Consider the following 57671-nt stretch of genomic DNA (forward strand, 5'->3'; position numbering starts at 1 on the left):
TCTAAATTGCAATATTAAATGCAACACTTATGTTTAGTAGAAATCATGCTTGATTTTAGGTGTTAAAGTATAAAATTAGCCTTAAGCCCTTCTTGATTATTTTCTTGAGCGACTGCAGAAGGTAGTCAAGGGTTGCCGTTAGGCAAGACGAAGTCTTTACCCTTGACTACCCTCAAAGAAGCTCTATAATCTACAAGAAAGAAGGGCTTAAGCTGTTTTTGACGTGTTTTCATATGCTATATTATAATTTCTTCATTAAAGCATTCTTCAGGTGTTTTATAACCTAATATTCTTCGTGGAAAGTTATTTATCCATTGTTGTATACGCTTTATTGTTTCTTCAGAAAAATCTTTAATGCTCTTTCCTTTAGGAATAAAACGCCTAATAAGTCCATTATGACGTTCGTTTGTTCCACGTTCCCATGAAGAGTAAGGATGAGTATGATAAACTTCTATTCCTAATTTTTCTAAGGCTTTAGATAGGTTACAAAATTCTGAACCATTATCTGCTGTTATAGTACGGAATATCTTAGAAACTTGCTTACCGTATAAATTATTTAATTCTAAAAGTTTTTTGTTAACAGCATTACTATCTTTTGAATCTAAGACAAACAGTAGTTCATAGCGAGTTTTTCTCTCGGTTAAAGTTAAAATAACTGAATCTTTAGTTTTTTTCCCTACTATTGTGTCAATTTCCCAATGACCGAAAGTTTTACGTAATTGTACTTCTTTAGGCCTTTGTTCAATGCTTTTTCCCATAATACGTCTATTTTTACGAATCCTTTTTCTTTTAGGTTTTATTCTGAGTTTAAGATTTAGATCTATGTTTTTTACTTTTAATAAACCTTTATCTATATAATTGTACAATGTTTTTGTGCATACAATATCCGTGTCTTTCCATTCATGCTTTCTCTTACATAAACCAACAACTGCATCTGGGGACCATTTTTCATTTAGTATCTTATCTTCTGCAAATTTTATAAATTTCTGAACCTGAGCCAATTTATATTTTGCTCCGCAATTTCTACGATTTTTTTCATAAACTGCTTGTCCTGTTTCAGGGAAATATTGTTTATATGATGATAAATCGCTACGCAACTGAGTTGTTGTCCCCCTTCTAATTTCACGACTGATTGTACTAGGAGAACGACCTAATTTTTTAGCAATATAACGTTGGCTTTTTCCCTCTTTTAATAAGGCAGCAATTTGTCCTCTTTCATAAGCACTTAGGTGTTTAAATTTTCTTTTAGTTGTGGTATTATTAATTTTGGCAACCATAGTTGAGAACCTCCTGTATGTTTAGATTTTGGCACCTAAATCATACATGATTTCTCACTATGGTTGTCAATTATTTTTTTTATATTTTTTTATCTGTTGCATTTAATTTTACAACGAACCATTAATAAATTTTTTATTAGTTTTTCTTAGAATTATTTAAGTTATGTATTCATAAATTTTTATTAAATAATTTTTGAAATAAATTTTATGAAAAAGGGAGATACTATGAAAAAAGTGTATGACCGTCAAAAAGCTGTTGAATATGCTATTAAATATGGATTGTTCCCAAATACTGAATATGTTTATTACCAAGGAAATGATTGTACTAATTTTATTTCTCAATGTTTAAGAGCAGGTGGAGCAAAAAATCATTATCATCCTACTCATCCTTGGTGGTATGAAAATGGAAAATCTTCTATATGTTGGGCTGTCGCTAACTCCTTATATTGGTATATACGTGTAATGAGTACAGAAAATAAATTCGGAATAAAAGCGAAAACAATTTCTATAAAAGGGGATTATTTATATAATCCCTCTATTAGTCATTTATTAGAAATAGGTGATATTATTCAATATAGAAATAATAATAACAAAATACAACATTCTGCAATTATTTCAGGTTTTGAAATTCGAAAAGGAATAAAAGAACCTTTAATATGCCAACACACCTTTGAGGCAATAAATATTACTTGGCGAAAAAATTTTAAAGAAACTATTTTCCACCATATTATAGGAATTAATTAAAAATTTTGTCTGTATACAAAATATTAAGGAGTGAAACATGAATATTTATCATCTTACTCAAAATAAAATTCTTAAAGACATTGCAGATAACCTATCTTGGTATAACAAAGAAAATAGTTATTTTATTATATGTTTAACAAAAGAAATAAAACTTCTTCAGCCAATATTTAATTTTGATATATGTACTGACGGAAGATATTTAAATATTGATGAAAATATTCGTTTTGACAGCTTTGAAAATTATGATTTTATAAGTTTAAATTCTTTTCACTTTTTAGATAATAAGATATTTTTTGAAGAAATAAATTTATATATAGGAGTTAACTATATCATTCTCGTAGGTGAACCTAAAAGTTCTATAGTGTATGAAATTGAAAAATATATTGCACAAAAACTCAATATGATAAATACCCCCTCTCATGAATTAAACAGAATTTACTTTTGGATTTTTGATAGACTTCTTAGCCATTTTTTTTCTTCTTTAGAACTTTTAGAAGATAGACTTCAAACACTAGAATCTAATATAATAAAAAATTTAGAACAAAAGCAATTTGTAGAAATTAATAGTATAAGAGAACAAATAAATCAATTAAAAAAATACCTTCGTCCCCTTTTATATATAGGTGACCAAATTCTTGTAAATGAAAATGGATTTATTAAGCCAAATCATACTAAATATTTTAAAAATATTGACATCAGAATGAATAAATTATATGACTATCTATTGAGTTTAAAAGAAATGGGAGATCAATTATTATATTTATATGAATCAGTTCTTACATCTCAAACTAATGATATAGTAACTCGTTTAACTATTCTTACCATTTTCTTTGGTCCTTTAAATATTATTACAGGAATTTATGGTATGAACTTTAAATATATGCCGGGTATTGAATGGAAATATGGATACCCCACAGTTATTATTTTTATGTTAATTCTTACGATATTAATTTACTTTATATTTAAAAGGAAAAAATGGCTATAAAAAAGGCGGTTTTCATTTATTGAAAACCGCTTTATTTCCAAGAACTTCGTAAGGATACTATTCTATTAAATACTAAATTATCTTTTGTAGAATCTTTAATATCTACTGTAAAATAACCCTGTCTTAAAAATTGAAACTTATCTCCAGGTTTTGCATTTAATACAGAAGGTTCAATTATACAATCTTTTAATACCTTAAGGGAATTTTTATTAAATGTTAACTCTTCCTTTCCTTCTTCTTTTATAAATAAATAATCATATAATCTAACTTCTGCTTTAACACCATGATCTTTTGATACCCAGTGAATAGTTCCTTTTACTTTTCTACCTGTAAATCCACTTCCACTTTTTGTAGCAGGGTCATAAGTACAACGAAGCTCTATAATTTCTCCAGTTTTTTCATCTTTTATTACTTCTTCACATTTAATAAAATATGCATTTTTTAGTCTTACTTCTTTACCAGGAGATAAACGGAAAAATTTCTTTGGAGGATTTTCCATAAAATCTCCTCTTTCTATATATATAACTCTAGAAAAAGGAACTTTTCTTTTTCCCATTTCAGGATTTTCTGGATTGTTTTCTACATCAAGCATTTCTACTTGACCTTCTGGATAATTTGTAATAACTACTTTAAGAGGTTCTAATACTGCCATTATTCTTGGTTGCTTTAATTTTAAGTCTTCTCTTATACAATGTTCTAAAAGTGCTATATCAACTACTCCTTTACTTTTAGCTACTCCTGTTCTAAGACAAAAATCCTTGATAGCTTCTGGTGTATATCCTCTTCTTCTTAATCCTGAAATTGTAGGCATACGTGGGTCATCCCAACCATCCACATATCCTTCTTCTACTAATTGCCTGAGTTTTCTCTTACTAGTTACCATGTTACTTACTTCAAGTCTTGCAAATTCTATTTGTTTTGGAGGATTCTTAATATTAAGAGCTTGTAAAAACCAATTATACAATGGCCTATGGTCTTCAAACTCTAATGTACAAATAGAATGAGTAATTCCTTCTATAGCATCAGAAATAGGATGTGCATAATCATACATAGGATATATACACCATTTATCTCCTGTTGTATGATGACTAGTATGAGAAATTCGATAAATAACAGGATCTCTCATATTTATATTTGGAGAAGACATATCTATTTTTGCACGAAGTACTCTAGATCCATCTGGAAACTCTCCATTTTTCATTCTAATAAATAAATCTAAATTTTCTTCTACAGAACGATTTCTATAAGGACTTTCCTTTCCAGGTTCTGTTAAAGTTCCTCTATATTCCCTAATTTCATCAGCACTTAAATCATCAACATAAGCTTTTCCTTCTTTTATAAGTTGTATTGCATACTCATATAATTTATCAAAATATGAAGAAGCATAATATAATCTATCTTCCCAATCAAAACCTAACCATTTTACATCTTCTTTAATAGACTCTATATATTCTGTATCCTCTTTTGTAGGATTAGTATCATCAAAACGTAGATTACAAACTCCTTTATATTTTTGTGCTGTACTAAAATTAAGCCAAATAGACTTTGCATGTCCTATATGTAAATATCCATTAGGCTCAGGAGGGAATCGTGTATGTACTTTATCATATACTCCTTCCTCTAAATCTTTTTCAATAATATCATGGATAAAATTTGAAAACTCTTCTGATGTTACTTTATCATTTACTTCCATGAATAAATATCCTCCTTATATAAAATATCTGTATTAAATCCTAACACAAATTTTATATAGTTTCAATGTAGTTTTTCGTTACTTTGATAAATAAATTAATAAAATTTTTTATAAGTATATAAATATTATAATCTAAATTCTAACTTAATATTATACATTTATAATAAAAAAGTCCTTTTTAATAATTTAAAAAGAACTTTTTATACTTTACAATATTTCTCCTCTTGTTGTTATTATTATTTCTCTATAATTTATAATTTTTTCTGCCTCTAACATAGCTTTTTTTACTGCGGATACAATCCCACCACAACAAGGAACTTCCATCCTTACAACAGTAATACTTTTGGGATTATGTTTTATTAACATTTCTGTAATCTTTTGTGTGTAATATTTATTATCATCTAGTTTAGGACAACCTATCATTGTAATATGATCTTTAATAAAATCTTGATGAAAATTAGCATAAGCAAAAGGAGTACAATCTGCTGCAATTAACCAATTAGAATTATTAAGATATTCTGCACTAGGATTAATTAATTTCAATTGAACCGGCCATTGCATTAGCTCAGATTGAATTTCTATTTTAGTTTCAACCTTATTTTTAAATTGTTTTTTTTCTCTTTCAATAGTCTTTGCCATCATTCCTGGACAAGTAAAAGAAATATTAGCATGATTATTTTTCCCTTTTTCCGTCATTTTCTTTTTTACTAATTCTTCATTATATGGTTTGCTTTCTCTTTCAATAATTTTTATAGCATTAGTAGGACACTTAGGAAGGCAATCTCCTAATCCATCACAATACTCATCTGAAATTAACTTAGCTTTTCCGTCAACTAATTCAATAGCTCCTTCATGGCATGCTTCTACACATAATCCACATCCATTACATTTTTCTTCTTCTATTTGAATAATTTTTCTTAACATTTTATTTCCCCCTATAAAAAATAAATTATAATTTATTATAAAAAATTCTCATATAAAAATCTGTGATATATATTACAATTTAAAATCAAATTATTGACTATTTATTATCATGAGTTATAATAAATTCAACGTCAATTATACTGAAGAAATGAGGAGAAACATGCAAATATTTTCATTAAATATTTTTTCAACCATAAAGAATAATTATTTTAATGATTTTTTTCGTGGTTTTAAGTCAGGAATACCTATTGCTTTAGGATATTTTCCTGTTTCCTTTACTTTTGGATTAATGGCAGTTAATGGAGGACTACCAGTATTGCTCACTGTTTTTATTTCTTTATCTAATTTTACATCTGCTGGACAGTTTGCAGGAACTTCCTTAATTATTGCCAATGCTCCTTTATTTGAAATTGCATTAACTACTTTTATAATAAACATTCGATATATGTTAATGTCTTTATCTTTATCCCAAAAAATTACTTCCGAAATGTCTTTATTTAAAAGACATATTATAGCTTTTGGGATTACTGATGAAATTTTCGCTATTGCTTCTTTAGAAAAAAATAATATTTCTTTTTCATACATGTTAGGACTTATTATAACACCATTTTTAGGATGGGCTCTAGGTACGGCTACTGGCGGAATAGCTTGTTCTATACTCCCAGCTAAATTACAAAGTGCTATGGGAATAGCCCTATATGCTATGTTCATAGCCTTAATTATTCCTCCTGCTAAAAAATCTAAAGCTTCATTAGTTGTAATAACATCTGGAGTTTTAATTAGTTCAATTATAAAATGGTGTCCTTTTTTACATCAAATATCAACTGGTTTTAGAATAATTATTGCTACTATCATAGCTTCAAGTATTGGAGCATTATTTTTTCCAAAAGGAGAAGAAGAACTATGATATATTCTTTTACTGCTGTTATAATTATGGCTATTGTGACTTATATACCAAGAGTTTTACCTCTTGCCATATTCAAAAAAAAGCTTAAATCAAAATTTATTTCTTCGTTTTTATTTTATGTTCCTTTTGCTGTCCTAGGCGCTATGACTTTTCCTGATATTTTATACTCTACTAATAATATATTTTCTGCAACTGGTGGTATGATTATTGCTCTTATTTTAGCTTATTTTCAAAAAAATCTTTTAACAGTAGCTATAAGTGGTATTATTGCAGTATATTTTATAGAATTATTTATATAGCATAAATTTAATATAACTAAAAATAGAACTAGGAAGTATTCTCCTAGTTCTATTTTTCTCTAACAATTTTAAACTTTGGCTCATTATTCTTTAATTCTTCTATTTCTGAGTTTAATTTATTATAAATTAAATCAATTTTAGTATCTAATCCTCTAATTTCTTCTCTCATTTCTAATCTAAAATCATGTAATTCAGTCTCTAACTTATCTAATCTACTATCCACTTTATCTAATCTACTATCCACTTTATCTAATCTACTATCTACTTTATCTAATCTGCTATCCACTTTATCTAATCTACTATCCACACTATCTAATCTATCTAATATTATCTTAAACATTGCTTTAATATCATTATCCATTTCTAATCTCCTCTCATACAAACATTATATCTTTACAAACCATTTTTTTCAACCCTCCTAAATATTATTTAAATATTCTATTTATTTTAATTCAAACTTAGATACGCTCTTTTTAAGAGTTTGAATTGATTCTCTTAAATTATTCGCTAGACTTGCTAATTGCTCAGAAAAACTTGTTTGTTCTTCACTAGTTGCAGTTACTTCTTCTACAGAAGCTGCACTTTCTTCTATAATAGCTGCAATATTTCCAATTGCTTCTGTTGTTTTATTTTTTTGCCCTTCTATTTCTGTTATTGATGAATTAATATCTTCTATTTCCTGTATTACTTTACTTATAGATTCTGCCATTTCTTTAAAACTATTTTCTGTTTCATTTACAATTATACTTTGTTCTTCAAATATCTTATCTGAAGTTTTTACCATGGATACTGTATTTTTTACATCTAACTGTATTCTAGAAATAATATCACTAATCATCTTAGTTGAATCTTTTGAATCCATAGCTAATTTTCTAATTTCTTCTGCAACTACTGCAAATCCCTTTCCTGCTTCTCCTGCTCTTGCCGCTTCTATAGCTGCGTTTAAAGCTAAAAGATTAGTTTGTTCACTAATATTTTCTATAGCTTGCACTACTTTAATAATTTCATTAGCTTCTCTATCTAAATTTTTTATTTCTTCATTGATTGCTTGTGTTGATTCTACTGCATTTTGTGTTTTTATATTTAATTTTGATATAGTATTTTCTGCATAATCTCTAGATTCTTTAGTCCTACTTATCATTTCTATAACATTTTCTATCCTTTTAACTACATTATTAATATTTTTATCTAAAGCCTCCATTAAATGGTATCCTTCTTCGGCTTGTTTTGCTTGTTCACTAGCACCTTGAGCTATCTCATTAATTGCTGTAGAAACTTGAGTTGATGATGCCGCTGATTGTTCTGATTCAATCTTAATAATTTCTGCTCCTTCTTCTACTTGTTTTAACACATGATTTACTTCATTGATTAAATTATGTATATTTTCTATCATTTTATTAAAACTTTGTGATAATCTTCCTATTTCATTCTTACCCTTAATTTTAGAAGATACAGTTAAATCTCCATTTTCTGCTTTTGACATTAAATTCATTATATTTTTTATAGGACCGGATATACTAAAAGCAATTAAACTTCCAATCGCTACTGATAAAATTATACATATTATTACTATAGCTAAAATACTTTGTTTTACAAAATTCATTTCACTCATAAGAGAAGAAACAGATTCATCTGTTATTATCTTCCATCCATTTGTAGTAGTAGCATAGCTAACTATATTTCCTTTTTCAATAAAACTATCACTTAATCCTCCACTAAAAACTGTATCTAAATATTCATAATTCATTTCTTTACCTAAATCATCTTTGTTTAAATCTCCAATATTTACTTTATTTTCGTTTAATATATATATATCAGAACTTTCTGTTGTCTGAATATTTTTAAATGGAGAAGTTATATATTCGCTATCAACAGATATAACTAATATTCCTACTTCTTGAATAGTTTGAATTGATTTTATAGTTCTTAATAAATATATATTTTGATATGAATCGTTTAATCCTGTCATCCATACCATATCTTTATTATTTTCTTCTAAATATTTCTTGAATAGTTCATACATTTCATTATTATTGCCATTATCATGCTTTTCATTTAAAACAGAATCCGTACCAATTCCTATCTTTGTTCCATCTTTCCTATATAAATATATACCTTTTATATTAACATCAGAATTTCTTATGGCAAACAAAGCATTTTCAGCTGTATTTTTAGCCTGTAATTTTGCATAATAAGACTCTTCTTTATCCATTTCTTCTAATGTACTAATAAAATCTACATTTCCCTGTATCATCATAGACATTCGCTCTATCTCTTCTATTTTAGAATTAATATTTAACATTAATTGTACTATCATCTGTTTTGAATAAAAACTAACTTTATCTTTTACAGTTTTCTCTGCATTATAATACGAAAATATCCCCACTAAACTTAAAGGTATAATACTTAAAAGTATAAAAGATATAATTAATTTTTTTCCTATCCCCATATTATATCTTGAATTAAATAAATTCTTAAAAGATCTATTTTTCCCTCCCCTTTTTTTTAACTTAAAATTAACACTAGATAATTTTTTCATTTGTTTTCCCCCTCTAGTTTTAATATTCTGTACCTTTAAATATTAAAAACATTCACTTACTAATATCGACTATAATTCTAATAATAATAAGACTTTTAATTAAAATTTATGTTTATTACTAATTATTTATATTAATTTTTCATGAAAAAAATCAATTATTACACCAATTTAGTTTAATAATTAAAATATCTATTTTATTATAATGTATATATTATTTTTGTAAATATAATTTTATATATTTTTTATAGCATCTAACTCTTTATGTATTTGTTCTTCTAAATGTTTTTCTGGATTCCACAAAAAATCATATCTAAACAATACAAATCCTCCATAATTGTCATTTATTCTTCCATCGTTTATCATTTTTTCAAGAATATTATCAGTTTCAATCCATTCATATTTTCCTTTTCCTGCATAAATATCTTCACGTCCTATTTTATAAGCTGCTAATCCTATATATAATTTTATATCATTATTTTTAATTAATTTATTCCACTGATTTATAAGTTTATCATAAGAATATGTAGAATGATTATATCCAAAATAAATTTGAGGACAAATATAATCAATATATTCAGAACTTGATAACCATTTATAAATATCTATGTATTGAGTATTATAATTTTTATCAATAATTCCTTGAGGACTTATTCCAAATTTTATTGAATCATCATAATTCTTAATAGATTTGTATATTTCTTTAATTAATAAATTTACATTTTCTCTTCTCCAATCTTCTAAGCTAAGCAATCCTCCCTCATTCTTATACTGTTCATAATCAACTTTATCAAATTGTGGGTCTGTAGTAGGGTAAAAGTAATCATCAAAATGTATTCCATCTACATCATAATTTTCAACTATCTCCATAACTCCTTTTATAATTAAGTCCCTTACATCTTCACTTGCAGGATTATAATAAATGCCATTATCAATTTTTATTACTCTATTACTTCCATCTGTTAACCACTTTAAAGCTATATTATTATCACTTATTGGTTTATTATTATTTCTTATTCTATAAGGATTTATCCATGCTTCTATCTTTAATCCCTTTTCATGTGCTTTATCTACCATAATTTTAAATGGATCAAACTGTGGCGCTATCCCTTCTGTTCCTGTTATAATATAAGACCATGGAAAATATTTTGAAGGATATAAAGCATCACCAAAGGGTCTAACCTGTACAATCACTGTATTTAATTTAGCATTTTTTATATTTGAAAACATTTCCTCAATAGATAACTCAAAATCTATTTCATTTTTATTAATAACATTTTGCAAATCTAAATAAGAAATCCAAACAGCTCTTACTTCATCATCAATATCTTTCTCAAAATCAGATATTCTTTTTTCATCTTTATATTTATATACTAAGCCATTCAATAATATTGTTGAACTTTTTAATAAGTTAGTATTTTCTTCTAATATAAAAGTTGTTAAAAAATCTTTTAAAAATTCAATATTACTTAATTCATTTCCATAAGTTAAAGTAAAACTTGAACAACTTATACATAAAATTAACATTAACATAAATACTTTTTTTAACCCCTTCACTTTTTCCCCTCCCGTAAAAATAGTGGTGAATAAATAGCATTCACCACTAAATTGTACCATAAAATATAATTCTATAATAAATAAATTTTATCTGGGTCACTTCCAACTCTTTCTCCAGTATTTAACTTTTCAATTTTTTTCATATCTTCTTCAGATATTTCAAAATCAAAAATATCTGCATTTTCTTTAATTCTAGATGCATTTACAGATTTGGGGATAGTAACTACTCCTGTTTGAATATCCCATCTTAAAGCTATTTGAGCAATAGTTTTATTATATTTTTGTGACAATTCTTGCATAAGAGGAATATTAAAAATTTTACCTTGCATAAGAGGAGCCCAAGCTTCTAATTGAATCTTATTTTCTTGACAAAATGCAAGTAATTCCTTTTGAGAAAGCTGTGGATGATATTCTACTTGATTTACCATAGGAATAATTTCACAAGATTTCATAAGATCTTCTAAATGATGAATTTGAAAATTACTTACCCCAATTGCTCTAATTCTTTTTTCTTTGTAAAGTTTCTCCATAGCTTTCCAAGTTTCTTTACTAATAGGTTTAGGCCAATGTATTAAATATAAATCAAGATAATCTGTATCTAATCTTTTAATTGTTTCTTCGAAAGCTCTTAATGTTGTATCATATCCTTGATCTTTATTCCACACTTTACTGGTTATAAATATTTCTTCTCTTTTTATTCCACTAGCTTTTATAGCTTTTCCTACTCCTACTTCATTTTGATATGCAGCAGCAGTATCTATATGCCTATACCCTACCTTTAAAGCTTCTAAAACAGCCTTTTCTACTTCTTCTCCATCTGGTATTTTAAAAGTACCAAAACCAAGCAAAGGCATCTTAACTCCATTATGTAAAGTTACTGTACTTTTAATATCCATTAAACCCATCTCCTTTTTATGATAATATTATAAAATATATTATATACATTTATTTTCCCCAATAAATCGTTTAAAATCTATATAATATTATCACTTATTACTATCTAATAATTTTTAATATAATAAACTTAAACTCTTTATTATTTTAGTTAATTAATTTTTATTATATAATAATATAATATCATATATTGTTTACAATTCAATATTAATTATTATAATATTTCTTATGCATAAATATTAATATAAAAAAAGACTATCCTACAAAATAGGATAATCTTTTTATAATTATGAGAAATAATTTACTCCTGCTTCAAATAACTTTTGGTCTTTTGCTCCTACTATATTTTTGGCTACATTACTCCCTATCCTCTCAGAATGTCCCATTTTCCCAAGAATTCTTCCATCAGGACTTGTAATTCCTTCTATGGCATTTATAGACCCATTAGGATTAAATGCTATATCATATGTTGGATTCCCTTCAAAATCTACATATTGAGTAGCAACTTGTCCATTAGAAAAAAGGGTTTCCATCATTTCAGGACTAGCGACAAATCTTCCTTCTCCATGAGATATAGGAATTTTGTGAATTTCTCCTACTTCTACATTGGCAAACCAAGGAGATTTTGTTGATACTATTTTAGTTGTAACCATACAAGATACATGTCGTCCAATAGTATTAAAAGTAAGAGTAGGGCTACTTTCATCAATCTCTCTTATTTCTCCATAAGGTACTAATCCTAATTTTATTAATGCTTGAAATCCATTACAAATACCAAGCATTAATCCATCTCTATTATTTAGAAAATTCATTACTGCTTCTTTTATTTTAGGATTTCTAAAAACAGTTGCAATAAATTTGCCACTACCTTCTGGTTCATCTCCCGCACTAAATCCACCAGGAATCATAATAATTTGAGAATTATTAATCTCTTTTACCATATTATCTATAGATTCTTCAATATGAGTAGGAGTCAAATTTTTAAATACAAAAGTTTTAACTATCCCTCCTGCATTCTCAAAAGCTTTCTTAGTATCATATTCACAATTTGTTCCAGGGAATACTGGCATAAATATTCTTGGTTTTGCAATTTTTAATCTTGATTTATTTGTATTTTTTTCACTATATATTTTACTTATAGGCTTTTCTTTTATTAATTTTGTTTTAGTTGGAAATACTTTTTCTAAGGGGTTGCTCCAAGCTTCCAACATTTCTTCTATAGAAATTTCAATATTATTTACTATAATATAAGGATTCTCTTGTGTTTCTCCAAGTAAAATATATTCTAATTCGTCAAGAACTTCTATATCTTCTTTATTTATTTCTATAATAATAGAACCATAATTAGGAGCAAATAAAGTTTTGGCATTTACTTCTTTTGTAAATTTCATCCCTATCTTATTTCCAAAACTCATTTTACTAATAGCTTCTGCTATTCCTCCTAATTTAACAGTATGAGCTGATAATATTTTTTTATTTTTTATTAACTCTGTTATTTTAGAATAATTTTTATCTAGTTGATTAAAATCTGGAAGCTCAAACTCATCTCTTTTTAAAGGAATATATACTACTGCACTTCCTACTTTTTTAAATTCTGGCGAAATAACATTATTTACATTTACTACATTTACTGCAAAAGCTGTTAAAGTTGGCGGAACATCTAAGTCCTTAAAAGTTCCTGACATACTATCTTTTCCACCAATGGCACCTATTCCAAGTATTTTTTGTACATAATAAGCTCCTAATAAAGCACTAAAAGGTTTCCCCCATCTTTTAGGGTTATCTCCTAATTTTTCAAAATATTCTTGAAGAGTAAGGCGAATATTTTTATAATCCCCTCCAACTGCTACTACCTTAGCGATAGCTTCTATAATTGCATATACTGCACCATGGAAAGGACTCCATTTAGCAATTTTAGGATTATATCCATGACTCATAATAGTTCCTGTGGTAGTATCTCCATTTAATACTGGAATTTTACCCACCATACATTCTGCAGGAGTTAATTGATATTTCCCTCCAAAGGGCATAAGAACTGTTGAAGCTCCAATAGTACTATCAAATCTTTCTACTAATCCTTTTTGACTACATACATTTAAATCTTTTAAATTAGCAAGCCAAGCTTCTTTAATATCATCAAGTTTTTCTTTAACTTCATCTAAAATAGTATTAAAATAATTTTTATCCTTTTTAGGTTTTTCTACAACTACATTTGTTTTTTGTTCTGCCCCATTAGTATTTAGAAAATCTCTACTAATATCTACTATCGCTTTGTTATTCCAAATCATTTTTAATCTATTCTCAGAAGTAACCTTAGCAACAACAACTGCTTCTAAATTTTCTTCTTCTGCCAAAGCAATAAATTCCTCTACTTTAGTTTTATCTATAACAACTGCCATTCTTTCTTGGGATTCAGATATTGCTAACTCTGTTCCATCTAATCCCTCATATTTTTTAGGTACTGCATTTAAATCTATTTCAAGACCATCAGCTAATTCTCCAATGGCAACTGATACTCCTCCTGCTCCAAAATCATTACAACGTTTAATCATGGTACTTACTTTAGGATTTCTAAATAATCTTTGAATTTTTCTTTCTGTTGGAGGATTTCCTTTTTGCACTTCTGCACCACAACTAATTAAAGATTCTTCATTATGTTCCTTAGATGAACCAGTTGCTCCACCACAACCATCTCTACCAGTTCTCCCACCTAAAAGTATTATCACATCTCCTTCTTCTGGAACTCCTCTTAACACATTTTTTCTAGGAACTGCTCCTATTACAGCACCTATTTCCATTCTTTTTGCTATGTATCCTTCATCATATATTTCTGCTACATGTCCAGTTGCTAATCCCACTTGATTTCCATAAGAACTATATCCATGAGCTGCTTCAGTTGTTATTTTTCTCTGAGGCAATTTCCCTGGCAAAGTATCTTTTACAGGAGTTCTAGGATCTCCACTTCCTGTTACTCGCATAGCTTGATAAACATAAGCTCTACCTGATAAAGGGTCTCTTATAGCTCCTCCAAGACAAGTAGCAGCTCCTCCAAAAGGTTCTATTTCCGTGGGGTGATTATGAGTTTCATTTTTAAACATAACAAGCCATTCTTCATTTTTTCCATCAATATCAACATTTACTATAATACTACTAGCATTAATTTCATCTGATACCTCAAGATCATCTAATTTCCCCAATTTTCTTAATTCTTTCATCCCCATAAGAGCTATGTCCATAAGGCAAATATTCTTTTCTTTTTCTTTGTATACTAATTTTCTTCCTTCTAAATATTTTTCATAAGCTTTTTTAATAGGAACTGTAAAATGCCCATTTTCTATTTCTACTTTTTCTATATTAGTTAAAAATGTAGTATGTCTACAATGATCAGACCAATAAGTATCTAAAACTCTTATTTCTGTTATACTAGGATCTCTATTTTCTTCTTCTTTAAAATATTTTTGACAAAACAATATATCATCAAAACTCATAGCCAATCCCAATTTATTTCTTAAAGCTTCTAATTCATTCTTATTTAAATTTATAAAACCTTCTAATATCTCTACTTCCCTAGGAATATCAAGTTCTATATCTAAAGTGTCTGGCTTTTCTAAAGAGGCTTCTCTTGAATCCACGGGATTTATACAATATTTTTTTATAGTTTCAAATTGATTATCTGTTATATTTCCTTTTAAAATAATTACCTTTGCTGTACGAATTATTGGTTTTTCTTTACGAGTTAAAATTTGAATGCACTGTGCTGCTGAATCAGCTCTTTGATCATATTGTCCTGGAAGATATTCTATGGCAAATACTCTTTCATTTTCCTCTATAGGAAATTCTTCATCATAATCAACTGGTGGTTCGGAAAAAATAGTATATTTAGCTTTATTATATGTTTCATCATCTATTCCATCTATATCATACCTATTAAGGATTTTCACATTTTCTAATTCTTTTATAAATAAATTTTCTTTTATATCTTTATACAAATTTTGTGCCTCTATATCAAATCCAGGTTTTTTTTGAACAAATATTCTTTTTATGCTATTCATTATTACAACCTCCATTTTTTATTATTTGAAATTCTAATTTTTAACACAAATATAATTTAATCTTCTTTACATATTAATTTTAACATGATATATTTAATAAAAAAAATTAATAATACTAATATCTTTTATAAGGAGAAGTAATAAATGGATGTTAATTTTGAATTATATAAAGTATTTTTTCATGTAGCTTCAACTCTCAGCTTTTCTGAAGCCGCTAATAAGCTTTTTATTTCTCAATCCGCTGTTAGTCAATCTATAAAAGCTTTAGAAGAAAAATTAAACACACAACTTTTTTTTAGAAATACTAAACAAGTTAAATTAACAAAAGACGGTGAAATTTTATTTTTGCATATAGAAAAGGCCTATAATCTTATTAAAAATGCCGAAAGAAATATTAATGAAATCCACTCTCTAGAACAAGGAGAAATTCGTATAGGAGCTAGCGACACCATATGCAAATATTATCTTCTTCCTTATTTGAAAAAATTTCACCTACTATATCCTAAAATTAAAATTCTTATAACTAATGGAACTTCTCCTAAATGTGTAGAATTTTTAAAACAAGGTAATGTTGATTTTATTGTATCTAACATTCCTAATAATTATGTTGAAAATTCTATGGAAATAAAAAATATTAAACCTATTCAAGACGTATTTATAGCAGGAATGCACTTTAAAGAACTAAAAAACAAAAAAGTTTCTTTAAAAGACTTAGAAAAATATCCTTTTTTAATGTTAGAAAAGAAAACCACTACTAGAGACTTCTTTGATTCTGTATTAAAAGAAAATAATATTAATATAATTCCTGAAATTGAATTAGGAAGCATAGACCTGCTTGTTGAAATGTCAAAAATAGGTTTAGGAATCACTTTTGTATGGGAAGAATGTATTATAAACCAATTAAAAAATAAAGAAATATTTATAGTCGATGTAGCAGAAAACATTCCAAAAAGGGGGATAGGAGTAATTACTCACAAACAAATCCCTCTTTCTACTGGTGCAAAAAAATTTATCGAATTACTAAAGGTATAAATTAATTTGACTTTGTATATACTTTCATATATACTTTGATTATCAAAATATTTGTAAATCAAATAAAGGAGAGATATAATGAAACTTCCCTCATTAAAAATAGGAAATCTCATTGCAGATATTCCTATTATTCAAGGTGGTATGGGTATTGGCATATCTAGAGCTAAACTTGCTTCAGCAGTTGCTAATGAAGGTGGCATTGGAATTATTTCTGGCGTTCAAATTGGTTTTAACGAACCTGATTTTGAAACTAATAATAAAGCTGCTAACATAAGAGGACTACAAAAAGAAATTAGAAAAGCAAGAAAATTAAGCCCCAAAGGAATAATTGGTGTAAACTTATTGACTGCAATGAATAATTATAAAGAAATGATTTTAACTGCTGTCAAAGAAAAAATAGACCTCATAATTTGTGGAGCAGGTCTTCCTGTGGACCTTCCTGAATTGGTTGAAAATTCTGCTTCTAAAATTATTCCCATAGTTTCTTCTAGTAAAGCTGCAACAATTATAACTAAATTATGGGATAGACGATATAATCGTATTCCTGATGCTTTAATTGTAGAAGGACCAAAAGCAGGAGGACATTTAGGTTTTTCTCTAAAAGAACTTAATAAAAAACCTATTCCCAATTTAGCAGATATAGTAAAAGAAGTGTTATCAGCTATTAAACCTTTTGAAAAAAAATATAATAAAAAAATACCAGTTATTGCTGCTGGAGGTATTTTTGATGGCTATGATATTGCAAAGCATATAAAAATAGGAGCATCAGGAGTTCAAATGGCAACTAGATTTGTTACAACTTATGAATGTGATGCTCATGATAATTACAAAAAAGCTTATATAAATGCATCTAAAGATCAAATACAAATTATAAAAAGTCCTGTTGGTATGCCTGGTAGAGCTATTAGAAATAAGTTAATAGAAACTTTAGAAAAAACTAATAAAAAAATATCCAAATGTTATAATTGTTTAAAACCATGTGATCCTTCTACTACTCCTTACTGCATTTCAGAAGCTTTGATAAAAGCCTTAAAAGGAGATACTGATAATGGATTAATTTTTGCAGGAAGTAATGTTTATAAATTAAACAAAATAATATCCGTTAAAGAATTAATAAATGAATTAGTTAATGAAACTTTAATTGCTTTAACATAAAAAATCCCTCAATTTATCGAGGGATTTTTATCTTTATTTATATAAAAGCTTGTAGTGACAACTTACATAAAATATGCTATCATAATTATATCAATTTCAAGACAAAGAAGTCATGCCTATTTATCATTAGGTATGACTTTTATAGTCTAAGAAAGGATTTGCATTATAATGAAAAAAAGTATAAAAAAATATTTTATATTTCAACTTCTTACTATAGGAATTATTATTTTTATAGGAAATTTTTTTATAAATTTAACTTCAATATCTATACTATATAAAAATTTAATAATTACACTAATATCTATGCTTATTTTAGGCATATTCTCAATGCGAATTTTTTATTTAGTAAAAAAAGACTTATCCATTATTGAAGACTTTTTAAATGAATATTCCAATTGCAACTTTTTACATAGTATAAAAAAAGAATTTATGCTTTATGAATTTAAAAATTTACAAGATACTATAAAATCTCTTAGAAAAAAAATGCAAGTATTATTATACAATATGATGAATGCTAATGTTAAACTATCTGAATTATCAAATAAACTAAATGATAATTCAACTTCTTCACTAAATAGTATGAACAATATTTCTAATAATATAAAAGATATTATCCTGTATTTAAATAATGTTATAACTCAAGCTACAGAAAATGCAAATATTTCACAAAACTTATCCAAAACTAATACTGAAGTAGAATACCAGTGCAATAATGCTCAGCTAAAGAGTAAAGAAACTATTTCTACAATAAAATCTGATATTACTAATATAAATAATGTTCTAAATGATATGATAGAAATAGAGGAAATTATATCTAAATCTTCTAAAAATGTCGAATTGTTAAAAAAACATCTTAAAATTATATCACAAATGTCTGAAGCTATAACAAATATTGCAGATCAAACTAATCTTCTATCTTTAAATGCATCTATTGAAGCTGCAAAAGCAGGAAATGAAGGAAGAAGCTTTAAAATAGTTGCTGAAGAAATTAAAAAGTTAGCTATATCAAGTGCCACTACTGCAAAATATATAGATGAAAACATTGCTAATATTAACAATGTTATTAATAAATTTTTTGACACCATGGAATTAAGTATTTATAGAACTAAAAGTATTAAAGAAAAAAGTAAAACCGCTAGTGAAAATCTCTTAAAAATTAATGAACAGGTACAAGATATCGTTAACCTTATATTTAATATTAGTAATAATATTACTAATCAGGTTAAATCGAGTCAAATTATATCTATGAATAACAACAATCTATCTGATAATATAAAAAATACAGACAATATTATAAAAAATATCGAAAACAAAATAATAACACAAAAAAATATTGTTTTAGAAAATTCCAGTATTTCTCAAAATATTATGGATATATCTTATAATTTTCAAAATTTTATTAAACCATTAGAAGATGAAATTGATAAAGAGTTATTACGCATATGTCAAAAAATTGCCTTAAATTTTGTTGAGCAAAATATATCTAATGAAAAATTAGTACAGCTTTCTAAAAATACAGGAATCTCTGAGTTTTATATTACTGATGAAAATGGAGTAACTATTTATTCTAATAATCCTTTAGGCATAGGATTTAGATTCACAAATGATAAATCCACACAAGCATATGATTTTTATAAAATTTTATCAGGAGAAAAGCAAATGGTTGTACAAAAAATGAGAAGACGAGATATAGATGGACAAATTTATAAATTTGCTGGAGTTTCTAGACAAGACCAAAAAGGAATTATACAAGCTGGCTTAAGTATAGATGATATAATAAATTTTAGTGCAAAATTGTAAAATTTAATAAACTAAATTTTAGTAAAAGATTAAATTAAAAGTCAAAGAGAATTATTATAATCCCTTGACTTTTTAATTTTTGTATTTCTTTCTTATATAATATTGCTATTTTTATATTTAAACTTTATTGTTAATATTCTTTTTTAAATATTCAACTAATAAGTCATCTAGTACTTTGCTTACATATATAATTTCTTTATTGGATATCTTATCCATTTTTGAAGCAATCAAATTATTTAAAACTTCTCTTGTATACTCTATTTTTACATTAATATTCTGTAAATTATTACTATATGACATTTAAATTCCCCACTTTTAAGTATTTCAAAACTCATTTATATTTATTATTTACAATATTGCTTAAAATAAACCCAAAGCAAAAATATATTTTATGGCATATAATCAATAATTTACAAATAATATTTTTTCTATTTTATTCCTATATCCCTTCTATAATGCATTTTTTCAAAATTAATATCTTCTACTCCTTTATAAGCTATTTTTATTGCTTCATCTAAAGTTTTTGCTATTCCTGTAACTCCTAAAACTCTTCCTCCATTAGTTACAATTTCATCTTCTTTTTTAGCTGTTCCTGCATGAAATACAATTATATCTTTACTATCTTTAAATTTATCCAATCCTTTTATTGGATATCCTTTTTTGTAAGATAATGGATACCCTCCTGATGCTAATATTACACATACTGCTGCATTATCTTCCCATTCTACTTTAACTTCATGAAGTCTTTTATCAACACATGCCTCTAATATTTCAAGTAAATCTCCTTTTAATCTTGGAAGTACTACTTGAGCTTCAGGATCTCCAAATCTAGCATTATATTCTAATACTTTAACTCCATCTTCTGTTATCATAAGTCCAAAAAACAATATCCCGGTAAAAGGTCTACCTTCTTCTTTCATAGCTTTTAATGTTGGTTTAAATATTTTTTCCATACAATAATCATTTATTTCTTTAGTATAAATACGACTTGGAGAAAAGGTTCCCATACCTCCAGTATTAAGTCCCTTATCATTATCTAGTGCTCTTTTATGGTCTTGAGCACTTACCATAGGAATAATTGTATCTCCGTCACAAAAAGATAATACTGAAACCTCGTGTCCAGTTAAAAATTCTTCTATAACTATTTTATTCCCTGCTTCTCCAAATTTTTTATTTTCCATTATTTCATATATAGCTTCTTCAGCTTCTTTATAAGTGTTGCAAATTATAACTCCTTTTCCTAAAGCCAATCCATCTGCTTTTACTACTATGGGAAGTTTTTGATTATTAGCATATTCAATAGCTGCTTTATAATCTGTAAAAACTTCATAATTAGCTGTTGGAATATTATATTTTTTCATAAGTTCCTTAGCAAAGGCCTTACTTCCCTCAATTAAAGCTGCTTTTTTATTTGGCCCAAATATTTTTAATCCTTTTTCTTCAAATTTATCTACAACTCCAAGCATTAGAGGGTCGTCCATTCCCACAATAGTAAAATTAATTTGTTCATTATATGCAAAGTCTACTAAAGCTTCTATATCAGTAGCTTTTATATTAACACACTCTGCTAACTCTTCTATTCCAGCATTTCCTGGAGCACAATATATTTTACTTATCTTTTTGCTTTGAGATAATTTCCATACAATTGCATGTTCTCTTCCTCCACCACCAATTACTAATACCTTCATAAAATTTTCACCTTCCCATCCTTTATTTTTATTTTTCCTTCACAATACAATGCTATGGCCTTTGGATATATTTCCCATTCTGCTTCTTCCATAACTCTTTTTTGAAGAGTTTGTGGTGTATCTCCATCTTCTACATTAACTGCCTTTTGTAAAATAATAGGCCCTGTATCTGTTCCTTCATCCACAAAATGAACAGTTGCTCCTGTTATTTTTACTCCTCTATTTAACGCTGCCTCGTGCACCTTAAGACCATAATATCCTTCTCCACAAAATGCCGGAATTAAAGATGGGTGTATATTCATAATTTTATTTTTAAAATGATTTACAAAATTTTCCCCTAACACTACTAAATAGCCAGCTAATACTATAAGATCAACTTCTTTTTTTTCAAAATAGTTAATTAATGCCTTATTAAATTCTTCTCTATTTTCAAACTGCTTCGGTGAAATACAAGTATTTTCTATTCCATATTTTTCTGCTCTTTTAAGTGCATATGCTTCCTTATTACTACTAACTACTGTAACTATTTTTGCATTTTTTATAGTTCCGTCTTCTATTCTATCTATTATAGCTTGGAGATTAGTTCCTCCTCCTGAAACTAAGACTCCTATTTTAAACATAATTCCACCCCTAGTTTGCTTTCTATTACTTCTCCTATTACATAAGCTTTTTCACCTATAGAATTGAGAATATTAAGTGCTTTTTCTTCTTCTTCTTTTTCAATAACTACAACCATTCCTATTCCCATATTAAATGTATTATACATATTTCTTTTAGTAATATCACCTAATTCTTGAATAATATTGAAAATAGGTAATATATCCCAAGTTCCTTCATAAACTTTAGCTCCTAATCCTTCTGGAAACATTCTAGGAATATTCTCTATAAAGCCTCCTCCAGTTATATGACTAATACCCTTTATATTAACTTCCTTTTTCAAAGCTCGTATTGATTTTACATATATCTTTGTTGGCTTTAAAAGTTCTTCTCCTAAAGTACATCCTAACTTTTCAATATATTCTTTCATATTTTTTTCATTAGGATTAAATATTTTTCGTACTAATGAATAACCATTACTATGAATTCCACTAGAAGCTATACCAATTAATGAATCGCCTTTTTTTATTTTACTTCCATCTATAATTTTTTCTTTATCAACTATTCCTACACAAAATCCTGCAAGGTCGTATTCATCTTCTTTATAAAATCCAGGCATTTCTGCTGTTTCTCCTCCAATAAGAGCTGCTCCTGCTTCTCTACATCCTTGCGCAACTCCCTTTACAATAAGTGCTATTTTTTCTGGAATATTTTTACCGCAAGCAATATAATCTAGAAAAAATAAAGGTTCTGCTCCTGAACATATTACATCATTAGCACACATGGCAACACAATCTATTCCTATAGTATCATGCTTATTATTTAAAAAAGCTATTTTAAGTTTTGTCCCAACTCCATCTGTTCCAGATACTAATACAGGTTCTTTCATATTTTGATTTCCTATAGAAAATAATCCACCAAATCCTCCTATATCTGTTAATACTTCAGGCCTAAAAGTACTTTTTACATGCTCTTTCATTAAATGTACTGATTTATACCCTGCTTCTACATCAACTCCAGAAGCTTTATAATCTAAACTCATTTTTTCCCTCCTTTCCCACTTTAACAGGGTAGTTCCCATCAAAACAAGCTGTACAAAATCCACATCTAGCTCCTACTGGAGTCTTCTTTAAACTATCTATTGTTAAAAATTGTAATGTATCCGCTCCTATAATTTTTCTAATTTCTTCTACAGTACTATGACTTGCTATTAAATGCTGTCTATGAGGAGTATCTATTCCGAAATAACAAGGATAAGTAACTGGTGGTGAGCTAATTCTCATATGAATTTCCTTAGCTCCTGCTTCTCTTAGCATATTTACTATTCTTTTACTTGTAGTTCCCCTTACAATAGAGTCATCTATCATAATAATCTTTTTTCCTTCTATTTGTTCTTTAAAAGTATTTAATTTTAATCTAACACTTTGTTCCCGCATTTCTTGACTAGGTTGAATAAATGTTCTTCCTATATATCTATTTTTCATTAATCCATCTCCATAAGGAATTCCACTTTCTCTTGAGTATCCTAATGCTGCTACTAATCCTGAATCTGGAACACCTATAACTAAGTCTGCATCTACTGGAAATTCTCTAGCTAATCTTTTCCCAGCTTCTAATCTTGCTTTATAAACTGAAGCTCCTTCTATAATACTATCTGGACGTGCAAAATAAATATATTCAAAAATACACATTCTAGATTCCCCAGTTACTTCTGTTTGAATTGACCTTATATCTTTTTCATTTACTACTACAATTTCTCCTGGATTTATATCTCTTATAAATTCTGCTCCTATAGTATCTAATGCTGCTGTTTCAGAAGAAAAAATGTAAGAATCCCCTTTTTTCCCTAAACAAAGAGGCCTCATACCTAAAGGATCCCTAGCGGCGATTAATTTATGAGGAGTCATAACTAAAAGAGAATATGCTCCTCTTATCTGTTTCATTACTTTAACTAAAGCATCTTCTAAACTATGATGTTTTATTCTTTCTCTTGATAAAAGAGCTGCTATAACTTCTGAATCTGTGGTTGTCTGAAATATAAATCCTTTTTTTTCTAGATCATCTCTAATTTCATCTGCATTTACTAAATTACCATTATGAGCGATTGCCATATTCCCTTTTGTATATTTAATAACCAAAGGTTGTGCATTTTCCCTTAAACTTTCCCCAGCTGTTGAATATCTAACATGTCCAATAGATATTTTCCCTTGCAAATGACTAAGAATAACTTCATCAAATACCTCTGACACTGTTCCCATTTCCTTATGATAAATAATAGTTCCATTATCATTTACTGCTATTCCTGCACTTTCTTGTCCACGATGTTGTAAAGCATACAACCCAAAATAAGTTAATTTTGCTGTATTGTAATCATTTTTATTAAAAATCCCAAAAATGCCACATTCATCATGAAATTTATCATCAAAAAATTCTTGGTCCATGATTAAACTCCCTTCTGCTATATAAAATTATAATTATTTTGACAATCCAAGACGTTTTAATATTTCTTTATAAGCTCCTTCCACATTTCCTAAATCTCTTCTAAAACGGTCTTTATCTAATTTTTCTTTAGTTTCACTATCCCAAAATCTGCAAGTATCAGGAGAAATTTCATCCGCAAGAATTATTTCACCTTCAGGAGTTCTTCCAAATTCTAATTTAAAATCTATAAGTTCTATATTTACATCTTTTAAATAATTACCAAGAATTTCATTAATTTTGAAAGATAATTCTGCAATTTTATTTAATTCTTCTTTTGTTGCTAAATTAAGAGCAAATATATGATAATCATTTACCATAGGGTCTCCTAATTCATCATTTTTATAACAATATTCTAAAACCGTCTTATTAAGTTTAGTTCCTTCCTTAAGTCCTAATCTCTTAGATAAACTTCCTGCTGCTATATTTCTTACAATTACTTCTATAGGAATAATTTCTACTCTTTTTACCACGGTATCTCTATCATTTATTTCTTCTACCAAATGAGTTGGAATTCCCTTACTTTCTAAAAGCTTCATTAGATGGTTAGAAACTCTATTATTAATACTTCCCTTATTTTGAATAGTTCCTTTTTTAAGACCATTAAATGCAGTAGCATCATCTTTATAGGATACAATATATAAATTTTTATCTTCTGTCTCATAAACCTTTTTAGCTTTTCCTTCATATAATAATTTTAATTTTTCCACTATTATTCCCCCTTAATTTAAAATTTTCAGAAAAAAAACAGATTCCTTATGCATGAAATCTGTCCAATGATATATACAAAAATTCGAATATTCTTACTAGACATTTTCACCCATAGTCAGGAAATTTACGGTTTCCCGGTAGAAACGCTCAAACCATATTATTGAGCATATATGAGCATTTTCATATTAACTTGTATAATATATTTTTACCATAGCTAATATATACTGTCAATACAATATTCGAATTTTTTATATTAATTTTAATTTAATGTTCGAATTTATTTATTTTTTTCTAAAAGATATTTTTCAAATCCTTCCTTTTCAAGTTTTAAAGCTTTATTCTCTACCATATTTTTTAAATCTTCTTTATAATTTAATACTTTATTTTCAATCTCTTTATCAAAACTTCCTATTATTTGAGCTGCTAATATTCCAGCATTTTTTGCTCCATTTATAGCAACTGTAGCTACAGGAATTCCCGGTGGCATTTGAACTATAGAATATAAAGAATCAATTCCACTTAAAGTTGATGTTTTAACTGGAACTCCTATCACTGGAACTGTCGTAATAGAAGCTACCATCCCTGGAAGATGAGCTGCCCCTCCAGCCCCTGCAATTATTACTTTTAATCCTTTTTCCTTAGCAGTTTTAGCATATTCATATAATCTATCTGGGGTTCTGTGGGCTGATACAATAGTAATTTCATACTCTATACCAAAATCACCTAAAATTTTTGCAGCTTCACTCATAACAGGAAGGTCTGAATCACTTCCCATGATAATTCCTACTAATGGCTTCATTTTATTTTCCTCCTCTTGCATATATTTTTATAAATTCTGAAGCTTTTCTTGCCCTTTCCAAAGCTTCTTCTAAAGTTTCTCCTGTAGCTGTTAAATGTCCCATTTTTCTTCTTGGAAAGCTCTTTTCTTTTCCATATATATGAAGTCTAACTCCTGGAATCTCTAAAGCTTCTTTTACTCCATAAACCATTGCTTCTCCAATTTTACTTCCTTCTCCTAATATATTTCTCATAACAGTAGGACTAATAAGAGATGTATCTCCTAAAGGCAATCCTACTATAGCCCTTATATGTTGTTCAAATTGAGAAGTTATACACCCTTCTATTGAATAATGTCCAGAATTATGTGGTCTTGGTGCCACTTCATTAATCAATATTTTTTTATCATCTGTAACAAACATTTCAACACAAAACATTCCTACTCCTTCAAAAGCTTTCATAACTCTATTAGCTAAATTCATAGCTCGATTTGTAAGAGTTTTTGTTATCTTAGCAGGAACTTTGGTTTCTATTAATATATTATCTTTATGTTCGTTTTCTCCTACAGGATAAACTGCTATTTCTCCATCTATGCCTCTGCAAGCTAAGACTGAAATTTCTTTTTTGAAATTTACAAACTCTTCTGCCATTAATTCTTCATATCTACCTCCAAGTCTTTCATAAGCAGCTTTTACATCCTCTACTCCATTTACTACTACATTCCCTTTTCCATCATAACCTCCTCTACATCTTTTTAATATAAACGGATATCCAAATTTCTCTCCAGCTTTTATTATATCTTCTTCATTAGATATATATATAAAATCAGGAACAGGAATTCTTTTCTTTTTTAAAAGCTTCTTTTGCTCATATTTATCTTGAATAACTTCAAGACTTTTTGGTGTTGGATATATTTCATAACCTTTTTCTTCTAATTCTTTTAATACTTCTACCCCTATATGTTCAAATTCATAAGTTATAACATCTACCCTATGGGCTAATTTTTTTATTGCAATATCATCATCAAAATCGGCTACTATATGTTCATCTGCTATACTATGAGCTGGACAATGTAGAGTAGGGTCTAAAATAACTACATAAAATCCCATTTTTTTAGCCTCTAAAATCATCATCTTTCCTAATTGTCCTCCACCAATTATTCCTATTTTTTTCTTAAGTACATTCATAATTTTCACCTCAACTTATTATTTATATTATTGATTACTAAAGATTAAATTGAAAAATTGTATAATATAATTCAAATTTTTCGTATTTTTTGATATTGCTAATATTTTATTTGTAGTATCATAATCAATATTTTGAAATATATTTATATTATCTGCCCTTATACCATAAACTCTTTCCTTAGTATCTCCCTCTGCCTTTAATTTCACTAAAATATCTTTATTTTTATCTAAAATCAAATCAAGCTCAGAAATAGTATCTAAAGGTATATATGCTTTGTTATTAACTTGACTCATAAAAAAATCTTCATCTAAACATACTATATCTAAATCTCCTGTTATAGATAAAGCAATAAATTTTTTTATATTAGCCATGGAATATTCATCTTGGTTTTTCATATCAATATAATAAAAATCTACTCTAACAGTTTTATTTTTATCTTTTTCTAACTTTTTAATTCTAGCACTAATATCTTCTTCCCAAGCTGATATTTCTTCATATTTTGTTGAAATACCTTGCAATGAAATTGTAAATAAAGGATTTTTTTCATCTCCATGAATAATATTGTTAACTATATTTATACCAAATGCAATCAATAATATACTTACAATAATATGCCATTTATAATAATAAAAAATATACTCTATTTTCTTTTTTTTATTTAAATCTTTATATTTTAACATCCTTCCCCTCCATGTTTTTAATTTATTAATCATTATAACAGATATATAATAAATAATTAATACTAGATAAATATTTATATGGCGAATATTATATAAAATATATGCTAGTTAAAATATTTTATCAAATTTATACTAAAACATAAAAAATCACTTTATCAATACAGTATTTTTTGAATTTAAAATATTATTAAAAATATTATTATTAAAATTAAAATTATATTAAAAAAATTTAAACCATTTGTTGTAAATGATAGTATAGAGTCACTATTTTTCATCACAAATATATGAGCAACTCTTTATATTCTTAACTATTATAATAAAAAATTATTGTATTTTATAATTGATATCTTATAACAAATATCTCCTATAATTTGACTAAAAAAAATATCCTTGATATAATTACTTTATTAATTTTATACTATGGAGGTAAAATATGCCTTATCATAATAATTTTTATAATTTCACGGGACTTTTATTTAATATTGTTCCTATATTTATCTTTATTGTTTTTTTTATTATAATTATCATGTTTATTTTTACTATGATTAAAGGTGTTAAGCAATGGAACTATAATAATCATCAACCCATATTAATTGTTGATGCAAAGATAGTGTCTAAAAGAACTAAAGTATCTAGTTCTTCAATACATAGAAATCACCATGGTATAGGACATCATCATTCAAGAACCTATTATTATATAACATTTGAATTTGAAAGTGGAAGTAGAATGGAATTTAATGTAGATGGGCAAGAGTTTGGGTTATTAGCTGAAGGAGATACGGGAAAATTAAAATTTCAAGGGAGCAGATATCTTAGCTTTGAACGATTTTAAATTAATTTTTCTTTCTCCTAAATGGCAAATATGCTAATATAAATCCTACTATAGCTACTACTTCTAACGAAATAATATAGAAAGGCCAAGGCCCTAAATAATCCATAAGAGATATAGATTTTGGTTTTTTACAGATAAATAAGTAGTTACCTCCAGTAATAATATTTATAATACCTACAAAAACCATATATATATTTGTTATTATAAAAACTTTCAATATTGATTTAGTTTTTGGTTTGTATCGATTTACAAATGTCATAAATAAAATCCCTATAATAACAAGTCCATGAGTTATAAAAAAGTGATAAAAAATAAAATGAGATGGATTATACCCGTTAAGATCAGGAGTTATTATTGCCCATATTACACCACACATAGCCCAAAAATATAAAATTTCATATAAAAAATAGGACTTTGTAAATAATAAAAAGATACACAATATAACTGATGCTTCACATAAGTTAAGAGGAAGAGATACTGAAAATGACCATAAATTATTTACATGATACCAAATATATAAAAATAATTGTTCTATAATTAACATAACTCCCATAATATATCTAAAACAAAAATTTATCTTTTTTTCTCTTAATTTGTCTTTTAATATAAATATCAAAAAACATATAAAAAAAATTATAAAAATAGCAAAAATATGATAATTAGAAAAGAGTTTGAATCCTTCTCCTTTATAATTAACCCCAAAGAAATCTTTCATCTTAATCCCTTCTTACTATAAATTCATTATTATATATATGATATTAATTTTTACATATTAATAAGGGCTCCATATAAGGTGCCCTTTTATTTTTATATATTTTCTTTTATAGAATCAAAAAACTGATAATTATTTTTTCCTTTTTTCTTTGCTAAATACATAGCATCATCTGCATTCTTAATAAGAGTTTCGATGTCTATACCATTATCTGGATAAATACTTATGCCTATACTAGGTGTTACAAAAAGTATATGCTTATTAAGTATAAAGGGATCTTTAAAAGTATTTACTATTCTTTGAGCTAATTTTTTTACATGTTCTTTTGTAATATCCTTTAAAAGTATTATAAATTCGTCTCCTCCTATTCTACATATAAAATCTGTTTCTCTAAGAGATTTTTTTAATCTATTTGCCGCTTGTTTTAAAAGTAAATCACCCATATTATGTCCTAAAGTATCATTAATATTTTTAAATTTATCTAAATCAATAAATAAAACTGCCATTTTTTGATTTTTTTGTTTTACTTCAGATAAAATTTTAATAAACTGATTATTAAAATGAATTCTATTAGGAAGCTCTGTCAACACATCATGATAAGCCATATATTTTATTTTTTCTTCTGCATACTTTCTATCTGTTATGTCTATTATAACCCCATTTATTCCAATGACTTTTTTATAATTATCTACATTAGGTATAGTTCGTATTTGTATCCATTTTTCTAATCCTTTTTTAGTTATAATACGAGTTTCAACTACTTTTGATTTTCCATTATATATATCTTTTATGGCTTTTTTTATATTTTCTCTATCTTTTGGATGAACAACTTCTCTCCATAAATTTATATTTTCTTTAAAATCTTGTTTTTTATAACCACTTATTTTATTTATTCCCTCTGAAAAAGTAAATTCCTTAGTTTCTACATCAAAATTCCAAGATACAATATTTACACTATCTAATATACTTTTTAACAATTCTTCATTTTTCTTTTCTTCCATTCTTGCATTTTTATTAATCTTTAAATTTAATATCATATGTATTATTATAAATATTTCTAATAAAATTAAATATATTAAATCTGTATAGCTAACACTATCGATTTGTCCTTTATTGTAAAAAAAATATATACTTAAAATAATAGAATAAATTCCTGATAAAAATATAACCTTATAATTTTCATAAAAGGAACTTATTATTAATGTAAACCAAATTATTGACATGCTTGAAAAAATATGGGATTCTTTTAGTAAAAAGAAAGAGCCTATACTAAAAACACTTATGATAAAATATGTCACAAATATAGGCCTTATTTTATAATACGATAATACACTTATAACTGTACATAATATAAAACCAATAAATAAATATATAATATTATTATCATATGATTTTATAAAAAATAAATTCATCGAAACAAAATATATCCCCCATAAGGTTCTTATTAATAACTTATTTTTATTATTTATTATTTTTACCCTTTTATCCATGATTATAACCATCTCCAAATAACACCAAATATTAAAACATATTTTGACAATTATATTATATAATATAAATCATTTATTTAAAAAATAAAAGGGTATTCTTAAAAATTTATAAAATTTTTATTTAACAAATTTACGACTTCCTGGTTTTATTAATGGAATTTTTCTTTCCTTACATATGGGGCAATCATTAGCATCATAAGATATTATATCTGCAGTTAGTGCAGCTCTTAGTTTGGTTTTAAAATCTATTTTCCCATTACTTCTATCTATTAACACAGAAACGCCTACTACTTCTCCTCCCTGTTCCTTTACTATATCTATTACTTCTAAAACTGACCCTCCTGTTGTAATTACATCTTCTGCTACTAAAACTCTAGCTCCTTTTGGAATACTAAATCCTCTTCTTAAAGTCATTTTCCCATTTTCTCTTTCTGCAAATAAATTTTTAGCATTTAATTGTCTTGCTAATTCATAAGCTATTATTATTCCTCCTATAGCAGGACCAATTACTATATCTATTTTATCATCTTTAAATTCTTCTGCTAAACCTTTTGCTATTTCTTCTGCATAATTGGGATATTGTAAAATCTTTGCACATTGCATGTATTGATTACTATGTCTTCCTGATGTAAGTAAAAAATGCCCTTCTAAAAGAACTCCTGTTTTCTTTAAAATTTCAATTACACGATCTTTATTTAACATAATATTCCTCCTATTATTCTATTATATTATCTATATAATTCCTCTTATCTCCTTCAATGATTTGATCTTATTTTTTATCATATATTCTTTTATTCCATTTAATACATCTATGGTAGCTCTTGGATTCCTAAAATTAGCTGTTCCTACTGCTACGCCACTAGCTCCTGCCATAATAAATTCTATGGCATCTTCTCCTGTAGCTATGCCTCCCATACCAATTATAGGAACTGATACAACTTTAGCCACTTGATAAACCATTCTAAGTGCTACAGGCTTTATAGCAGGACCTGAAAATCCGCCTACAACATTAGCAAGTATTGGCTTTCTCCTATTAATATCTATTCTCATACCAATAAGAGTATTTATTAAAGATAAACCATCAGCTCCCCCTTTTATAACTGCCTTTGCTATATTAGTTATATCTGTCACATTAGGACTTAATTTTACTATTAAAGGTTTTTTTGTATGCCTTTTTACTTCTCGTGTTACTTCTTCTGCCATTTTAGGGTCTGTGCCAAAAGCTACTCCTCCTTCTTTTACATTAGGGCAAGAAATATTAAGCTCTATTAAATCTATATCTGTATTGGATAATTTTTCTGCTACATCACAATATTCTGGTATAGTTCTTCCTGCTATATTAACTATTATCTTAGTATCATACTGCCTAAGAAAGGGAATATCGTTTTTTATAAATTCTTCAACTCCTGGATTTTGTAGCCCCACACTATTTAACATTCCACCATAGGTTTCCGCAATTCTTGGCGCAGGATTTCCTTTCCAAGGAACACTTGATACTCCTTTTACCGTAACTGCTCCTAATGCATTAAGGTCTATAAATTCTTTAAATTCTCTTCCTGACCCAAAGGTTCCTGAAGCTGTAGTTACAGGATTCTTTAATTCTACACCGGCAATTTTAACTCTTAAATCTAAATCATCTTTATTCATCCCATATCACCTCATCGCTCCAGAATACAGGCCCATCTTTACATACCTTTTTATATTGCCAATCTGATTGATTTTTATCCTTTATCTTACAAACACAACCTACACAAACTCCTATACCACATGCCATTCTTTCTTCTAAAGAAACTTGCATAGGAATATTTTTCTTTTTGGCCCATTTTGCTACTGCTTTTAACATAGGCTTAGGGCCACAACTATAAATTATACTTCCATTTACATTATTCTTTTTCATAAGTTCTAAAACATTTCCTTTAAATCCTTCTGAACCATCCTCAGTTGCTACATGTACCTTAGCTCCATATTTTTTGAAATCTTCTATTAATATTGACTTACTTCTAAATCCTAAATAAACTTCTATTTCTCCATTTAAGTTTTTTGCAAGTTCTAATAGGGGAGGAACTCCTATTCCTCCTCCTACTATTATATTTTTTGTTTTATCTTTCTCTATAATAAAGCCATTTCCTAAAGGACCTAAAGCTTCTATTTTTTCTCCTACTTTTATATTTGAAAATTCTTTAGTTCCAGCGCCTACTACTGCATAGACTAGTTTAATTGTATCTTCTAACTTATTTATCTCACATATACTAATAGGTCTTGGAAGAAGTCTTGACCCTTCTCTACAATATAAATTAATAAATTGTCCAGGTTTTGATATTTTGGCTAAACCTTTCGACTGTAAAACCATACTATAGATGTTAGATGATATTAATTTATTTTCTAATACTATTAGCTTTTTAATTTCTCTCATTATTTCCTCCTAAATCATATACTTCTAAATCTTTTACTTTAAAGCTAGCGTCCATAACTTTTAACATTGCATTAACTGTATCTAAAGAAGTAAATATATCTACGGAAGATTCTATAGCTGTTCTTCTTATTCTAAATCCATCTCTTTTTGAATCATTCCCTTTAGTAGGAGTATTTATAACCATATTAATTACTCCGCTTCTTATGATATCTAATATATTAGGAACTCCTTCACTTATTTTTTTAACTTCTACTACAGAAATCCCTTCTTTTTTTAATAAATTTGCAGTTCCTTCAGTTGCCATAAATTTAAATCCTTTTTCAGCAAATTTTTTAGCCATGGGTAAAAATTCTTCTTGGTCATAAGGTTTAATAGTTGCAAGAATTGTACCATTTTCTTTTGGAATTTTTATTCCTGCTGCAATAAATCCTTTATATAGAGCTTCATCTAAGGTTTTTCCAACTCCTAAAACTTCTCCTGTAGAACGCATTTCTGGTCCTAAGCTTACTTCTACCATAGGTAATTTCTCCGTCGAAAAAACTGGTACTTTTACTGCTATTAAATTTGCTTCTTTATATATATCAATTCCATAACCTAAATCCCTTAATTTTTCTCCAAGCATAACCCTTGTAGCAAGGTCCACAACTGGTACTCCTGTTACTTTACTTATATATGGTACTGTACGACTTGACCTAGGGTTTACTTCTATTATATATAACTCATTTTTAAATTCTATAAACTGGATATTTATCATACCTATGACATTAAGTGCTAAAGCAATCTTTTTAGTATAATCTAAAATTTTTTCTTTTATTTCTTTTGAAATATTTTGACTTGGATATATTGTTATACTATCTCCAGAATGAACTCCTGCTCTTTCAAGATGTTCCATTATTCCTGGTATTAGTATATCTTTTCCATCACATATGGCATCGACTTCTATTTCCCTTCCTGTTAAATATCGGTCAATAAGCACTGGATTTTTTGAATCCCTTTCAAAAGCTTCTCCAAGATACTGTTTAAGTTCCTTTTCCTCGTAAGTTATTTCCATTCCTTGCCCTCCTAAAACATAGGAAGGTCTAACTAACACTGGATATCCTAATTTCTTTGCTTCTTTTAAGCCCTCTTCAAGATTAAATACTGCTTTTCCTTTTGGACGCATTATTCCTAACTTTTCTAATAAGGTATCAAATTTTTCCCTATCTTCTGCAACATCTATTTGCTCAGGTTTTGTCCCATATATAGGAATATTCATTTCTCTAAAGAATTTTGCTAATTTTATAGCAGTTTGCCCTCCAAATTGTAGTACTACTCCATCAGGCTTTTCTTTTTCTACTATATTTAATACATCTTCTTCTGTTAGAGGTTCAAAATAAAGTTTATCCGATATATTAAAATCTGTACTTACAGTTTCTGGATTATTATTTACGATAATTGTTTCTATACCTGCTTTTTTTAGAGCTAATACACTATGAACACAGCAGTAGTCAAATTCTATTCCTTGTCCTATTCTAATAGGTCCTGAACCTATTACCATAACTTTTCTGTTTTTAGATACTTCTACTTCATCATATTCATCATAAGTAGAATAATAATATGGAGATTCTGCTTCAAATTCTCCAGCACATGTATCTACCATTTTATATGTAGCATATATATTCCATTTATTTCTTAATTCATATATATCTTTAGGACTTACTCCTAAAAAATCTGCTATTCCTTTATCAGAAAATCCTTTTTTCTTTAATAAATATAAATATTCTTTTGTTAAATCTTCTATATTCATTTGTTTTAATTTTTCTTCCTGTTCTACTATCCATTTAATTTTTTCTACAAAAAATTTATCTATCCCTGTAATTTTACATACTTTTTCTACTAAATAATCTCTTCTTAACATTTCAGCTAAATCAAAAATTCTCTCATCATCTGGAACTTGAACTCTTTTCTTTAATTCTTCTAAGGTTCTTTTAGAAGAAGATTTTCTATTTAAAGAATATTGACCTATTTCTAGGGAACGAATACCTTTAAGAAAAGCTGATTCAAAATTATTACCGATAGCCATAACTTCTCCTGTTGCCATCATTTTAGTTCCAAGAGAACGTTTTGCACTATGAAATTTATCAAAAGGCCATTTAGGAATTTTTATAACTACATAATCTAAAGCAGGTTCAAAACAAGCATAAGTTTTCCCTGTTACAGCATTTTTAATTTCATCTAGACCATATCCTAGGGCAATCTTTGCCGCTACTTTCGCTATTGGATAACCTGTTGCTTTAGAAGCTAGAGCCGAAGAACGGCTAACCCTTGGATTAATTTCTATAACCACATACTCAAAACTATCTGGATTAAGGGCTAACTGTACATTACATCCTCCCTGTATTCCTATAGCATTAATAATATCTATAGAAGCTGAGCGAAGCATTTGATATTCCTTATCAGATAAAGTTTGACTAGGAGCTACTACTATACTATCTCCTGTATGAACTCCTACAGGATCAATATTCTCCATATTACATACGGTTATACAATTTCCATATTTATCCCTCATTACTTCATATTCAATTTCTTTCCAACCTTTTATACTTTTTTCTAAAAGAACCTGCCCAACTCTACTTAAATGAAGTCCTTGTCCTAATATTTCCTTTAATTCTTCTTCGTTTTCTGCAATTCCACCTCCTGTTCCTCCAAGAGTATAAGCAGGTCTTACAACAACAGGATATCCTATTTTATTTGCAAATTTTAATCCTTCCTCTACATTTGTTACTATTTCACTTTCTACAATAGGTTGTCCTATCTTTTCCATTAACTTCTTAAAGCCTTCTCTATCTTCTCCTTCTTTAATAGAATCTATAGGAGTCCCTATTATTTTTACATTATGTTTTTTTAGGATTCCTTTATCATGAAGTTCTACTGCTAAATTAAGCCCTGTTTGTCCTCCCATACCTGCTAAAAGACTATCTGGTTTTTCTTTTTCTATAATCTTTTCTATTACTTCTATAGTTAAAGGTTCTATATAAATTTTATCTGCAACCTCTTTATCAGTCATAATGGTCGCAGGATTACTATTTATTAATACAACTTCTATTCCTTCTTCTTTTAACGCTTGACAAGCTTGAGTTCCTGAATAATCAAACTCTGCTGCCTGACCGATTACAATTGGTCCTGACCCTATAACTAATACCTTTTTTATGCTATTATCCCTTGGCATGTTTTTTCTCCTTCCATAATTTTTATGAAACTATCAAAAATATATGCTGTATCCTTTGGCCCCGGACAAGCTTCTGGATGAAATTGAACACTAAATATAGGAAGTTTTTTATGTCTTAGGCCTTCTATAGTTCCATCATTGAGATTAATATGAGTTTTTATCATATCTTTTGGCAAGTCCGTTACTACATACCCATGATTTTGAGAAGTTATATATACTTTATTTTCATATAAGTCCTTTACTGGATGATTACATCCCCTATGTCCAAATTTAAGTTTTTCTGTATCTCCTCCAAGACTTAAAGCTAATAACTGATGTCCAAGACAAATTCCAAATATAGGTTTTATCCCTATTAGTTTTTTAATATTTTCTATTACATCAGGGAGATCTTTAGGGTCTCCCGGTCCATTAGATAAAAATATTCCATCTGGATTTATACTCAGAATCTCTGTATAAGAAGTATTGGCTGGAAAAATAGTTAAAGAACAATTTCGTTTTTTAAAAGAACGAATAATATTTTCCTTTATTCCAAAATCCATGACTGCTATATGTTTTCCTTTTCCTTCAATTTTACGAATTTCTTTGGTAGTAACTTCCTTAACTGCATTTTTATTGTGAAAGGCTTTCAACTTTTGAGTAATTTGACTTTTACTTAACTCTTTTACAGTAATAATCCCTTTCATAGTTCCATAATTCCTAATAATTTTAGTTAATGCCCTTGTATCTATGCCTTCTAAGCCTATGATTTTATTTTGCTTAAGATATGCCTCTAACTCCATTTCACATCTCCAGTTATTCGGATAATCTGATTTTTCTCTTACTATAAATCCTTTTACTTTAGGACTATTAGATTCCATGTCATCCAAGTTGATACCATAATTACCTATAAGAGGATAAGTCATTGTAACAATTTGTCCATAATATGAAGGGTCAGTTAAAACCTCTTGATACCCTGTCATTCCTGTATTAAATACAACTTCTCCAACACTTTCTTCTATATATCCAAAGGCCTTACCTTCAAAAACTATTCCATTTTCTAATATAAGTTGTGCCTTCAACTATAATACCTCCTCTAGATCTCTTTTCATATCTATGACAGCCTCTCTTGAAGCTTTAGCAAACTCTCTTTCACTATATTTGCTTTTATATTTATCTGACTTATAAGCTCCAATAATTCCCCTTGAAGAATTAACTATAGCTCCTAATCCATTTTTATCAAAACATCCTTTTAAATCCTCTGCCTTAGCTCCCTGAGCTCCATACCCAGGTACTAAAAAGAAAGTATGAGGCATTAGTTCCCTTAATCTTTTTCCTTGTTCTGGATAGGTAGCTCCAACTACTGCTCCTATATGGCTATATCCTTTTTTACCAATAATTTCTTCTCCCCATTTTGAAACTAACTTACCCACTTTTTCATATAATTTTTCTTCTCCAACTTGCAGGTCTTGGATTTCTCCACTATTAGGATTTGAAGTTTTAACTAATATAAATAATCCTTTATCATTTTCTTTACAATAATTTATATAAGGTTCTATAGAATCATATCCAAGATAAGGATTAAGCGTAATGCTATCTTCACGATAAACTTCATATTCTTTATCTTCTACTTTAACTTTTCCTATATGTCCATTAGCATAAGCTTTTGCTGTAGAAGTTATATCACTTCTTTTTATATCCCCTATAACTATAAGTCCTTTTTGTTTAGCATAAGAAATAGTATCAATATAAGCCTTTATTCCTTCTTCTCCATACTGTTCATACATTGCTATTTGAGGTTTTACTGCTGGTACAAGGTCATATACTTCATCTATTATTGCTTTATTAAATTCGTAAAAAGCCTTAGCTACTCCTTTTAAAGTTTTCCCATAAGTTTCGAAAGCTTCTTCTTTTATAAAATTTGGTATAAGCTCTAATCTTGGGTCTAATCCCACAACTGTCGGATTTTTTGTATATTCTATTTTTTCTATTAATCTATCAATCATTTTTACTCTCCTTTTTTATTTAATATTTATCTATAAATTCCCCGTTCTTAAATACAATTTCCCCTCCTACTATGGTGTATTTAACCTTTCCTTTAACCTTAACACCATGGAAAGGACTATTTTTACTTTTTGACTCAAAGTCATTAACATTAACTTCATATTCTTCATTAGGATCTATTATAGTTATATCTGCTATTTTCCCTATTCTTAAGGTTCCCTTATCAATTCCTAAAAGTCTTGCTGGATTTGTACTCATTTTTTCTATAAGTTGCATTGGTGTTAATATATTTTCTTCAACCAAATGAGTAATACTTAAAGATAAAGCTGTTTCTAATCCTACAATCCCAAAGGCTGCCCTATCATATTCACAATTTTTCTCATCAATATGATGTGGAGCATGGTCTGTTGCTATTATTTCTATAGTATTATCTTTTAATCCTTTCTTTAAGCTCTCTACATCTTCAGCACTTCTAAGAGGAGGATTCATTTTAGTATTAGCATCATATCCTTCTACCGCTTCATCAGTAAGGGAAAAATGATGAGGACAAACCTCTGCACTTACTTTTTCTCCTCTTAATTTTGCTTCTCTAACTAGCTGAACACTCCCTTTAGTACTAATATGACATATATGAAGTTTTACTCCTGTAGACCTTCCTAATATAATATCTCTTGCCACTATTACTTCCTCAGAATCACTACTAATACCTTTCATTCCAACTCTTTCTGCCATTTCTCCAGCATTCATTACTCCTCCGCCTACTAAAGTAGGATCTTCACAATGAGAAAATACTGGAATATTAAACATACTGGCATATTTCATTGCTTTTTTTAAAAGACCTGCATTCATAACGCTTTTCCCATCTTCACTAATAGCACATATTCCTGCTTCTGCCATTTTCCCTATATTAGAAAGTTCTTCTCCCTTTTGTCCTTTAGTAATACTTCCTATAGGAAGAACATTTACTAAAGCTTCTTTTTCAGCTTTCATCTTTACATACTCTACAAGAATTTCATTATCAATAACTGGATTAGTATTAGGCATACAGCATATAGTAGTAAATCCTCCTTTTGCTGCTGCTCTACTTCCTGTTTTTATAGTTTCCTTATATTCATATCCAGGTTCTCTAAGATGTACATGTACATCTATCAGCCCTGGAGTGACCCATAACCCTCTTGCATCTATTACTTCATCTGCCTTTACTTTAATTTTTTCTTTAACTTCTTTTATAATTCCATCTTCAACCAATATATCTTTTATTCCATTTATCTTTTGTATAGGATCTAACATTCTTCCATTTTGAATTAATATCCTCATTCCCTTTTCTCCTCTCTGATAATAGATACAATAATGCCATTCTAACAGCTACTCCATTTTTTACTTGTTCATTTATTACAGACTGGTCTCCATCAATAATTTCTGTACTTAGTTCTATTCCCCTATTTACAGGTCCTGGATGCATAAGTATTGCATCCTCTTTAGCATATTTCATTAATTCTTTATTAATTCCAAACATTTGTCGGTATTCTCTTATATCCGGGAAAAGTCCTCCTTTTTGTCTTTCTAACTGAATTCTAAGTCCCATTACCACATCTGCTTTATATATAGCCTCTTTTATATCGGTTGTTACCTTAGCTCCTATACATTCCATATTTTTTGATATCAAAGTAGAAGGCCCCGCTACAACCACATTAGCGCCTAATTTTTTAAGACCAAATATATTACTTCTTGCTACTCTACTATGAGTTATATCCCCTATAATTACTACTTTTAAATCTTTAAAATTTTTCTTTTTTTCATATATAGTAAATAAATCTAAGAGTGCTTGAGTAGGATGTTCATTAACTCCATCTCCCGCATTAATCACGGAAGCATTTACATTTCTTGCTAAAACATTAGCTGCTCCTGACATACTATGTCTAATTATCATTATATCTGTTCCCATTTGATCTAAGGTAACTCCAGTATCTACTAAACTTTCTCCTTTGTTAACACTACTAGTTGAAACTCCTAAATCTACAATATTAGCTCCTAAATATTTTGCCGCTAAAGTAAAAGACATTTTTGTCCTTGTACTATTTTCATAAAATAAAGTAACTATACTAAAATCCTTTAAAATTTTTTCCCTTTGTTCTTTATTTTCTATTCTTTTTTTCATAATTTCTGCAGTTTCTAAAATTTGCAAAATCTCATCAGAATTCATATTCCTGATTCCTAAAATATCCTTATTTGTAATCATATTTATACCTCCTATTTGTTAAAAAAGAAAAAGACAACAAAGATATTGAATAATTCAATATCCTTGTTGTCTTCTATGTTTTATAAAAATGGAAAATACAAAATCAGGTAGAAAAGAGAAGTGTAAATTCTCCACTACCACCATATTTCCCCTGTTATATTTACTTGTAGATATAATATTTCCAAAATAAATGCACGCACCGATGTCTCGCATCTTTATCCTCTTCCTTTCCGGCCTCACAGGACCAAATTAAAGGTCGAAATGCGTATTCCATTTCAACTATTAAATTTTTTATAATGTTATCATACCCACACTTTTTTGTCAAGAAAATATTTTAAACCTTTTATGTTGTAATTTGGTAATTTAAATTATTATTTCAATATAGACATAAAATAAAATTATTATTATAATAAAATTAATATTAATAAATATAAATTAAATCTAAAGGAGGAAAACTATGTCTTTTCAAAAAGTTAATATAGAAGATACAACTAGAAGTGATGAAAAAATATCCGTAATGGTTTATGGATATAATGAAGATGAAATAGAAATAATAAAAGAATACTGTAATAAACAAAAAGTTGATAATTTTATAAAAGTAGAAAATGAAATGCTTGAAATGACCTTAGAAGATATTTTAAATAAGAAAAAAGGAACCATTTCATCTGAAAATATGAATGCAAAAGCTATTATCATGAATGGATTTTCTGGAAGTGAACTCCAATCATTTCTGAAAAATTTTAAAGATACAAAATTAGAACGTCCTATATTTGCTACTGTAACTCCCATATCTCGAACTTGGAAATTTAAAAACTTAATAAAAGAACTTCAAAAAGAGCATAAAATGATGACAAAGAAAAAAAAATAGCTAAAATTTTAGCTATTTTATTCTTTGCCTTACTATTTCATACATTAAAATTCCTGATGCCATAGCCGCATTTAAGGATTCTGCTTTTCCTAACATAGGAATTTTTACTAAAGCATCTGTTTTTTTAGCAGTTGAATCTTTTATACCATTTGCCTCATTCCCTATAATTAATGCTAAGGCTCTATTCAAATCATATTCATAGGGATATTTTTCTCCTTTTAAATGAGCTGATAATGTAAAAATATTCTTTTCATTTAACTTTGTTAATAATTCGTCTATATCTACATCTATTAATATAGGAAGATGAAATATAGACCCCATGGTAGAACGTATAACCTTAGGATTATATAAATCAACTGTTCCTTTAGTTAAAAATATTCCCTTTGCCCCTAATGCATCTCCAGTTCTTATAATAGTTCCTAAATTACCTGGGTCCTGTATATTTTCTAATATAATATAAAATCCTTTATCTTCTTTTAAAATTTCGTCAATACAAAAAGTTTTTTGTTTACATACAGCTAATATCCCTTGGGGAGTTTTTGTATCCGATAAGGAATTAAATACTTTATCGCTTACTTCAAATACATTAGAAGATATATTATTAATAACGTTATAATTTTCTTGCATAAAAGAAGTAGACACAAAAATAGAAATTATTTCCCATTTTTCGGGAATTTCTTTAATAATTTTTATGCCTTCTACTATAAAAACTTTTTCCTTATTTCTGTGTTTTTTACTTTTTTGTAGCATAATAAGCCATTTTAATTTTTTATTTTTAATACTTTCAATCATAATTTCACTCTCTTTATTTTTTTGAATTCTCTAATCTTTGAATATCTGTATTTCCTCCAATTACAACTAAAACATCTTCTTCCTTTATGACATCATCTGCTCTAGGGGATACATTAATTTTTTTATTACTTTTTATTGCTATTACATTTATTCCATATTTTGCTCTCATATTTATATCTCTTAAATTCCTTCCAATCCATTCTTTTAAAGCCTTAATTTCTACTATACTATGAGAAGATGAAAGTTCTATATAATCTAAAATATTTCCCGAAATCAAATTAGTAGCTATTCTAACGCCCATTTCTCTTTCAGGTAAAACTATTCTGTCTGCTCCTATTTTTTCTAAAACTTTTTTATGAATTTCATTTTGTGCTTTTGCAAGAACATATCCCACTCCTAGTTCTTTTAATAAAAGAGTTGTCATAATACTTGATTGCATATCTGTTCCTATAGCAACAACACCAACATCAAAATTTCTAATCCCTAAAGATTTTAAAACATCTATATCTGTTACATCTGCTTGTACTGCATGGGTAACATATTCTGAAGCATCTTGAACTGCTTCTTCATTTCTATCAATCACTAATACTTCGCAACCAGACTCTGCTAAAGTTTTAGCTATACTTGTTCCAAATCGTCCCAGTCCTATAACCACAAATTGCTTTTCTTTATTATTCATATTATCCCCCCTGTAATTAACCTACTAAAACTTTTTCTTCTGGATATTTTATTGTTGCCTTATTTTTATTTTGTTTAATAGATAAAGCTATAGCTACTGTAACCGGACCAAGTCTTCCTATAAACATAGTAATAGCAATAATGATTTTACCAAAATCAGTTAATTTAGAAGTTATTCCTAAAGTGAGTCCTGTCGTTCCAAAAGCAGATACAGTTTCAAAAAAAGTTTCCATAAAAGTAAAACTTTCTGATAAACTAAGTATCATAGTAACACCAATAACTACACCTAATCCAATTATTATAACAGTCAATGCTCTTTGCACTAACTCATGGGGAATCCTTCTATTAAAAATTTCAGTATGATTTTTACCTTTTATAACTGACCTAACCGTAAGAAATATTACTCCTATTGTAACAGTTTTTATTCCTCCCGCTGTTCCTGCTGGAGATCCTCCAATAAACATTAAAATTATAGTCATAAACTTAGAAGCATCTGTTAATTTATCTAAAGGAATAGTATTAAAGCCCGCTGTCCTAGTAGTAATAGATTGAAATAAAGCTCCTAAAATTTTATCTTTAAAATTCATATGTCCTAAAGTTTCTACATTATTATATTCCACTATAAAGAAAAATATAAAAGGTATTATAATAAGTAAAGTTGTAATTACAAATACTAATTTTGTATGTAAAGTTAATTTTTTAAATAATTTAATCCAACTGAATCCTTTTTTTCGTTTTTTAATATAATTAACACCAAAATCGATCCAAACTGAAAATCCCAAACCCCCTAAAATAATTAAAACCATAAGGGTAAAATTAACTAAAATATCTCCTCTATAAGGGCTGAAACTATTTCCTCCAATTATATCAAAGCCTGCATTACAAAAAGCAGATATAGAATGAAAAATTCCCATAAATATTCCTTTTGAAAATCCATATTGAGGAATAAATTTTATAGAAAGAAGAAATGCCCCTATCCCTTCAATTATAAAAGTTCCTTTGATAACATTTTTTGTAAGTCTGACTATTCCTTGCAGAGAATACTGATTTAATGATTCTTGCATTATTAATCTTTCTCTTAAAGTAATTTTTCTTCCTAGAAATACAAATAAAGATGTAACTAAAGTCATAAATCCTAAACCACCTATTTGTATTAAGCATATAATTACAATTTTCCCAAATAAACTCCAATGTTCCATTGTATTCACAACCGAAAGACCCGTAACACATACAGCTGATGTTGCTGTAAATAATGAATCTAATATATTAGTACTAGTTCCACTATTACTAGAAATAGGTAAACTTAATAAAACTGTTCCAATTAAAATTAAAAATAAGAAACCTATAACTAAAATTTGTGCAGGAGCCAACTGTGGCATATCAATTATCAGCTTATTTCTATCTTTTATAAGAAATTTTGGAACATACATCATATTAAAAATCCTTCCTTATATTAATAATAATTTGAAAAATTGTTATATGCTATATTTATGAATTTATGTAAAAATTTTCATTATAAGATTTTAATTTTTTAATATTAAATTCCGATTTAATTATTATATCATAAGCCATAATAAAATCAAAACTAATTAGAACATGTAATATTGACAATAAATAAACAATTTGTTACACTTTTTGTTAATAGATATTAATTATCATTTATTTTTTAATATCAACTTAGGAGGGTATAACTATGAATAAGCCTTTAAAAGTATTAGAAAATTTTTATTGGGTAGGTGCTCTTGACCCTGATCTTAAAATCTTCGATATAGTTATGGAAACTAAATATGGAACCACTTATAATTCATATATACTAAAAGGTAGTGAAAAAACTGTATTATTTGAAACAGTTAAAAATAAATTTACCGATCAATGTATAGAAAGAATAAAAGAAGTGGTTGACCCAAAAAATATTGATTATATTATTGTAAATCATACTGAACCTGACCATGCTGGTTCTGTTGCTGCCTTTCTTGATTATTGCCCTAATGCAACTGTTGTCGGAACTGGTCCAGCTCTTAGATTCCTAAAAGAAATTACAAATCGTGATTTTAAATCTCTTCCTGTATCTGATGGTGATACTTTAAATTTAGGAGATAAGACTATCAAATTTATTATGGCTCCTTTTCTTCATTGGCCAGATACTATGTATTCCTATATAGAAGAGGATAAAATTTTAGTTACTTGTGATTCCTTTGGTGCTCACTATTGTGATGAAAAAATCTTTAATGATGCAATGGAAAAAGAAAAGGAAGAAGAAATTCTAGATGCATATAAATATTACTTTGACATGATTATGTCTCCTTTTAAACCTTATGTTATTCAAGCTCTTAATAAAATTAAAGACTTGGACATAAATATCATTTGCCCCGGTCATGGCCTAATACTTAGAAAAGAAATTCAAAAGTATATTGACCTATATAAAAAATGGGCTACTGTAGAAGAAAATAATAATAAAACAAGTGTTGTCATCGCTTATGTTTCAGCTTATGGATACACAAAAACTTTAGCTGAAGAAATTGCTAAGGGAATTAAAGACGCTGGTATTTTAGATGTATCTTTATTCGATATGGTTTATGAAGACCATAATAAAGTTATGGAAGAAATAAATAAAGCAAAAGGTATATTATTTGGTTCTCCTACTATTGTTGGAGATACTCTTGCTCCTATATGGAAGCTCCTTACTTCTTTAAATCCAATAATTCATAAAGGTAAAATCGCTGGTGCTTTCGGTTCTTATGGTTGGAGCGGAGAAGCTGTATCTAATATAGAAGGAAGACTTAAACAATTAAGATTTAAAATACCTGTACCAGGGCTTAAAATCCTTTTTAATCCATCAAAAGAACAATTAAAATTAGCTTATGAATTTGGGAAAAAATTTGGCTCGGCTGTATTAGAAAAATAATTATACACTATTAGAAGGGAAAAATAATATATGGCCAAAAATATAATTATTGTTGGAGGATGTGTTGCTGCTAAAGAAGCTGCTTTAGCAGCGAGAAAAACTGATCCAAATTGTAATATTACAATTATATCTGAAGAAAAATATTATCCTTATTATCGTCCAATGCTTTCTGAATGTATTATTAAAAATGTTAATGAAAAACATTTTTATTTAGCTTCTAAAGAAGATTACGTTAAAAATAATATAAAAATAAAATTGGGGGAAAAAGCTATTAGCTTTATTCCCAAACAAAAATTAATAAAAACAAATAAAGGTAATATTTATAATTATGATAAACTATTAATAGCCACAGGAAGCAAAAATTTTATTCCTATCCCAGAAGCTATGAAAATCCCCGGAGTATTTTCTATAAGAAAATACTCCGATTCAATAAATGTAAAACATTGGATAAATACTATAACTTATAAAAAAAGTATTTCTAACTCTCATGCCGTTATAATAGGTGGTGGATTATTAGGATTAGAAACTGCTTGGGAATTAATATCTTGTGGAATAAATGTAACTATAATCGAATTATCTCCTATACTACTTCCAAACCAAATAGATAAAGAAGCTTCTTCTTTTCTTTCTAAGATAATTTCTTCCAATAATATTAACCTTATTTTAGGAAAAACAATAGAAAAAATTAATGGAACAAACAAAATTGATTCTATTATTTTAAATGATAATACTACTATTCCTTGTGATGTTCTTATTTTCTCTGTTGGTATACGCGCTAATATAGATTTGGTAAAAAATTCTGGCATAAAAATTAATCGTGGAATTATTGTAAATACTAAAATGGAAACTTCCATAAAGGATGTTTTTGCTGCTGGAGATGTAGCCGAACTTAAAGAGTGCCCTTCTGGAATATGGCGTCCTGCCTTAGAACAAGGAAAAATAGCTGGAACTAATATGGCTGGAGATAATATAACCTATAAAAAACAACCTATTCCTACTTTTCTTAAAGTTTTTAATACTCAAATTTATTCCATAGGAAATATAAAAAATTGTGATAAAGAAAATTGTATAAAATTTATAGATGAACAAAAAGGAATATATAAAAAATTATTTTTTAAAGAAAATATTTTAGTTGGTGGAATATTGATAGGAGATATAAAAAATTCGACTAAAATTTTAAAAGGAATACAAAATAAAATAACTAAAAGAGATTATAATATATTTATATTTTAAATAAGACCTTTTTATAAATAAGGTCTTATTTTTAACTTATATGTACTTAATTTTTTAAATTATAATATGTTATTCTATTTATATTATTACATGTTAATTATAAATTTGACTATAAAATTTAATTTTTCTATAATCTATTTTAAGTTATTAAAAAAGGGGGGAATTCAATGAATTCTAAAAAAATACTCGTTGCAGATGATGAATTTAGAATGAGAAAATTAGTAGGAGATTTTTTAAAAAGAGAAGGTTTCTCTATTATAGAAGCTGAAAATGGAAAAATAGCTTTAGAAAATTTCAAAAAAAATACTAATATTGATTTAGTTATATTAGATGTTATGATGCCTGAATATGATGGATGGACTGTTTGCAGAGAAATTAGGAAAATATCTAAAGTTCCGATTCTTATGCTTACTGCTAGAAGTGAAGAGTTTGATGAACTTTTTGGCTTTGAAATAGGTGCCGATGAATACATTACAAAACCTTTTAGTCCTAAAGTTTTAGTAGCTAGAGTAAATGCAATTTTAAGACGCATTGATAATACAGATACTAATAACGAAACTTCCTTTGGAGAATTAAAAATTGATAAAGATGCTCATACTGTATATATTCATAATAATCCTATTGATTTAACTCCTAAAGAATATGAACTTTTACTTTACTTAGTTGAAAATAAAAATAAAGCCTTAAGTAGAGATCAAATATTAAACTATGTTTGGGGTATAGATTACTTTGGTGATGATAGAACAGTGGATACCCATATTAATCGTCTTAGAACAAAACTTAAAGATTTAAATCATTATATTCAAACAGTGCGGGGATATGGGTATAAGTTCGAGGTGAAAAAATGAAATATTCCATAAGAACAAAATTATTTATGAGTATTTCCTTTCTTACTCTATTTTTTGTTTTCTCTTCCTGGTGTCTTAATGCTTTGTATTTAGAAAAATATTATATATCTCAAAAAAAGAACTTATTAGAAGAAACTAAACAAAAAATTAATGAACTTTTTACCGAAGACATAGAAAGTATTGCTATTGATTTGGAAATAATAGAAAACACAACAGGAACTAGTATTATTATTTTTAATAGAGAGTTAGAAATTAAATATGCTTCTTTTCCTAGAGCTGGTAATAGACAACCTTTTATAATTACTAAAAACAATCCTAATGCTAAAAAGCAAAATCCCTTTTATCGCCTAATAAATTCTATGGAGTCTTCTGGAAAAGATTCTATATTTAGAATTGAACAAGATCCTGAACTTAGCATTAATTTCTTGGAATTCATTTCCTTTTTAGACTCTAAAGATATTCTTTTACTCCGTGTTCCCATAGCATCTATGTCTGAAAGTGCAAATATAGCCAATAATTTTTTTATGTTTACAGGAATATTGCTCCTTGCCTTAGGAGCAATATGGGCTTACATATTTTCTAAAAAATTTACTAAGCCCATACTTGAAATAAATAAGGTTGCTAATCATGTAGCAAATTTAGATTTTTCACATGAATATATTGCTAAAAGTAATGATGAATTGGGAACTCTCTCAAAAAGCATAAATGAACTTTCAAAGAAATTAGATTACACTATTACAGAACTAAATAAAAAAAATGAAAGACTTAAAATAGAGATAGAAAAAGAACGACATATTGATAAAATGAGAAAAGAATTTATATCTAATGTATCCCATGAACTTAAAACTCCTATTGCTCTTATTCAAGGTTATGCAGAAGGCCTTAAAGAAAATATTATTGAAGATAAGGAAAATAAAGATTTTTATTGTGAAGTAATTATTGATGAAGCTAATAAAATGAATAAATTAGTAAAAGATTTACTTAATTTATCCCAATTAGAATCTGGTTTTTGGAAATTAGAAAGAAAAGATTTTGAATTAAAAGATTTTATTTATCAAGTTTTAAATAAATATAAAACTCGCTTTGAAGAAAAAGGAGTTAATTTAAAACTTCATGATATAAAACCTATATTAGTTAATGGAGATATTATAAGAATCGAACAAGTATTAATCAATTATATTAATAATGCTTTAGACCATTTAGATGTTAATAAAATACTTGAAATTAAAGTTGAAGTTAAAGATGAACATGTTAGAGTTTCTGTATTTAATTCTGGAAAACATATTCCTAAAGAAGCTTTAAATGAAATTTGGACAAGCTTTTATAAAGTGGATTCTGCTAGAACTAGAGAATATGGCGGCTCTGGTCTTGGATTATCAATAGTTAAAGCAATACAAGAACTTCATAATAATAAATTTGGAGTTGAAAATATAGAAAGAGGAGTTTTATTCTGGTTTGATTTAGATAAAGCAAAAAATCCTCTATAAATATTACAACTTTATCATTAATGACATGCCATACTCTAAAGATTACGACTGATTAGATATTTATAAATAATTTATTAAAAAATTGGATAATAAAAAACTAAAAATTAAAAATATACATAAACTATCTAAAAACTAAAAAAATAATAAAAAAGTACTATAATTTTTTTGGAAATAGTAAGAAAATTGAAACTTTTTATTAATAAACTTTTGTGGTATTATTAAATTATATTATAAAAATAAAAGGAGTGATTTTATGGCTTTTGAATGGAAATCTGAGTATAGTCTTGACATACCTGAAATTGACGCTCAACATAAAAAACTATTTGAAATTGGTAATCGTGCTTACGAACTAGCAACTTTTAATGATGGATATGATCATTATGATGAAATTATGTCTATACTAAATGAATTACTAGAATATACAAAGTATCATTTTTCTTATGAAGAAGAACTAATGGAAAAATATAATAGTAATGAACTTGGAACACAAATAATAGAACATAAATTTTATGTTAAAAAAATACAATCTTTTTCTGAAGAAAAAATAGATGAAGACCAACAAAAGGCAATATTAGATATTCTTGATTTTCTTTCAAATTGGATAAGTAGTCATATATTAGTTTCTGACAAAAAATATGTTCCTGCTATAAAAGAAGGACTAAAAAACAGCTAATTTTAGCTTTTCTTAGTCCTTTTTCTTATTTATTTTTAATAAATAATTATTTACTAATACATACTATAAGATTTAAGATAATTTTATTTCTTTAATAATATTTTGATCTAAATCTTTTATTTTAAATATATCTTTTTCTAAAATTCCATAAGAATTAGGATTATTTTCTTTAGGAAGACTTATAGAACCTGGATTAATAATAAAAATATCTCCTTCTTTTTTAGCTATCGGAATATGAATGTGACCATAAATAAACACATCTCCTTTACTTAAACTGGGTAAATTATCCTCATTATATATATGTCCATGGGTTAAAAATAAACGTTTTTTATCATATAATATAGTAGAATAAGTTGACATTATAGGATAATTTAAAACCATATCATCTACTTCACCATCACAGTTACCTCTTATAGCTATTATTTTATCACTAAATTCGTTAAATAAATTTATAACTTCTTTTGGATTATAATCTTTTGGCAAAGGATTCCTTGGCCCATGATATAGTTCATCTCCTAATATAATAATATAATCTGCATTTTCTTTTTTAAAAAGTTCTAATCCTTTTTTAGCATAATATGCTGAGCCATGTATGTCAGACATAAAAAACAATTTCATAAGTATCCCTCCACAATATTATTACAATGTAATTTAAAATATAACTTCAATTATTAAGTAATTACCTATTTTTGGATTTTATTTAATATTCACATTTTCAACTATTCCATTATTATCTTTAAAATTTCTTGAATAAATTATTTATAAGCTAATCGTAATACATATAAATAATTATAAAAATAATCATCTATAAAAACAACTACTTTATACTTATTTTCTAATTAATTTTAAAATACTACTTATTAAAAACATAAACTTAAACTTTAATATATTAATTTTACAGTATAAGTTATATAATTATAAAAATCCCTCTTTATATTAGAGGGATTTTTTATATCTATTATTTGATTTTTAGGAACTATTTCTATTTTCCCATCTTGAGTTTTAATGCGATACTGTTCTAATTTAAATCCTGCTAACTCAAAAGGACTTAAAGATAGGTCTTCTATTATAGCTATAGTCTCACCTGTTTTTACATTTTTGCCTTCACTTAAGATAAAATGGTTATACTTATCACTCCAGTAATACTCTTGTAAAACCTCTCTTGAAGATATTACTTCATATTCATCTTCTTTTGGCATATTTTTACTATTTATTATGGTTGATTTTGCATATGATTGGTTTTCTAATATTTTTAATACAGGATAAGGCCCATTTTCCCATTGTATAGAAGCTTTATCCATTATTCTAAGCCATCTAGGGTCTATTTTTTGCTCTTTATCCCACATTTCATTCCAATAAGCACTATAATCTTCTATAACAGAAAGTACCATTTCAAATTTCTCATCTTCCCATATATATGCTCTTATGTAAGTACCTTGTTCAAAAGCTCCTAACATTTGGTCTACAAATTCTCTCACTACAATTATATCTCTATTTTTCTTGTCTATTGGGATTGTTTGAACTCCTTGTATATCAAAAAATTTATCTACTATTCCTACATACTTATACGAATTATTATCTTTTTTATATACAACTATAATTGATTTTTTAGGTTCTAAAAATATTGTTAAAATAAGTTCTTTTTCATCATTTCCCAAAATATTGGATTCATTTATATTTAATTTGATTTCATTTATTTTATTTTCCCATGTATTATATTTTATGTCTTCTAAAACTATTTGCAAAATATTATTCTTGCTTTCTATATTATCTTCTGAAGACATAAATTCTTTAATCCACAAAGGATTTATCTCTCTATTAGCTTCCACTTTATCTATTATATATACTAATCCAAAAATTATAATCAAAACAAAAATAAATTTATATGCCTTATTTTTAAAGAAATTCATGTCCTTCCCCCATACTTTTTTCACTTGATTTATTTATATGAGAGAAATATTAATAAAATGTATTTTTTTAAATATATTCCATAGATAATATGATTTAATACTCTTTAACCCTATTTTTATGTATTTATTTCTAAAATATTTATTAAATTCATTTATATAAAATTATTTTATATATCTTTTTTCGACAAATAAATATATAATACATATATAACAAATATATTACTTTATAAAAAGGAGACAAACTATGTTAAATATTTTCTCTTATATTAAAAATGTAATTTTTATATTTATAGGAGCTTTTATTATGAGCATCTCTATAAATGGAATTTTAATTCCAAATCACATTTTAAGTGGCGGAGTTACTGGTGTGGCTATGTTGTTACATATCCTTTTTAACTGGAATATAAGTTTATTAATAATGTTTATTAATATTCCTATTTTTATTTTAGGGTATAAGTTTATTAATAAAAGATTTACCTTTTTAAGTTTAATAGGTATGTTTTCTTTAACTATTTCTCTTTATTTTTCACAAAATTTTAAAATCCCAACACAGGATATTTTGGTTTCTGTTTTATTAGGAGGAACTATTAGTGGATTAGGAATGGGTATAGTATTTCGAGGAAGTGGTTCTACCGGTGGAACTGATATAATAGTAAAAATTTTAAATAAATTTCTTTCTTTTAATATGGGCTCTATAAGCTTTGCTCTTAATATGATTATAATAACTTTATCTAGCTTCTTCTTTGGAATAGATTTATCTATTTATACTTTAGCTACAATGTTTGTAGCATCACAAACAACTAATTATGTAGTAGACGGACTAAATTATAAAAGAACTATTTCTATTATTACTGATAAACATGAAGAAATATCTCAAAGAATTTTACGGGAAGCAAAAAGAGGAGTAACATTAATGCACGGAGAAGGAGGTTATACTAAAGCCCCAAAAACTATAATAACTTGTACTGTTGGAATCAGACAAGTTTCAAAAATTAAAGAAATAGTTAAACAAACTGACCCCAAAGCTTTTATGACCATATCAGAAACGGCTCAAGTCTTCGGGTCTGGATTTGTAGGATTTAATAAAATAGATTAAAACATAAACTACCCGCTTAGCGGGTAGTTTTTATATAGTATTTGGTAATCCTACTTTTCTTTTAACTTTTCTTAAAGTTTTTGCTGCAATATAAGAAGCTTTCTCTGCATTATTTTTTATTATGCTATCAATATATTTTTTATCCTTTTCTAGCTCACGGAATTTTTCTTGTAATGGTCTAAGTTCTTCTACAACGACTTCTGCAACCTTCATCTTAAAGTCTCCATAACCTAATCCTGAAAATCTTTCTACTGTACTTTCAATTGATTCTTCTGTAATACTACAATAAATATTAATTAAATTTTTTATTCCCGGCTGATTGTCATTATAAGCAATTTTCCCTTCTGAATCAGTTACAGCTCTTTTTAGTTTTCTAACAATTACATCTGGTGGGTCTAAAAGAGCAATATATGCATTCGGATTTTCATCAGATTTAGACATTTTTTTAGTAGGCTCTTGAAGACTCATTATTCTGGCTCCTACCTTTGGGAAATATCCTTCTGGAACAGTGAAAGTTTGTCCATATAAATTATTAAATCTATTAGCTACATCTCTTGTTAATTCTAAATGTTGGCTCTGATCATTCCCCACTGGAACTAAATCTGTTTGATATAATAAAATATCTGCCGCCATAAGAACTGGATAAGTAAACAATCCTGCGTTAATATTTTCGCTATGTCTTTGAGACTTCTCTTTAAATTGAGTCATACGATTTAATTCACCCATATAAGTATAACAATTAAGAATCCAAGCTAATTCTGCATGGGCGCTTACATGGGATTGATAATATATTATATTTTTTTCAGGATCTAATCCCGCTGCTATATACTGCATTAAAAGCTGCCTTGAACGTTTTCTAAGTTCTGTTGGATCTTGTCTAACTGTTAAAGCATGTAAGTCCACTATACAAAATAAACAGTTATACTCATCTTTAAGTTTAGTCCAATTTTTTAAAGCTCCTAAATAATTTCCTAAAGTAATATTCCCAGAAGGTTGCATCCCACTAAATATTACTTTCTTTTTTTCAGCTTGTGTTTCTGTGGTCATTATTTCACCTCTTCTAGTTTATAAAAATCTCACTTTTATTAGTATATAATTTTTAAAAGAAAGCTTCAAGGATAAATTATTTAATTTATCCTTGAAGCTCCATAACTTTTATGATATTCTCATATTTTATATTATTACTCTGATAAAGTAACTTTGTTTAATCCTGCTCTTTCTATTACTTGATATAATAAAGTTGTAAATACTACATTTCCAATAGTAGCTGGAATTACTACTGCTATAAATAATCCTCCAAAACTTGCTCCCTCTGGAAGTCCTACTAATAAATAAGCACTTCCTAAAAATATTGTTCCGCTAATTAATGTTCCAACAAGTCCTATTATTACTGCTTTTAATATTTTAGGAATAGAAACTTTATTTAGTCCATAAATTAGAAATCCTATAATTGCTCCCGTAATACATTTATCGATAATATTAGGAATCTGTCCTGCTGGAAATGTAGTTGTTAAAGCTGAAATAATTCCACAAGCAATAGAAGTAGCCGCTATATTTGTTGCGTTAAAATTAATAAGTATAGCTAAAAACATCATAGATAATAAAAAGTCTGGTTTCATACCTCCAAAAATTCCTGGTACAATATAATGTAATATCGCCCCTATTGCTAATAAAATTGCTGACATAGTTAATTGCTTTATCTTCATAATAATTCCCCTTCCTTTTCTATTTTAAATTTTTCAAATAAAAAAGCACTTCATCCCTAAACTAAGGGACGAAATGCTATTATTTCGCGGTGCCACCCAAATTAGATAGTTAAATAAACTATCTCTCTCTTACGGATACGGAAGTTTCCTTCGATATCCTGCTTCTTTAACGGGAAGCTACCGGCGCCCACTACTTTCAGAGATAGATTTCATGGTGCTTCTCATGGAACCATTCAATATATCTTTCTATATCGGACCTCACACCAAACGCCGACTCGCTGAATAGAAATGATATATCTACTATTTCCAATCATAGAATTTTAAACTTTATTAATTAATCATATTTTATCATAATCCTTTAATACATGCAATAGATTTTTATTTATTATTTGAACTAATTAATTTTTCTAAAGTTTCTAACATATTATCCACTTTTTTCTTTGATACTACAAATTCTATATTGCCATCTCTTAAAGGAGCATAAAGTTCTTCATTATAAGGAATATATTCTATACTTACTTTTTCTCCATTGGTTAAAGTAAATATAGTTTTTACTTCTGGTTCTATCTCTTTTAGATTTATTCTTATATTTTTATCTATTTCAGCATCATAAGTAATTCCAATTAATTCTTGATAATATTTTTTGAAATCTTCTTCTTTTACTTCTTTATTATTTACTTTATAAGTTGTTATAGTTTCATCCTCATCTTCCTCTTTTTCAGCCTCTTTAATAGTTCTTGTAAGAGACATACTATAAGTTTTCTCATTTGCTTCTATATATATGTTAGATACAGTATCTATATTAGGTATGTAAACAAATTTGCTAATTATATCAAAAGGATTAATCTCAAAGGATTCTAAAGTAGAAGAATCCATAGTATATATAATATTTTCATCTATATTTTTAAAATAAACAGTATCTTCGTCTTTATTATCTCCTATTAAAATATGAAGTGTATTTTCTTCATCCTGCATTTTTATCTCCATTCTTGGATTTTCTAAGCCATATTCTGAAAGATCCGAAGGATTATCCACAACAAAATCTTTAATTGAAATAGTTCCTAATCCATCTAAGACTTTATTAAAGTTTTCTGTATTTATTGTATGTTCATTAATATAAGGTTGCTTCATAATCCAAAGCCCTATACCATATTCTTTCCCTTTAGTATCTTCCTCATTACTAACTATTTCTATGGTAGGCTTTCCTTCTTCTTTTATAAGTAAATATTTTAATTTTGAAGTATCTATTTTAACTAATGATTTTTCTCTTATATCATTAATTTTAAAATTAAATTTGTCTCCTCTTATGGTAGGAATTAAATATACTTTATTATCATTTTCTTGCATACAATAATAACTTTTCCCATCTGGAGTTTTATTACCTAAATAAAATTCCTTTTCACTTCCATCTTTTAAAACTGCTTTAGCAATAACTTTTTCCGAGGAATTTAACCCATATTTTGAAAGGTCTACTGGATTTTCCTCTACAATTCTAGTGGCATAAATTAAAGCAAAACTAGAAGCTATGCTTTCTACCTTATCTTGGTCAATATTTATTTCTTCTCCTACTATTTCCCATTCATCATCTTTTTTTTCAAAAATTATTTCTTCTTCTGAAGTTAAAATCATCTTAATTATATCATCTTTATTTATATCGGATAACTCTATATTTTCACTATCTTCATTATTATCATTATTATCGGCTACTTGAGGTTTATTATTTATGTATAAATATATACCTATTAATATGGCTAAAAAAATCAGAGATAATATAAGATTCTTTGATTTTTTCATTTGTTTTTCCTCCTTAGCCATACAATTATTCCTATAATCATTATGATAAGTGGTATAACTATTACAGTAATGCCTGAAAAAATCATAATCTGAGCCATATTAATACTTAAATACTCACTCATTAAGCTTTTAGGTCTTATGGAAATATTTTCTTCCTTATCTACTAACCAATTAATGCTATTTAAAAAGAAGTCCATATTTCCCCCTGCACTAATAGAATTAATTTGACTATCTAAAAATTCAGAGTTCCCTATAACTACTAATTTTGTTTGAAACTCATTATTATCTTCTGTCCACTTATCAGTAATAGCCACAGCTGTATTAAAAGGGCCTTCTATATCCTCTGCTTCTTTTTCTAAAGTTTCTGATTGTAAATTTACCTTTGCATAAGATGAATCAGATGTAATTAGTAATGGTTCTATAGTAATAGAATCTTTTTTCGCATTAAGTATTTCTATACTTCTGGCCACTGGAAATAATATTGGAAGTTTTTTAGACTTTATAGGATCTATAATATCATGATCCTGTTGCTCTGGTATAATATAAATTGGATTTCTAAACTGATGTGTAGAACTTCCTTCTACTATAATATTTTTTTGTATATCAATCCCATAACTATTAAATATTTTATATAAATTAGGTAATTCAATATCTCTTATTTGCATAAGAAAAATAGCTCGACCTTCATTTTCAAGATAATCTTTTATTATATTGGCTTCTTCTTCAGAAATATCTCTATAAGGAGATGAAATTAAAAGTACATTAGCATCTTCTGGAATCTTATTTTCTGTTATTAAATTTAAATCTTTTACTTCATAATTTTCATTTTCTAG

General features: G+C 27.4%; 51 protein-coding genes, 1 riboswitch and 1 other annotated feature (1 of these 53 running past the window's edge). Of the genes, 15 read left to right on the plus strand and 36 right to left on the minus strand.

Annotated elements, in window-relative coordinates:
* Positions 1–236 precede the first annotated feature (236 nt).
* Complete coding sequence (locus OM90_RS00005; RefSeq protein WP_058484826.1) at positions 237–1277, minus strand: IS30 family transposase; 1041 nt, start codon at positions 1275–1277, stop codon at positions 237–239.
* Positions 1278–1502: 225 nt separating this feature from the next.
* On the opposite strand from OM90_RS00005, the gene OM90_RS00010 reads away from it, so the two are divergent.
* Positions 1503–2021, plus strand: coding sequence for an amidase domain-containing protein (locus OM90_RS00010; protein ID WP_058484827.1), 519 nt, complete (start codon positions 1503–1505; stop codon positions 2019–2021).
* A 37-nt stretch (positions 2022–2058) separates the two neighbouring features.
* Positions 2059–3006: a magnesium transporter CorA family protein gene (locus OM90_RS00015; RefSeq protein WP_058484828.1), complete on the plus strand. Its 948-nt coding sequence runs from the start codon at positions 2059–2061 to the stop codon at positions 3004–3006.
* Positions 3007–3037: 31 nt separating this feature from the next.
* Here the strand turns inward: OM90_RS00015 and OM90_RS00020 are convergent, their stop codons facing one another.
* Both OM90_RS00020 and OM90_RS00025 read right to left on the minus strand, forming a co-directional pair.
* The gene (locus OM90_RS00020) at positions 3038–4699 is read right to left on the minus strand and encodes a glutamine--tRNA ligase/YqeY domain fusion protein (RefSeq protein WP_058484829.1); all 1662 of its coding nucleotides are present in this window, start codon (positions 4697–4699) and stop codon (positions 3038–3040) included.
* Positions 4700–4906: 207 nt separating this feature from the next.
* Positions 4907–5623, minus strand: coding sequence for an ATP-binding protein (locus tag OM90_RS00025; RefSeq protein WP_058484830.1), 717 nt, complete (start codon positions 5621–5623; stop codon positions 4907–4909).
* 160 nt (positions 5624–5783) lie between these two features.
* Here OM90_RS00025 and OM90_RS00030 point away from each other — a divergent pair, with 160 nt between their 5' ends.
* Positions 5784–6530, plus strand: coding sequence for an AzlC family ABC transporter permease (locus OM90_RS00030; RefSeq protein WP_058484831.1), 747 nt, complete (start codon positions 5784–5786; stop codon positions 6528–6530).
* Positions 6527–6829, plus strand: a complete 303-nt coding sequence (locus OM90_RS00035) for an AzlD domain-containing protein (RefSeq protein WP_058484832.1) — start codon at positions 6527–6529, stop codon at positions 6827–6829. The genes OM90_RS00030 and OM90_RS00035 overlap by 4 nt, the downstream gene beginning before the upstream one ends.
* 49 nt (positions 6830–6878) lie before the next feature.
* On the opposite strand, the gene OM90_RS00040 is transcribed toward OM90_RS00035, so the two are convergent.
* From OM90_RS00040 to OM90_RS00060, 5 genes are all read right to left on the minus strand, one after another.
* Complete coding sequence (locus tag OM90_RS00040) at positions 6879–7190, minus strand: hypothetical protein (RefSeq protein ID WP_058484833.1); 312 nt, start codon at positions 7188–7190, stop codon at positions 6879–6881.
* 81 nt (positions 7191–7271) lie between these two features.
* Positions 7272–9368 carry a methyl-accepting chemotaxis protein gene (locus OM90_RS12710; protein ID WP_058484834.1) on the minus strand — a complete coding sequence of 699 codons (2097 nt, stop codon included), beginning with the start codon at positions 9366–9368 and terminating at the stop codon, positions 7272–7274.
* A gap of 231 nt (positions 9369–9599) precedes the next feature.
* A complete protein-coding gene (locus OM90_RS00050; RefSeq protein WP_058484835.1) occupies positions 9600–10922 on the minus strand; it encodes a glycoside hydrolase family 10 protein in 1323 nt (440 codons plus the stop codon).
* A gap of 71 nt (positions 10923–10993) precedes the next feature.
* A complete protein-coding gene (locus OM90_RS00055) occupies positions 10994–11818 on the minus strand; it encodes an aldo/keto reductase (protein ID WP_330381802.1) in 825 nt (274 codons plus the stop codon).
* Between the two features lie 285 nt (positions 11819–12103).
* On the minus strand, positions 12104–15868 hold the full coding sequence (locus OM90_RS00060; RefSeq protein ID WP_084757865.1) for a phosphoribosylformylglycinamidine synthase: 3765 nt from the start codon (positions 15866–15868) through the stop codon (positions 12104–12106).
* Positions 15869–16012: 144 nt separating this feature from the next.
* On the opposite strand from OM90_RS00060, the gene OM90_RS00065 reads away from it, so the two are divergent.
* The 3 genes from OM90_RS00065 (at position 16013) to OM90_RS00075 (ending at position 19855) form a co-directional block, all read left to right on the plus strand.
* A complete protein-coding gene (locus OM90_RS00065) occupies positions 16013–16900 on the plus strand; it encodes a LysR family transcriptional regulator (protein WP_058484838.1) in 888 nt (295 codons plus the stop codon).
* 78 nt (positions 16901–16978) lie between these two features.
* Entirely contained in the window at positions 16979–18055 is a 1077-nt protein-coding gene (locus tag OM90_RS00070; protein WP_058484839.1) for an NAD(P)H-dependent flavin oxidoreductase, read from the plus strand.
* Positions 18056–18223: 168 nt separating this feature from the next.
* Complete coding sequence (locus tag OM90_RS00075) at positions 18224–19855, plus strand: methyl-accepting chemotaxis protein (RefSeq protein WP_058484840.1); 1632 nt, start codon at positions 18224–18226, stop codon at positions 19853–19855.
* Positions 19856–19972: 117 nt separating this feature from the next.
* Here OM90_RS00075 and OM90_RS00080 read toward each other — a convergent pair whose 3' ends face one another.
* From OM90_RS00080 to OM90_RS00120, 9 genes are all read right to left on the minus strand, one after another.
* The gene (locus tag OM90_RS00080; protein ID WP_058484841.1) at positions 19973–20155 is read right to left on the minus strand and encodes a Spo0E family sporulation regulatory protein-aspartic acid phosphatase; all 183 of its coding nucleotides are present in this window, start codon (positions 20153–20155) and stop codon (positions 19973–19975) included.
* A gap of 128 nt (positions 20156–20283) precedes the next feature.
* Positions 20284–21543, minus strand: a complete 1260-nt coding sequence (gene purD, locus OM90_RS00085) for a phosphoribosylamine--glycine ligase (RefSeq protein WP_058484842.1) — start codon at positions 21541–21543, stop codon at positions 20284–20286.
* Complete coding sequence (gene purN / locus OM90_RS00090) at positions 21540–22163, minus strand: phosphoribosylglycinamide formyltransferase (protein WP_058484843.1); 624 nt, start codon at positions 22161–22163, stop codon at positions 21540–21542. Before purN ends, purD begins: the two co-directional genes overlap by 4 nt.
* Positions 22151–23182, minus strand: coding sequence for a phosphoribosylformylglycinamidine cyclo-ligase (gene purM, locus OM90_RS00095; protein ID WP_058484844.1), 1032 nt, complete (start codon positions 23180–23182; stop codon positions 22151–22153). The genes purN and purM overlap by 13 nt, the downstream gene beginning before the upstream one ends.
* Entirely contained in the window at positions 23166–24581 is a 1416-nt protein-coding gene (purF, locus tag OM90_RS00100; protein WP_058484845.1) for an amidophosphoribosyltransferase, read from the minus strand. Before purF ends, purM begins: the two co-directional genes overlap by 17 nt.
* A 33-nt stretch (positions 24582–24614) precedes the next feature.
* A complete protein-coding gene (gene purC / locus OM90_RS00105; protein ID WP_058484846.1) occupies positions 24615–25328 on the minus strand; it encodes a phosphoribosylaminoimidazolesuccinocarboxamide synthase in 714 nt (237 codons plus the stop codon).
* 93 nt (positions 25329–25421) lie between these two features.
* Positions 25422–25523: riboswitch (purine riboswitch) on the minus strand.
* 83 nt (positions 25524–25606) lie between these two features.
* Positions 25607–26128, minus strand: coding sequence for a 5-(carboxyamino)imidazole ribonucleotide mutase (purE, locus tag OM90_RS00110; RefSeq protein WP_058484847.1), 522 nt, complete (start codon positions 26126–26128; stop codon positions 25607–25609).
* Position 26129: 1 nt separating this feature from the next.
* Entirely contained in the window at positions 26130–27293 is a 1164-nt protein-coding gene (locus OM90_RS00115; protein WP_058484848.1) for a 5-(carboxyamino)imidazole ribonucleotide synthase, read from the minus strand.
* A 27-nt stretch (positions 27294–27320) separates the two neighbouring features.
* Positions 27321–27974, minus strand: coding sequence for a hypothetical protein (locus OM90_RS00120; RefSeq protein WP_058484849.1), 654 nt, complete (start codon positions 27972–27974; stop codon positions 27321–27323).
* Between the two features lie 433 nt (positions 27975–28407).
* On the opposite strand from OM90_RS00120, the gene OM90_RS00125 reads away from it, so the two are divergent.
* Positions 28408–28806, plus strand: a complete 399-nt coding sequence (locus tag OM90_RS00125; protein WP_058484850.1) for a DUF2500 domain-containing protein — start codon at positions 28408–28410, stop codon at positions 28804–28806.
* 1 nt (position 28807) lies between these two features.
* Here OM90_RS00125 and OM90_RS00130 read toward each other — a convergent pair whose 3' ends face one another.
* The 10 genes from OM90_RS00130 to OM90_RS00175 form a co-directional block, all read right to left on the minus strand.
* Positions 28808–29521, minus strand: a complete 714-nt coding sequence (locus tag OM90_RS00130) for a YwaF family protein (RefSeq protein WP_058484851.1) — start codon at positions 29519–29521, stop codon at positions 28808–28810.
* A 92-nt stretch (positions 29522–29613) separates the two neighbouring features.
* A complete protein-coding gene (locus OM90_RS00135; RefSeq protein WP_207643858.1) occupies positions 29614–30741 on the minus strand; it encodes a sensor domain-containing protein in 1128 nt (375 codons plus the stop codon).
* 384 nt (positions 30742–31125) lie between these two features.
* Positions 31126–31710 carry an orotate phosphoribosyltransferase gene (gene pyrE / locus OM90_RS00140; protein ID WP_058484853.1) on the minus strand — a complete coding sequence of 195 codons (585 nt, stop codon included), beginning with the start codon at positions 31708–31710 and terminating at the stop codon, positions 31126–31128.
* Positions 31711–31740: 30 nt separating this feature from the next.
* Positions 31741–32655 carry a dihydroorotate dehydrogenase gene (locus OM90_RS00145; protein ID WP_058484854.1) on the minus strand — a complete coding sequence of 305 codons (915 nt, stop codon included), beginning with the start codon at positions 32653–32655 and terminating at the stop codon, positions 31741–31743.
* Positions 32648–33421 carry a dihydroorotate dehydrogenase electron transfer subunit gene (locus OM90_RS00150; RefSeq protein ID WP_058484855.1) on the minus strand — a complete coding sequence of 258 codons (774 nt, stop codon included), beginning with the start codon at positions 33419–33421 and terminating at the stop codon, positions 32648–32650. The genes OM90_RS00145 and OM90_RS00150 overlap by 8 nt, the downstream gene beginning before the upstream one ends.
* A complete protein-coding gene (gene carB, locus OM90_RS00155; RefSeq protein WP_058484856.1) occupies positions 33408–36629 on the minus strand; it encodes a carbamoyl-phosphate synthase large subunit in 3222 nt (1073 codons plus the stop codon). Before carB ends, OM90_RS00150 begins: the two co-directional genes overlap by 14 nt.
* Positions 36608–37687, minus strand: coding sequence for a carbamoyl phosphate synthase small subunit (locus tag OM90_RS00160; protein ID WP_058484857.1), 1080 nt, complete (start codon positions 37685–37687; stop codon positions 36608–36610). Before OM90_RS00160 ends, carB begins: the two co-directional genes overlap by 22 nt.
* The gene (gene pyrF / locus OM90_RS00165; RefSeq protein ID WP_058484858.1) at positions 37688–38611 is read right to left on the minus strand and encodes an orotidine-5'-phosphate decarboxylase; all 924 of its coding nucleotides are present in this window, start codon (positions 38609–38611) and stop codon (positions 37688–37690) included.
* 19 nt (positions 38612–38630) lie between these two features.
* Positions 38631–39926, minus strand: a complete 1296-nt coding sequence (locus OM90_RS00170) for a dihydroorotase (RefSeq protein ID WP_058484859.1) — start codon at positions 39924–39926, stop codon at positions 38631–38633.
* Complete coding sequence (locus tag OM90_RS00175; protein WP_064505463.1) at positions 39850–40848, minus strand: aspartate carbamoyltransferase catalytic subunit; 999 nt, start codon at positions 40846–40848, stop codon at positions 39850–39852. Before OM90_RS00175 ends, OM90_RS00170 begins: the two co-directional genes overlap by 77 nt.
* Before the next feature lie 457 nt (positions 40849–41305).
* Here OM90_RS00175 and OM90_RS00180 point away from each other — a divergent pair, with 457 nt between their 5' ends.
* A complete protein-coding gene (locus OM90_RS00180; RefSeq protein WP_058484860.1) occupies positions 41306–41716 on the plus strand; it encodes a DUF3783 domain-containing protein in 411 nt (136 codons plus the stop codon).
* 12 nt (positions 41717–41728) lie between these two features.
* Here the strand turns inward: OM90_RS00180 and OM90_RS00185 are convergent, their stop codons facing one another.
* The 3 genes from OM90_RS00185 to OM90_RS00195 are packed head-to-tail and all read right to left on the minus strand — an operon-like array spanning position 41729 to position 44619.
* On the minus strand, positions 41729–42508 hold the full coding sequence (locus OM90_RS00185) for a TrmH family RNA methyltransferase (protein WP_058484861.1): 780 nt from the start codon (positions 42506–42508) through the stop codon (positions 41729–41731).
* Between the two features lie 13 nt (positions 42509–42521).
* Positions 42522–43187, minus strand: coding sequence for a potassium channel family protein (locus tag OM90_RS00190; RefSeq protein WP_058484862.1), 666 nt, complete (start codon positions 43185–43187; stop codon positions 42522–42524).
* 16 nt (positions 43188–43203) lie between these two features.
* A complete protein-coding gene (locus OM90_RS00195) occupies positions 43204–44619 on the minus strand; it encodes a TrkH family potassium uptake protein (protein ID WP_058484863.1) in 1416 nt (471 codons plus the stop codon).
* Positions 44620–44879: 260 nt separating this feature from the next.
* Between OM90_RS00195 and OM90_RS00200 the strand changes: the two genes are divergently transcribed.
* The 5 genes from OM90_RS00200 (at position 44880) to OM90_RS00220 (ending at position 50332) form a co-directional block, all read left to right on the plus strand.
* Complete coding sequence (locus OM90_RS00200) at positions 44880–46091, plus strand: FprA family A-type flavoprotein (protein WP_058484864.1); 1212 nt, start codon at positions 44880–44882, stop codon at positions 46089–46091.
* A gap of 30 nt (positions 46092–46121) precedes the next feature.
* Positions 46122–47324, plus strand: a complete 1203-nt coding sequence (locus tag OM90_RS00205; RefSeq protein ID WP_058484865.1) for an NAD(P)/FAD-dependent oxidoreductase — start codon at positions 46122–46124, stop codon at positions 47322–47324.
* Between the two features lie 167 nt (positions 47325–47491).
* Complete coding sequence (locus OM90_RS00210; RefSeq protein WP_058484866.1) at positions 47492–48172, plus strand: response regulator transcription factor; 681 nt, start codon at positions 47492–47494, stop codon at positions 48170–48172.
* 83 nt (positions 48173–48255) lie between these two features.
* Positions 48256–49659 carry a sensor histidine kinase gene (locus tag OM90_RS00215; protein WP_242860831.1) on the plus strand — a complete coding sequence of 468 codons (1404 nt, stop codon included), beginning with the start codon at positions 48256–48258 and terminating at the stop codon, positions 49657–49659.
* A gap of 253 nt (positions 49660–49912) precedes the next feature.
* Positions 49913–50332, plus strand: a complete 420-nt coding sequence (locus OM90_RS00220) for a bacteriohemerythrin (RefSeq protein WP_058484868.1) — start codon at positions 49913–49915, stop codon at positions 50330–50332.
* A gap of 72 nt (positions 50333–50404) precedes the next feature.
* Here the strand turns inward: OM90_RS00220 and yfcE are convergent, their stop codons facing one another.
* Positions 50405–50950, minus strand: a complete 546-nt coding sequence (yfcE, locus tag OM90_RS00225) for a phosphodiesterase (RefSeq protein ID WP_058484869.1) — start codon at positions 50948–50950, stop codon at positions 50405–50407.
* A 263-nt stretch (positions 50951–51213) separates the two neighbouring features.
* Positions 51214–52242, minus strand: coding sequence for a hypothetical protein (locus OM90_RS00230; protein WP_058484870.1), 1029 nt, complete (start codon positions 52240–52242; stop codon positions 51214–51216).
* Between the two features lie 244 nt (positions 52243–52486).
* Between OM90_RS00230 and OM90_RS00235 the strand changes: the two genes are divergently transcribed.
* Positions 52487–53338, plus strand: coding sequence for a YitT family protein (locus tag OM90_RS00235; RefSeq protein WP_058484871.1), 852 nt, complete (start codon positions 52487–52489; stop codon positions 53336–53338).
* A gap of 30 nt (positions 53339–53368) precedes the next feature.
* On the opposite strand, the gene trpS is transcribed toward OM90_RS00235, so the two are convergent.
* The 4 genes from trpS to OM90_RS00255 form a co-directional block, all read right to left on the minus strand.
* Complete coding sequence (gene trpS / locus OM90_RS00240) at positions 53369–54385, minus strand: tryptophan--tRNA ligase (RefSeq protein ID WP_058484872.1); 1017 nt, start codon at positions 54383–54385, stop codon at positions 53369–53371.
* Between the two features lie 134 nt (positions 54386–54519).
* Positions 54520–55044, minus strand: coding sequence for a tryptophan transporter (locus OM90_RS00245; RefSeq protein WP_058484873.1), 525 nt, complete (start codon positions 55042–55044; stop codon positions 54520–54522).
* Between the two features lie 61 nt (positions 55045–55105).
* Positions 55106–55367, minus strand: a binding site (T-box leader).
* A 55-nt stretch (positions 55368–55422) separates the two neighbouring features.
* Positions 55423–56838 carry a DUF4340 domain-containing protein gene (locus tag OM90_RS00250; RefSeq protein ID WP_058484874.1) on the minus strand — a complete coding sequence of 472 codons (1416 nt, stop codon included), beginning with the start codon at positions 56836–56838 and terminating at the stop codon, positions 55423–55425.
* Positions 56835–57671 carry the 3' portion of a GldG family protein gene (locus OM90_RS00255; RefSeq protein ID WP_058484875.1) on the minus strand. The gene runs 576 nt beyond the window's last position, so 837 of the gene's 1413 nt are visible here — the last part of the coding sequence; its start codon lies beyond the right edge, outside the window — the gene reads right to left on this strand; it ends in the stop codon at positions 56835–56837. The genes OM90_RS00250 and OM90_RS00255 overlap by 4 nt, the downstream gene beginning before the upstream one ends.

Source organism: Defluviitalea phaphyphila, assembly GCF_001466305.1.
Taxonomy (GTDB): domain Bacteria; phylum Bacillota; class Clostridia; order Lachnospirales; family Defluviitaleaceae; genus Defluviitalea_A; species Defluviitalea_A phaphyphila.

Bases quoted from the DNA above. Each gene is read 5' to 3' on its own strand.
- OM90_RS00005 (WP_058484826.1), bottom strand. From the start codon at position 1,277: ATGGTTGCCAAAATTAATAATACCACAACTAAAAGAAAATTTAAACAC.
- OM90_RS00010 (WP_058484827.1), top strand. From the start codon at position 1,503: ATGAAAAAAGTGTATGACCGTCAAAAAGCTGTTGAATATGCTATTAAA.
- OM90_RS00015 (WP_058484828.1), top strand. From the start codon at position 2,059: ATGAATATTTATCATCTTACTCAAAATAAAATTCTTAAAGACATTGCA.
- OM90_RS00020 (WP_058484829.1), bottom strand. From the start codon at position 4,699: ATGGAAGTAAATGATAAAGTAACATCAGAAGAGTTTTCAAATTTTATC.
- OM90_RS00025 (WP_058484830.1), bottom strand. From the start codon at position 5,623: ATGTTAAGAAAAATTATTCAAATAGAAGAAGAAAAATGTAATGGATGT.
- OM90_RS00030 (WP_058484831.1), top strand. From the start codon at position 5,784: ATGCAAATATTTTCATTAAATATTTTTTCAACCATAAAGAATAATTAT.
- OM90_RS00035 (WP_058484832.1), top strand. From the start codon at position 6,527: ATGATATATTCTTTTACTGCTGTTATAATTATGGCTATTGTGACTTAT.
- OM90_RS00040 (WP_058484833.1), bottom strand. From the start codon at position 7,190: ATGGATAATGATATTAAAGCAATGTTTAAGATAATATTAGATAGATTA.
- OM90_RS12710 (WP_058484834.1), bottom strand. From the start codon at position 9,368: ATGAAAAAATTATCTAGTGTTAATTTTAAGTTAAAAAAAAGGGGAGGG.
- OM90_RS00055 (WP_330381802.1), bottom strand. From the start codon at position 11,818: ATGGATATTAAAAGTACAGTAACTTTACATAATGGAGTTAAGATGCCT.
- OM90_RS00060 (WP_084757865.1), bottom strand. From the start codon at position 15,868: ATGAATAGCATAAAAAGAATATTTGTTCAAAAAAAACCTGGATTTGAT.
- OM90_RS00065 (WP_058484838.1), top strand. From the start codon at position 16,013: ATGGATGTTAATTTTGAATTATATAAAGTATTTTTTCATGTAGCTTCA.
- OM90_RS00070 (WP_058484839.1), top strand. From the start codon at position 16,979: ATGAAACTTCCCTCATTAAAAATAGGAAATCTCATTGCAGATATTCCT.
- OM90_RS00075 (WP_058484840.1), top strand. From the start codon at position 18,224: ATGAAAAAAAGTATAAAAAAATATTTTATATTTCAACTTCTTACTATA.
- OM90_RS00080 (WP_058484841.1), bottom strand. From the start codon at position 20,155: ATGTCATATAGTAATAATTTACAGAATATTAATGTAAAAATAGAGTAT.
- purD (WP_058484842.1), bottom strand. From the start codon at position 21,543: ATGAAGGTATTAGTAATTGGTGGTGGAGGAAGAGAACATGCAATTGTA.
- purN (WP_058484843.1), bottom strand. From the start codon at position 22,163: ATGTTTAAAATAGGAGTCTTAGTTTCAGGAGGAGGAACTAATCTCCAA.
- purM (WP_058484844.1), bottom strand. From the start codon at position 23,182: ATGAGTTTAGATTATAAAGCTTCTGGAGTTGATGTAGAAGCAGGGTAT.
- purF (WP_058484845.1), bottom strand. From the start codon at position 24,581: ATGGACCAAGAATTTTTTGATGATAAATTTCATGATGAATGTGGCATT.
- purE (WP_058484847.1), bottom strand. From the start codon at position 26,128: ATGAAGCCATTAGTAGGAATTATCATGGGAAGTGATTCAGACCTTCCT.
- OM90_RS00115 (WP_058484848.1), bottom strand. From the start codon at position 27,293: ATGAATGTACTTAAGAAAAAAATAGGAATAATTGGTGGAGGACAATTA.
- OM90_RS00120 (WP_058484849.1), bottom strand. From the start codon at position 27,974: ATGTTAAAATATAAAGATTTAAATAAAAAAAAGAAAATAGAGTATATT.
- OM90_RS00125 (WP_058484850.1), top strand. From the start codon at position 28,408: ATGCCTTATCATAATAATTTTTATAATTTCACGGGACTTTTATTTAAT.
- OM90_RS00130 (WP_058484851.1), bottom strand. From the start codon at position 29,521: ATGAAAGATTTCTTTGGGGTTAATTATAAAGGAGAAGGATTCAAACTC.
- OM90_RS00135 (WP_207643858.1), bottom strand. From the start codon at position 30,741: ATGTCAATAATTTGGTTTACATTAATAATAAGTTCCTTTTATGAAAAT.
- pyrE (WP_058484853.1), bottom strand. From the start codon at position 31,710: ATGTTAAATAAAGATCGTGTAATTGAAATTTTAAAGAAAACAGGAGTT.
- OM90_RS00145 (WP_058484854.1), bottom strand. From the start codon at position 32,655: ATGAATAAAGATGATTTAGATTTAAGAGTTAAAATTGCCGGTGTAGAA.
- OM90_RS00150 (WP_058484855.1), bottom strand. From the start codon at position 33,421: ATGAGAGAAATTAAAAAGCTAATAGTATTAGAAAATAAATTAATATCA.
- carB (WP_058484856.1), bottom strand. From the start codon at position 36,629: ATGCCAAGGGATAATAGCATAAAAAAGGTATTAGTTATAGGGTCAGGA.
- pyrF (WP_058484858.1), bottom strand. From the start codon at position 38,611: ATGATTGATAGATTAATAGAAAAAATAGAATATACAAAAAATCCGACA.
- OM90_RS00170 (WP_058484859.1), bottom strand. From the start codon at position 39,926: ATGAGGATATTAATTCAAAATGGAAGAATGTTAGATCCTATACAAAAG.
- OM90_RS00175 (WP_064505463.1), bottom strand. From the start codon at position 40,848: ATGATTACAAATAAGGATATTTTAGGAATCAGGAATATGAATTCTGAT.
- OM90_RS00180 (WP_058484860.1), top strand. From the start codon at position 41,306: ATGTCTTTTCAAAAAGTTAATATAGAAGATACAACTAGAAGTGATGAA.
- OM90_RS00185 (WP_058484861.1), bottom strand. From the start codon at position 42,508: ATGATTGAAAGTATTAAAAATAAAAAATTAAAATGGCTTATTATGCTA.
- OM90_RS00190 (WP_058484862.1), bottom strand. From the start codon at position 43,187: ATGAATAATAAAGAAAAGCAATTTGTGGTTATAGGACTGGGACGATTT.
- OM90_RS00195 (WP_058484863.1), bottom strand. From the start codon at position 44,619: ATGATGTATGTTCCAAAATTTCTTATAAAAGATAGAAATAAGCTGATA.
- OM90_RS00200 (WP_058484864.1), top strand. From the start codon at position 44,880: ATGAATAAGCCTTTAAAAGTATTAGAAAATTTTTATTGGGTAGGTGCT.
- OM90_RS00205 (WP_058484865.1), top strand. From the start codon at position 46,122: ATGGCCAAAAATATAATTATTGTTGGAGGATGTGTTGCTGCTAAAGAA.
- OM90_RS00210 (WP_058484866.1), top strand. From the start codon at position 47,492: ATGAATTCTAAAAAAATACTCGTTGCAGATGATGAATTTAGAATGAGA.
- OM90_RS00220 (WP_058484868.1), top strand. From the start codon at position 49,913: ATGGCTTTTGAATGGAAATCTGAGTATAGTCTTGACATACCTGAAATT.
- yfcE (WP_058484869.1), bottom strand. From the start codon at position 50,950: ATGAAATTGTTTTTTATGTCTGACATACATGGCTCAGCATATTATGCT.
- OM90_RS00230 (WP_058484870.1), bottom strand. From the start codon at position 52,242: ATGAATTTCTTTAAAAATAAGGCATATAAATTTATTTTTGTTTTGATT.
- OM90_RS00235 (WP_058484871.1), top strand. From the start codon at position 52,487: ATGTTAAATATTTTCTCTTATATTAAAAATGTAATTTTTATATTTATA.
- trpS (WP_058484872.1), bottom strand. From the start codon at position 54,385: ATGACCACAGAAACACAAGCTGAAAAAAAGAAAGTAATATTTAGTGGG.
- OM90_RS00245 (WP_058484873.1), bottom strand. From the start codon at position 55,044: ATGAAGATAAAGCAATTAACTATGTCAGCAATTTTATTAGCAATAGGG.
- OM90_RS00250 (WP_058484874.1), bottom strand. From the start codon at position 56,838: ATGAAAAAATCAAAGAATCTTATATTATCTCTGATTTTTTTAGCCATA.